At 55.7% G+C, this 41021-nt stretch carries 46 protein-coding genes, 3 tRNA genes and 2 rRNA genes (1 of these 51 running past the window's edge); 29 read left to right on the forward strand and 22 right to left on the reverse strand.

From position 1 onward, the window contains the following. The 4 genes from ACP5VX_RS00710 to ACP5VX_RS00725 form a co-directional block, all read left to right on the forward strand. Positions 1-1180, forward strand: partial view of a DNA-directed DNA polymerase I gene (locus tag ACP5VX_RS00710; RefSeq protein WP_428723973.1) — the 3' portion only. 1409 nt of this gene lie to the left of the window's left edge; 1180 of the gene's 2589 nt are visible here — the last part of the coding sequence; its start codon lies beyond the left edge, outside the window; the stop codon is at positions 1178-1180. A 69-nt stretch (positions 1181-1249) separates the two neighbouring features. Further along, entirely contained in the window at positions 1250-1537 is a 288-nt protein-coding gene (locus tag ACP5VX_RS00715; RefSeq protein ID WP_014737098.1) for a 30S ribosomal protein S26e, read from the forward strand. Between the two features lie 62 nt (positions 1538-1599). After that, complete coding sequence (locus ACP5VX_RS00720; protein WP_428723974.1) at positions 1600-1911, forward strand: hypothetical protein; 312 nt, start codon at positions 1600-1602, stop codon at positions 1909-1911. Between the two features lie 43 nt (positions 1912-1954). Next, positions 1955-2434 carry a protein-lysine N-methyltransferase gene (locus ACP5VX_RS00725; RefSeq protein WP_428723975.1) on the forward strand — a complete coding sequence of 160 codons (480 nt, stop codon included), beginning with the start codon at positions 1955-1957 and terminating at the stop codon, positions 2432-2434. On the opposite strand, the gene ACP5VX_RS00730 is transcribed toward ACP5VX_RS00725, so the two are convergent. Continuing rightward, positions 2435-3199 carry a tRNA (adenine-N1)-methyltransferase gene (locus ACP5VX_RS00730; RefSeq protein WP_428723976.1) on the reverse strand — a complete coding sequence of 255 codons (765 nt, stop codon included), beginning with the start codon at positions 3197-3199 and terminating at the stop codon, positions 2435-2437. A gap of 142 nt (positions 3200-3341) precedes the next feature. Between ACP5VX_RS00730 and ACP5VX_RS00735 the strand changes: the two genes are divergently transcribed. Beyond that, positions 3342-3782, forward strand: a complete 441-nt coding sequence (locus ACP5VX_RS00735; protein ID WP_428724024.1) for a DNA-binding protein — start codon at positions 3342-3344, stop codon at positions 3780-3782. A 14-nt stretch (positions 3783-3796) separates the two neighbouring features. On the opposite strand, the gene ACP5VX_RS00740 is transcribed toward ACP5VX_RS00735, so the two are convergent. Together ACP5VX_RS00740 and ACP5VX_RS00745 are read right to left on the reverse strand one after the other, a co-directional pair. Beyond that, positions 3797-3976 (reverse strand): ribbon-helix-helix domain-containing protein, encoded by a 180-nt coding sequence (locus tag ACP5VX_RS00740; protein ID WP_428724025.1) that lies wholly within the window; start codon positions 3974-3976, stop codon positions 3797-3799. Positions 3977-4042: 66 nt separating this feature from the next. Further along, the gene (locus tag ACP5VX_RS00745) at positions 4043-5488 is read right to left on the reverse strand and encodes a glycosyltransferase family 39 protein (protein ID WP_428723977.1); all 1446 of its coding nucleotides are present in this window, start codon (positions 5486-5488) and stop codon (positions 4043-4045) included. 69 nt (positions 5489-5557) lie between these two features. On the opposite strand from ACP5VX_RS00745, the gene ACP5VX_RS00750 reads away from it, so the two are divergent. Together ACP5VX_RS00750 and ACP5VX_RS00755 are read left to right on the forward strand one after the other, a co-directional pair. Further along, positions 5558-6835 (forward strand): hypothetical protein, encoded by a 1278-nt coding sequence (locus ACP5VX_RS00750; RefSeq protein ID WP_428723978.1) that lies wholly within the window; start codon positions 5558-5560, stop codon positions 6833-6835. Positions 6836-6857: 22 nt separating this feature from the next. Further along, positions 6858-6941 (forward strand) — tRNA-Ser (locus tag ACP5VX_RS00755). 152 nt (positions 6942-7093) lie between these two features. Here ACP5VX_RS00755 and ACP5VX_RS00760 read toward each other — a convergent pair. The 3 genes from ACP5VX_RS00760 to ACP5VX_RS00770 form a co-directional block, all read right to left on the reverse strand. Next, on the reverse strand, positions 7094-8122 hold the full coding sequence (locus tag ACP5VX_RS00760) for a molybdopterin-binding protein (protein WP_428723979.1): 1029 nt from the start codon (positions 8120-8122) through the stop codon (positions 7094-7096). Between the two features lie 86 nt (positions 8123-8208). Beyond that, a complete protein-coding gene (locus ACP5VX_RS00765; RefSeq protein ID WP_428723980.1) occupies positions 8209-8550 on the reverse strand; it encodes a carboxymuconolactone decarboxylase family protein in 342 nt (113 codons plus the stop codon). A gap of 59 nt (positions 8551-8609) precedes the next feature. Beyond that, positions 8610-8888, reverse strand: coding sequence for an ATP cone domain-containing protein (locus tag ACP5VX_RS00770; protein WP_428723981.1), 279 nt, complete (start codon positions 8886-8888; stop codon positions 8610-8612). 173 nt (positions 8889-9061) lie between these two features. Between ACP5VX_RS00770 and ACP5VX_RS00775 the strand changes: the two genes are divergently transcribed. Both ACP5VX_RS00775 and ACP5VX_RS00780 read left to right on the forward strand, forming a co-directional pair. Beyond that, on the forward strand, positions 9062-10009 hold the full coding sequence (locus ACP5VX_RS00775; protein WP_428723982.1) for an NAD-dependent epimerase/dehydratase family protein: 948 nt from the start codon (positions 9062-9064) through the stop codon (positions 10007-10009). 81 nt (positions 10010-10090) lie between these two features. Next, positions 10091-11278 (forward strand): glycine C-acetyltransferase, encoded by a 1188-nt coding sequence (locus tag ACP5VX_RS00780; protein WP_428723983.1) that lies wholly within the window; start codon positions 10091-10093, stop codon positions 11276-11278. Between the two features lie 3 nt (positions 11279-11281). Here ACP5VX_RS00780 and ACP5VX_RS00785 read toward each other — a convergent pair whose 3' ends face one another. From ACP5VX_RS00785 to ACP5VX_RS00855, 15 genes are all read right to left on the reverse strand, one after another. Beyond that, on the reverse strand, positions 11282-11812 hold the full coding sequence (locus ACP5VX_RS00785) for a DUF1616 domain-containing protein (RefSeq protein ID WP_428723984.1): 531 nt from the start codon (positions 11810-11812) through the stop codon (positions 11282-11284). Continuing rightward, positions 11809-12291 (reverse strand): DUF1616 domain-containing protein, encoded by a 483-nt coding sequence (locus ACP5VX_RS00790; protein WP_428723985.1) that lies wholly within the window; start codon positions 12289-12291, stop codon positions 11809-11811. Before ACP5VX_RS00790 ends, ACP5VX_RS00785 begins: the two co-directional genes overlap by 4 nt. Further along, positions 12288-14024, reverse strand: a complete 1737-nt coding sequence (locus ACP5VX_RS00795) for a DUF58 domain-containing protein (protein ID WP_428723986.1) — start codon at positions 14022-14024, stop codon at positions 12288-12290. The genes ACP5VX_RS00790 and ACP5VX_RS00795 overlap by 4 nt, the downstream gene beginning before the upstream one ends. Further along, positions 14005-14850, reverse strand: a complete 846-nt coding sequence (locus ACP5VX_RS00800) for a hypothetical protein (RefSeq protein ID WP_428723987.1) — start codon at positions 14848-14850, stop codon at positions 14005-14007. The genes ACP5VX_RS00795 and ACP5VX_RS00800 overlap by 20 nt, the downstream gene beginning before the upstream one ends. Beyond that, entirely contained in the window at positions 14837-16555 is a 1719-nt protein-coding gene (locus ACP5VX_RS00805) for a hypothetical protein (protein WP_428723988.1), read from the reverse strand. Before ACP5VX_RS00805 ends, ACP5VX_RS00800 begins: the two co-directional genes overlap by 14 nt. Then, on the reverse strand, positions 16552-16803 hold the full coding sequence (locus ACP5VX_RS00810) for a hypothetical protein (RefSeq protein WP_428723989.1): 252 nt from the start codon (positions 16801-16803) through the stop codon (positions 16552-16554). The genes ACP5VX_RS00805 and ACP5VX_RS00810 overlap by 4 nt, the downstream gene beginning before the upstream one ends. Position 16804: 1 nt before the next feature. Next, positions 16805-17464: a hypothetical protein gene (locus ACP5VX_RS00815; protein ID WP_428723990.1), complete on the reverse strand. Its 660-nt coding sequence runs from the start codon at positions 17462-17464 to the stop codon at positions 16805-16807. Then, complete coding sequence (locus ACP5VX_RS00820; protein ID WP_428723991.1) at positions 17461-18108, reverse strand: hypothetical protein; 648 nt, start codon at positions 18106-18108, stop codon at positions 17461-17463. The genes ACP5VX_RS00815 and ACP5VX_RS00820 overlap by 4 nt, the downstream gene beginning before the upstream one ends. 10 nt (positions 18109-18118) lie before the next feature. Continuing rightward, positions 18119-19093, reverse strand: a complete 975-nt coding sequence (locus ACP5VX_RS00825) for an AAA family ATPase (protein WP_428724026.1) — start codon at positions 19091-19093, stop codon at positions 18119-18121. Positions 19094-19125: 32 nt separating this feature from the next. Next, on the reverse strand, positions 19126-19572 hold the full coding sequence (locus tag ACP5VX_RS00830) for a hypothetical protein (RefSeq protein WP_428723992.1): 447 nt from the start codon (positions 19570-19572) through the stop codon (positions 19126-19128). 24 nt (positions 19573-19596) lie between these two features. Next, positions 19597-20262 carry an ABC transporter ATP-binding protein gene (locus ACP5VX_RS00835; protein ID WP_428723993.1) on the reverse strand — a complete coding sequence of 222 codons (666 nt, stop codon included), beginning with the start codon at positions 20260-20262 and terminating at the stop codon, positions 19597-19599. A gap of 26 nt (positions 20263-20288) precedes the next feature. Then, entirely contained in the window at positions 20289-21794 is a 1506-nt protein-coding gene (locus tag ACP5VX_RS00840) for a hypothetical protein (RefSeq protein WP_428723994.1), read from the reverse strand. Beyond that, a complete protein-coding gene (locus ACP5VX_RS00845) occupies positions 21778-22911 on the reverse strand; it encodes a hypothetical protein (RefSeq protein ID WP_428723995.1) in 1134 nt (377 codons plus the stop codon). The genes ACP5VX_RS00840 and ACP5VX_RS00845 overlap by 17 nt, the downstream gene beginning before the upstream one ends. Beyond that, positions 22908-23768, reverse strand: coding sequence for a hypothetical protein (locus ACP5VX_RS00850; protein ID WP_428723996.1), 861 nt, complete (start codon positions 23766-23768; stop codon positions 22908-22910). Before ACP5VX_RS00850 ends, ACP5VX_RS00845 begins: the two co-directional genes overlap by 4 nt. Positions 23769-23787: 19 nt before the next feature. Beyond that, positions 23788-23885: transfer RNA gene (locus tag ACP5VX_RS00855), tRNA-Leu, on the reverse strand. A 151-nt stretch (positions 23886-24036) separates the two neighbouring features. On the opposite strand from ACP5VX_RS00855, the gene ACP5VX_RS00860 reads away from it, so the two are divergent. The 11 genes from ACP5VX_RS00860 to ACP5VX_RS00910 all read left to right on the forward strand — a co-directional run bounded on the left by ACP5VX_RS00860 (position 24037) and on the right by ACP5VX_RS00910 (position 30921). Further along, the gene (locus ACP5VX_RS00860; RefSeq protein WP_428723997.1) at positions 24037-24558 is read left to right on the forward strand and encodes a 50S ribosomal protein L16; all 522 of its coding nucleotides are present in this window, start codon (positions 24037-24039) and stop codon (positions 24556-24558) included. Between the two features lie 45 nt (positions 24559-24603). Beyond that, entirely contained in the window at positions 24604-25614 is a 1011-nt protein-coding gene (dph2, locus tag ACP5VX_RS00865; RefSeq protein ID WP_428723998.1) for a diphthamide biosynthesis enzyme Dph2, read from the forward strand. Next, entirely contained in the window at positions 25589-26248 is a 660-nt protein-coding gene (locus ACP5VX_RS00870; protein WP_428723999.1) for an METTL5 family protein, read from the forward strand. Before dph2 ends, ACP5VX_RS00870 begins: the two co-directional genes overlap by 26 nt. Next, positions 26245-26811 (forward strand): exosome complex RNA-binding protein Csl4, encoded by a 567-nt coding sequence (locus ACP5VX_RS00875; protein WP_428724000.1) that lies wholly within the window; start codon positions 26245-26247, stop codon positions 26809-26811. Before ACP5VX_RS00870 ends, ACP5VX_RS00875 begins: the two co-directional genes overlap by 4 nt. After that, complete coding sequence (locus ACP5VX_RS00880) at positions 26811-27431, forward strand: DUF2067 family protein (RefSeq protein ID WP_428724001.1); 621 nt, start codon at positions 26811-26813, stop codon at positions 27429-27431. The genes ACP5VX_RS00875 and ACP5VX_RS00880 overlap by 1 nt, the downstream gene beginning before the upstream one ends. Positions 27432-27457: 26 nt before the next feature. Then, positions 27458-27733 (forward strand): RpoL/Rpb11 RNA polymerase subunit family protein, encoded by a 276-nt coding sequence (locus tag ACP5VX_RS00885; protein ID WP_428724002.1) that lies wholly within the window; start codon positions 27458-27460, stop codon positions 27731-27733. Positions 27734-27815: 82 nt separating this feature from the next. After that, entirely contained in the window at positions 27816-28118 is a 303-nt protein-coding gene (locus tag ACP5VX_RS00890) for a hypothetical protein (protein ID WP_428724003.1), read from the forward strand. After that, positions 28118-28429 (forward strand): transcription factor S, encoded by a 312-nt coding sequence (locus ACP5VX_RS00895; protein WP_428724004.1) that lies wholly within the window; start codon positions 28118-28120, stop codon positions 28427-28429. The genes ACP5VX_RS00890 and ACP5VX_RS00895 overlap by 1 nt, the downstream gene beginning before the upstream one ends. Before the next feature lie 92 nt (positions 28430-28521). Beyond that, a complete protein-coding gene (locus tag ACP5VX_RS00900; protein WP_428724005.1) occupies positions 28522-29271 on the forward strand; it encodes a DNA polymerase sliding clamp in 750 nt (249 codons plus the stop codon). Positions 29272-29341: 70 nt separating this feature from the next. After that, positions 29342-30415, forward strand: coding sequence for a DNA primase small subunit domain-containing protein (locus ACP5VX_RS00905; RefSeq protein WP_428724006.1), 1074 nt, complete (start codon positions 29342-29344; stop codon positions 30413-30415). Next, positions 30412-30921, forward strand: coding sequence for a hypothetical protein (locus ACP5VX_RS00910; RefSeq protein WP_428724007.1), 510 nt, complete (start codon positions 30412-30414; stop codon positions 30919-30921). Before ACP5VX_RS00905 ends, ACP5VX_RS00910 begins: the two co-directional genes overlap by 4 nt. Here ACP5VX_RS00910 and ACP5VX_RS00915 read toward each other — a convergent pair. Beyond that, positions 30889-31287: a hypothetical protein gene (locus tag ACP5VX_RS00915; RefSeq protein WP_428724008.1), complete on the reverse strand. Its 399-nt coding sequence runs from the start codon at positions 31285-31287 to the stop codon at positions 30889-30891. The genes ACP5VX_RS00910 and ACP5VX_RS00915 overlap by 33 nt on opposite strands. Positions 31288-31358: 71 nt before the next feature. On the opposite strand from ACP5VX_RS00915, the gene ACP5VX_RS00920 reads away from it, so the two are divergent. The 9 genes from ACP5VX_RS00920 to ACP5VX_RS00960 form a co-directional block, all read left to right on the forward strand. Next, complete coding sequence (locus ACP5VX_RS00920) at positions 31359-33344, forward strand: hypothetical protein (RefSeq protein WP_428724009.1); 1986 nt, start codon at positions 31359-31361, stop codon at positions 33342-33344. A gap of 1 nt (position 33345) precedes the next feature. Next, the gene (locus tag ACP5VX_RS00925; protein WP_428724010.1) at positions 33346-34143 is read left to right on the forward strand and encodes a translation initiation factor IF-2 subunit alpha; all 798 of its coding nucleotides are present in this window, start codon (positions 33346-33348) and stop codon (positions 34141-34143) included. Beyond that, the gene (locus ACP5VX_RS00930) at positions 34140-34340 is read left to right on the forward strand and encodes an RNA-protein complex protein Nop10 (RefSeq protein WP_428724011.1); all 201 of its coding nucleotides are present in this window, start codon (positions 34140-34142) and stop codon (positions 34338-34340) included. The genes ACP5VX_RS00925 and ACP5VX_RS00930 overlap by 4 nt, the downstream gene beginning before the upstream one ends. A 44-nt stretch (positions 34341-34384) precedes the next feature. Next, positions 34385-34459, forward strand: a tRNA-Asp gene (locus ACP5VX_RS00935). A gap of 72 nt (positions 34460-34531) precedes the next feature. Then, positions 34532-35260, forward strand: coding sequence for a phosphoglycolate phosphatase (locus tag ACP5VX_RS00940; RefSeq protein ID WP_428724012.1), 729 nt, complete (start codon positions 34532-34534; stop codon positions 35258-35260). After that, a complete protein-coding gene (locus ACP5VX_RS00945; protein ID WP_428724013.1) occupies positions 35257-35910 on the forward strand; it encodes an HAD family hydrolase in 654 nt (217 codons plus the stop codon). Before ACP5VX_RS00940 ends, ACP5VX_RS00945 begins: the two co-directional genes overlap by 4 nt. A gap of 64 nt (positions 35911-35974) precedes the next feature. Then, on the forward strand, positions 35975-36133 hold the full coding sequence (locus ACP5VX_RS00950) for a hypothetical protein (RefSeq protein WP_428724014.1): 159 nt from the start codon (positions 35975-35977) through the stop codon (positions 36131-36133). A gap of 442 nt (positions 36134-36575) precedes the next feature. Beyond that, positions 36576-38075 (forward strand): 16S ribosomal RNA (locus ACP5VX_RS00955). Between the two features lie 197 nt (positions 38076-38272). Beyond that, positions 38273-41021, forward strand: a 23S ribosomal RNA gene (locus tag ACP5VX_RS00960); the annotation flags it as partial.

A 41021-nucleotide genomic window follows, 5' to 3' on the forward strand; every position in this document is an offset into this window, starting at 1 on the left:
CAAGGCTATAATAGAGGGCAAGAAGTACGCTGGCGCTCTCGTGATAGAGCCGCCAATAGGCGTCTTCTTCAATGTAGCAGTCCTAGACATTGCCTCCCTGTACCCGAGTATTATAAAGAGGTACAACCTGAGCTTTGAGACCGTTGATGTAGAGTGGTGCTCTAACAAGTACTGGATAGAAGACGAGACTGGGAGGAAAATCCATAGTGTCTGTAGGGACAGACCGGGCCTGATGTCGATTCTCGTGGGTATACTAAGGGACTTTAGGGTTTTTGTGTACAAGAAAAGGGCAAAGGACAAGAGTCTTCCGCCAGAAGTACAGGCGTGGTACGACGTCGTGCAGAAGGCCATAAAAGTGTTTATAAACGCTAGCTACGGCGTGTTCGGTGACGAGGCATTCCCGCTCTACTCCCCGGCCGTAGCCGAGAGTGTTACAGCGATGGGAAGGCGCTCTTTCTTCAGCATCCTTAGCAAGGCGGCGGAGCTAGGGGTCAAGATATTGTACGGGGACACGGACTCGATATTCTTGTGGAACCCGACGCAGGAGCAGTTAGGGAGACTACAGGAGTGGGTTTACAACAACCTCGGGCTGGAGATAGAGCTCGACAAGGTGTTTACTTTCATCGTCTTCACGGGGTTGAAGAAGAACTATCTCGGGCGGTCTAGCGATGGCGGGATCGAGATAAAAGGCCTTATTGCCAAGAAGAAGAACACACCCGACTTCCTCAAGAACTTCTTCGAGGAGATAATCGAGAGGATGAGAGCTGTCTCAAACCCGGCAGACCTCAAGGAGTTCGAGGAGTGGTTGAGGAGCGAGGTAAAGGAGAAGTACGTTAGCTTGAAGAGGAAGGAGATAACCCTCGACCAGCTCACGATCAGGACTGGTTTGACCAAGAGGATCGAGGAGTACACGAAGAACACGCCGCCCCACGTCAAAGCAGCTATACAATTGAAGAACTACGGTATCCACGTTGGCGAGAACGACATAATAGCGTATGTGAAAGTTAAGAGCAAGGACGGCGTGAAGGCGATCCAGTTGGCGAAACTCGCTGATATAGACCCCGACAAGTACATCGAGAACATAAGGAGTAGTCTCGAACAGCTACTGGAGGCGATAGGGCTGGACTGGGACAGCATTATCGGGACGAGGGTAAGCGACCTGTTGACTAGGTCAAGATAGAGCGCACAGGATAGAAAGGTATATAGGCTTTTGATCCAATTAGAGACTCAGCCGATAGGTGATTACCTCATGCCAAAGAAGAGGGAGAGTAGGGGGCGTAGAAAAGGTGATAAAGGCAAAGTAGAGATGATACAGTGCGACAACTGCGGGAGGCTCGTCCCCGCAGACAAGGCTATATGTGTTACGAGAATGTATAGCCCTGTAGCCCCTCAACTAGCCCAAGAACTAGAGAAGAAAGGCGCAATAATAATGAAGTACCCTGTTAGGAAGTGCTACTGCATATCGTGCGCTATACACTACGGTATAATCAAGGTCAGACCAGAAGAAGAGAGGAAGGCTAGAGGGCTGGTTATTTAGAGATAGGGATACAGTTTTAACCTCTTTAAGGCATTTAAACGGCTCTGAGAACAGGTGATCGGATGGCCTCTATAAAGAAGGTAGTACTGGTCACCGCAGAACACCACCCATATCACAAGCTATGGGTTAAGCTGGCGGAGAGGATATCGAAGGACCTCAACGCGCCATTGGATGTCAAAATAGAAGACTACGTGTACATCAACGAGTACGGTGACAAGGACGAATACGGTATGGCGTGGCTACCCCAGATTTTAGCCGAGTACGACGACGGGACAGTAAGAGTCCTCTTGTCCCAACTTCCCTTGAACCAGGCTCTTCAACCAGACGAGGAGAAGGCAATAGAGATTATGAAGAGTAAAGCTTTAGGGTCTTAACGGCAAATATTTTTAGCTTGGATTCGAATGCGAGGCCTTAGACATGTACTATGTGCCGTACGTCCCCACCCCCTACCCTGTCGTCAGAAAGATGCTTAGCCTGGCTAACGTCGGACCTGAGGACGTGGTTTACGACCTAGGATGTGGCGACGGGAGGATTCTCATCGTATCAGTTAAGGAGTTCAACGCCAAAAAAGCCGTCGGCATCGAGAAGGACCCTGAGAGAGTGAAGGAGGCGAAAAACAACGTTCTGAACCACGGATTGGCCGACAGGGTGGTGATTATAAACGACGACTTCTTTAATGTAGACATCAGCGAGGCCACGGTCGTAACGCTCTTCTTGTTGACGTCCGTGAACGAGGCTCTGAGACCCAAGCTCGAAAAAGAGTTGCGGGACGGGGCGAGAGTGGTCAGCCACGAGTTCAGAATACCCGGTTGGAACCCGGTCAAAGTTGTCGACGTTAAAGACGACAACGGGTTGACTCACACGGTTTACTTGTATGTTAAAGGCAAACACGTTTGATCAAGGGAGTATTTTTCTACCAAATACTATGTAACCCGTGTGCCCCGTCATTCTAGGGCTGGGACGTGTACCCTCTTTAGATACGATGTATTCCCTCAGGAGAACCTCGTAGACGTGAATGTCGACGAATAGCCCCTGCATCGAAGCCACGGTCTTCTCGACCTGGTTGACAGTGGGTAGAAAGGCGACGAGTGGGGACCCAGACTTGAGCGAGTCGTACACGGCTTTGACGGCGTTCCAGGGGTCGGGGATGTCTAGGATAGAGGCGTCGAAATCACGCTCGTCCACCCCCTCCCTGATGTCTCTCTTGACAAAGACGACCCTCCTAGCGAGGCCAAGCCTCTCCAGGTTTTCGGCGGCCTTCCTAAGCTTCGCCTCGTCTATGTCTACGGCGTAAACCTTCCCGCTATCCCCTACCAGGTAAGCCAATACTGCTGTCACGTGCCCTGTCCCCACGCCCCCCTCGAGCACTCTAGACCCCTCTGTGACCCCGGCTAAGTATGTGATCAGGCTCACGTCCTTGGGGTATATTACCTGGGTGGCCCTCTTCATTGACGCGAGGAAGTCGACTGGGAGAGGTCTGAGCAGGTGTACTTTTACTCCCTTAGAGGTTGTCACAAACTCGCCTATTTCCCGCCCTATAACTTCCTCGTGTCTGACAAAGCCTTTGTCGGTTCCGAGGATGCCGCCCTCGCGAATCACCTGTACGAATCTTCTCTTGGGGTCTATGTAGAAGAGAACCCGATCACCAGGTCGGATCGGCATTACTCGAAACACCGCTCAGTACTGGTGTCACACATCACCGCTCAGCAATACCAGCTATCCTCATCTCAACTATATTTAAAGTTCTTCGGAGTTTAAATAGTGTAGGCGCTCACCCGCTGGTTAGAGGCAGTACGTGGTCTACATGGAAATGTACTTGATAAGCATACTACCTCTATACACTCACAGGATCTTCACTGGGAAGAAGAAGATCGAGTTGAGGAGGTTCTTTGGATTAAGGCCTTCACCAGGCAGTCTCTTTGTAGTGTACTCTAGCGGGAATGTGAGGGCGATCGTAGGGGAGTTCTACGCTGGAGAGGTGTTTGTGGGGAGCCCGGAGGAGGTGGGCGAGATCGCCTTGAGAGGCGAGACAGGCGTTTCTAAGGGCGACCTCAGGTATATCAAAGGGTCGAGGATGGCGGTCGGGATTGAGATACGTGGGGCTAGGCTTTACAGGAGACCAGTTAAACTAGAAGAGCTCAGGAAGATCTTCCCCGGGTTCCAGCCCCCGCTCAGTTTCAGATTGTTGAGAGAGGACGAGCCCCTTTACGTCTTGTTGATAAAGAAACTACGAGAGCTCTCGTAAACCAGGAAAAACCCCTATCTCATTTCCCGGTCTCTAACCCAGAGCTCCTTTTTCAGCAAGTCTCTAATCGCTACTCTTATGACTTCACTCCTGCTACTGTACCTGCCGATCCTGACCAGTTCGTCAATCCCCTCGACGTAAATCTCGGGCATTTTGACGGTGATCAACCTCATCCTAGCGATGCTATTGGCCATCTTACTCACCAACCTTCTATGGCGTACGGTAAGATTTATAAACCCCAAGCCATTTTTCCCGGGGCGCTACTGAAGGAGCAGTAGTCTTCCAACAGCCCTCTCCGCTTCGGTCAAAAAGTCTCTCCACGATCTGAGGACTTGCAGCACGTTACTACTGTTGAAAGTGGCTACGATGACGATCGCGGACGTGTAGACTACCGGTGCGAACTGGACGGCGTAGAAGCTGTACTGTGTTCTCCCACCGACAGCCCACAAAAGGACATAGCCCGCAAGTAACCCGAGCAACCAACACGACGACTTGGCGAACGCGGTTTTACCTTTCAGGTACCCTGGCAACAGGACTAGTGTACTGACTAGCGCGAACGACCATACAGGCCAGAACCCGACAGCTACCACAGCCGCACCGCCGGGGAAGTAGTAGAGCGTGAAGGGGTTTACACCGGCGAACCAGTCCCACGGAGCAGAGCTGACCGGGCAGCCGTTACCGGAGCACTTCACTTGGGTGTGCCAGGCTATAGCCCCGGTTATTGACTGCTTGAACCAGTTAGTGAACCCTAAGTAGCTGATCAGAGGCAGGCTGGCTAAGATCTGTGTGGCGAGGAACGCCAGCCCGCTGACTATGTAGAACCCTAGCAGGGTAGCAGTGAAGTCTAGCAGGTTAAAGCGCTTCTTCACCCTCTCTCGGGCGTACAGCAAGGACAGAGGTATTAGAGCGAAGAGCGCGTTGAACTTGAATAGAGCCCCAATAACCGCGGCGAGTAGGGCAAGCCCGTACCTTTTACCGAGCGCGAGGTAGAATGACAGAGCTGTGAACAAGGAGACGTACACGTCCAACAGCGCGATTGACGACAGGCTTCTTACAAGCGGGTCTACAGACAGGAGAGCGGCTGCCGCCAAGCCCGCTACAGTGTTTCCCTGTAGGAGCCTCCTTGTCGCGAGGAATGTCAAGAAGATCAACAGAACCCCCGCAACCATGTTACCCAACCTCCAGTACAAGGGGTGGTCCCCAACCAACACCATGGTCAAGCCTATAACGTACTTTCCAAGTGGCGGGTGTTCGAGATTGAGGTACGTGTTGATACCGGAGGCGTCGGGCATCATCCAGCCGGGTATCACGTCCCCCACGCCGACTACTCTCTTAACAGCGTCTAGGAACTCGTTGAGAGCTGTAAGGTTCGTAGAGTGCGCGTAGAACCCGTTCAGCTTGCTGTAGTCAAGCCTGAGGGTTACACCGTACTCCTTCGCCAACGACTCGACGCGCGCCCTGTCTAGTGTGCTGTTGTAGATGATGGTATACCCATAGCCCCCCACTTCTCTTGGGGATAAGTGGAATACCTTTAACATGATGTTCCTAGCGGAGGCGACATACCACACCTCGTCCGAGACGTAGCCTTTCCCGCCGACGGCCAGTTCGTTATCGGTGAAGCGCGCGTCCCAGTAGTAGAACTGGGCTGCGGACAGAGCCAGAATAACAGCCAGTAAGGCAAGCTCGTATAGCCTCAGCCTAGGCAACGCGACACCTTGCGTTATTATAAATCGGGCGGGTATTAATATAGGGAGTCAGCCTCCGGTGACGCTCGTTTGAGGGAGAGAGTAGTAGTGTTGCTGGTGGCTCTATTCGCGGGGTTGGCGGCCTTTATTATACACATGCCCCCTGAAGTATCGGTCGCCTTGTTCGGGAGACAGCTTATACAGGCACCTTTCTACGACGACTTTTACCAGTCAGTCTACAACGGGGTCTACGCGAGTTCGTGTTCTGGAGGCGAGAACTGGATTAACGCGCAGGTAATGCGTGCTGTTTGCGAGGGGGTACCCGTGTTCCCCGTACCTTACTCGGACTACAAGTTAAACCAGCCGCCTCTCTACGCTCTGATAGCAAGCTCCATGATCTACCTGTCAAACGCTGTAGGGTATAAGCCCGGGACCCCCCAGGCGGGCGCCTTCTTCTACATTCTTCAGTCCGCCATAGAGGCGTCTTTTCTCGTCGCCGCAGCGCTGGTATACCACGGGTTCACAGTCGAGCTTAACGCGCCTATTCAGAGGAGGGCGTTCTCGTTCTTTTTTCCGTCTATGGTAGCGTACTCCGTGTACTCCCTCGACACCGTATCCCTCTTCTTGCTGGCTTCCTCGCTCTACTTCGCCTCGCGGGGTCGCCTTACATATTCAGCGCTCGCGCTAGCCGTGGGCTCCTCGGTGAACGCGTTTCTCTTCATACCGCTCTCCTTGCTTCTCTATCTCAACGCGGTCGGTGGCGTAAAGCTGAGCTACCCACCTATTGTAGCCGGGTTCACACCCTATATAGTGCTAGGGGTGTTAACGCCCTCGGGCCTAGTGGCCTACTTTACTTACCTGGTAGACAATAGCCTGAACAACGGGCTAGCGGTGATATTCAACTACTTCGCGGGTAGGGACGGTTACGGGTACTGGGTCGGGCTCTACATGACTGCTCTGTTCGTCTTGTTAGCCCTCTCTGGGGCAGTGGAGGAGGGGGGTCTGAGCACTTACATAGCGTCGTTTACAGCCCTTGCTGTAGTGCTAAACCCCTCCCTACCGCCTCAGTCTCTTTTGTTCCTAACGCCCCTACTCTACGTGTTCACGCTAGGTACTAACGAGCTACTCCTATTGTACACAGCCGACTTTCTCAACACCATGATAATACCGATGTGGTTTAAGGACTCTACACTGAGATACTACGCAAACCTCTATCTGGGCCTTAACCTGCCAGTCTACGACCAGCCGTGGAGTCTCGACTCGCCTGTCCAGTGGGTTGTCCAGGCTAGGAACGTAGTACTACTCGCGCTCTCTCTGGGTGTATTCCCCGAGCGTATTAAGCGCGTGATTAAAGTTAATAAAAGCTAGAGTAGATAAACCTATAACGCCTGCCGGGGTCGCCTAGCCTGGTAGGGCGCCGGCCTGCTAAGCCGGTGGGGGAAACCCCGCGCGGGTTCAAATCCCGCCCCCGGCGCCTCTTTTTATTCCGGGGCTCGCCGCTCGGCATGTCGCGTTATGGACTAACCGAGTCGGTGGGGGCAACGAGAATCGCTGCGAGGTCGGTAGCAAGCGCGACTTGCACGTTAACCTGCTCGATACCGCGCGAGTCTCTGTCGTAAGGCTTTGTCAATGCCGTATACGTTTTTTCATTTTCTCGAGGTAGTAGTCCGTTAACCCTCCCTCGCCAAGTCTAACAATGTGTTCTCTAGGCACTCTCGTCTTGGACGAGACCCACGGGAGTATTACGTCTAGGAAGTTGAGGTCCGGGAAGTGTATTATACCGCTCGAGACGCCTATGATGGCCTTGTCCCCCTTGTAAGCGACCATGCTCATTGTGGTCGGCTTCATGGGGATACCGTAGGCTACTACCGTGTCAGCAACCATTCTTATCGCGACCGGCGTCCTATCAGTTGGGTCGACGCTCATGCCCCCCACTGCTATGACCGCGTCGGAGTCCTCGAGCAACTCCTCTATTTTATGCGCGATCTCCTTCTCGTCATCCCTGGCATAGAGAACTCTACCAGGACTACAGTTGTACTCGGCGAGCTTCTTTATGATGATCCCGCTGGCAGTGTCTCTCTTGAGGCCCTCCACGATTTCGGTGCCCACGACGAGGATCCCAACTCTGGGTCTCGCGCTCGGTATCAGGGCTAGAACCGGGTTGTGGGGCTTGGTCTTGTTCAACAGGTCTTCTAGGACCGCTCTAGGCACCTTCAGTGGCACAACGTCAACGACCGCCACCACGTCCCCTCTCCGCACAAAAACGCCGTTTCTCCGCGTTATCACAACCAATAACCCGCTTTCGTTAACAACTCTCAGCCCCTCGGAGTTGACAATAAACAGCCCGTCTTCGCCGGCTCTTACAAGGGCTTTACCCTCTTCTGAAGCCTCTACTACGAGATTTCCACTCGTAATACTACTCGCCAGGGAGACCGCGGCATCCGTCTCGAAGACCTCTTCAGTAGACTCTTCCTCGCCCTCTAGCACGTAGACGTAGTAGTGCCCGTTAGCCTTCATTACCTCAACGTCCCTTGCCTCTAGGACCTCGCCCCTTCTCTTCAGAGCACCTTTCTGGTCGGGTGTTACGATCGTGTAGTCCATTGCCAGTCTCTTCCCTACAGCGTCTTCTACTCGCAGGAGTTTCAAGGTCTCCACCTGTGGGAGTTTCCATGTCTAATAAGTAATTGTGTGTATTAAATGTGTAGTGAAGATGGGATGTTAATGGGTTGATGGACGAAAAACTATTTATAGAGCTGTTTAGCGTACTCGTACGCTTTTAGACTGTACATTAGTGCGGGGCCGCCGCCCATGCAAACGGCAACTTTGATCACGTCGTAGACCTCCTCAATAGTGGCACCAGCTTTATACGCCTCGTACAGGTGCCACTGGATACAGGGCTCGCACCTTATCGCGATGGCTATACCCAGAGAGACGAGCTCCTTGGTTTTCTTGTCTAGAGCCCTCGCGGACTCCGCCTCCTCAACGTAGTGAAGGAAGTCCTTAAGCTCGGGGGCCTTGCTGAGAAGTTCGAAAAGGACTCGTTTAATCTCTTCGAGGCTCTTTATTAAGGACGCCTCCTCCAAGACTATACCCTCGCATCTCTAATCTGCGGGAAAGTTAAAAAAAGTTAAACCAGCCTAAGTCAGACCTCGGGCTTCCTCCTCTTAACGGCTTTGTCGAAGATGATCCAGTTCCTATACCACTCCTCGTTCTCCCTCTTCAAAAGGTCCAGGACCATCTTCATCAGGTCTTTGCTAGAGATCTCCGTTACGTTTTGCTCGAGGAGTTTTCCCTCGACAATTTTGGCGATCTTTCGAGCAACGTCTACCGGTGCTCCTGTTTTGATAATGCTGACCACGATCTTCTCCGGTATGAACTCTTCCTTGCTCCCGTCTCTCTTTATCACAAAGATACCGCTCACACCTAACACCCCCTGTTTGATATAAGCGGTGTAAATATATATCCTTTATGCACGTATGTACAGGGTCTTTTGCCTACGGGGGTCTAGTACATAGCCGTCTCCCATAAAAGGCACTCTTGAACAGGGGGAAAGTCTTATTCTCATGTGTGCCTTAAAGCAAAATGTGGTCATCCATGATAGTCCTCGTCACGGGCTCTACCGGGCAAATAGGGTCTGAGCTGGTGCCGGCTCTAAGGGAAGTTTACGGCAAGGACAGAGTGATCGCGTCCGGTAGGAACGTGGCCAAGCTGAGAGAGATAGGCGAGCCGTACGTCGAGCTCGACGTGCTGAGACGGGACGAGATAGCCAGAGTCGTCAAAGAGTACAAGGTTAACGTGATAGTCCACCTAGCTGCGGTGTTGTCGGCTAGAGGGGAGCAGGACCCCGCTCTCGCCTGGGACGTCAACACCAACGGGACGCTTAACGTTTTCGAAGTAGCGAGGGAGAACAGGCTCGACATGGTCGTAGTGCCCAGTAGTATTGCTGTTTACGGGCCCGAGACGCCTGACAACCCTGGTGACATAACGGTGATGAGACCGAAGACGATTTACGGGATCAGCAAAGTAATCACGGAGCTCCTAGGCGAGTACTACTACTTGAAGTACGGCCTCGACGTAAGGGGGCCTAGGCTACCGGGCGTCATAAGCTGGAAGACCCCGCCTGGAGGCGGTACGACCGACTACGCTGTCGAGGCATTCTACGAGGCTGTTAAGAGGGGGGAGTACACGTTCTGGGTTAGACCCGACACTAGGCTGCCCATGATCTACATGCCGGACGCTATAAGGGCGTTCACGATGTTGATGAAGGCCGATAACGCTGACCTCACGGTCAGGTTCTACAACGTCCAGGGCATGAGCTTCACAGCCAAGGAGCTGGCTGACACTATAGCCAAGTATATACCCGGCTTCAAGGCGGACTTCAAGCCAGACCCGCTGAGGCAGAGAATAGCAGACTCGTGGCCCAAGAGCATCGACGACAGCAGGGCTAGAAGGGACTGGGGCTGGAGACCGATGTGGGACCTCGAGTCCATGGCTAGAGACATGATAGAGAACCTGAAGAAGTCCCTAGGGGGAAAGGGCTAGAGGACCCTTAAACCGTTTATTTATGTCTAATACATTTATATCCGAACCAGCGATCTATACATATATGGCGTGGTGTTGAACGTGGGGAAACTAGACTGGATTAAGGAGGAGCTGGAGAACCTGAAGAAGCAGGGCCTCTACGTCACAATACGCAAGCTACAGACAGCGCAGGGCCCATGGGTCGTCGTGAACGGTAAGAGAGTCTTGAACATGTGTAGCAACAATTACCTGGGCCTCGCGGCTCACCCGAGGATTAAAGAGGCTGCGATCAAGGCTATACTAGAATACGGTGTCGGCGCTGGGGCTGTGAGGACTATAGCAGGGACTATGGAGCTACACGAGATACTCGAAGAGAAACTAGCCAGGTTTAAGAGGAGGGAGGCGGCAGTGGTCTTTCAGAGCGGTTACAACGCTAACTTGGGCGCTCTCAGCGCTTTGGGGTGGGGTAGAAAGGACCTCGTCTTCATCAGCGAGGAGCTGAATCACGCGAGCATAATCGACGCCATACGCCTCGCAGGGGCGCCGAAGGTGATATACAAGCACGTGGACGTGGAGGACCTCAAGAAGAAGCTCGAGGAGGTCAAGGACTACAAGATCAAAGTGATCGTAACCGATGGGGTCTTCTCGATGGACGGGGACCTCGCCCCTCTCCCGGAGATCGTCGAGCTAGCCGAGCAGTACAACGCTATTGTCTACGTCGACGACGCACACGGCGAGGGCGTCCTGGGCGACCATGGTAGGGGGATAGTCGACTACTACAAACTGCACGGTAGAGTCGACTTCGAAATGGGTACCCTGAGTAAAGCCTTCGGCGTTATAGGGGGGTATGTAGCCGGGGACAGAGAGGCGATCGAGTTCATAAAGCAAAGGGGCAGACCCTTCCTGTTCTCTAGCGCAATGAACCCGCCCGACGTAGCAGCAGCGATAGCGGCTGTCGAGATACTAGAAGAGAGCGACGAGTTGATCAGGAAGTTGTGGGAGAATACATACATACTGCAGAAAGGTCTTAGGGACGCCGGCTTCGACCTAGGCAACACCAGACACCCGATAACACCCGTGATGCTCTACGACGAGAAACTAACGCAGGAGTTCTCGAGGAGGCTGTTCGACGAGTACAACATATTCGCTCAGGCTATCGTATACCCTACGGTGCCGAAGGGCAAAGCTAGGATCAGGCTCGAGCCTTCAGCGGCGCACAAGCCGGAGGACATGAAGTACGTCGTAGACTCTTTCACAGAGCTGGCTAGGAAGATCGGTTTCTTCAAGTAGTTTTTAACTCTCGTAGACGACCTCCACTATCTCGGAGTACTTCCTGTATAGTCCTAGTAGGCTTAGTGCGGTAGTGAGTATTGCGAGCGATGTTAGTACAGGTGCGAGTCTTATCCCAAACGGGGTGTAGTTTAAGACGAGCCCTACTAAGGGGACTATCGCTAGGCTTAACCCTATGGATAGAGCGAGCTCTTCGATCGGGCTCAACTCCCCGCTTTGATACAGCGCTCTTATCAGCGAGTACCCTGGTAAGAATAGGACAAAAAGCGAGCCGAACAAGTATCTAGCGGGTGTTAAAATGGGGCTTGTACTCGATACGGCAACCAGCAGGAGTGTCACTGCCTCGACCGATATCACCGTCCAGAACCAGAGTGAGTAGTCGAGTCTCACGACAACTTCTAGGAATGAGCGAGGAGGATGCGGGTCTCTTAGCTCAATGTCGCCTCTCGCCCACTCCTTGTAAGCCTCCAAGATACTGCTTATCTTAGCCCCCTTCTTGGCAACATAGTCCTCGAGAGTTTCCTTGCCGCTCAAAACACGACACCCGTCACGTTCAGTCTTAGGAAGACGTACTCGCCCATGTAAACCCACGAGCTGTTATCGGGAGAGTAAACGTACAGTTCTAAAACCAGCGTCTGGTTCACCATAGGGTACGTGAAGGTCACGTTAAAAGGTATTGTCGCGTTCTCGTAGTTGCCGAGGAGCGTGTAGAGACTAAGCAGAGGAGGCTTGGGTAAAGGAGTGGTGTTCGAGGGTACCTCTCCGTCTCCCACCTTCACGTCTACTCTGAATAAGGCCGTGTAGCCGAGATGGTTGTAGACGAAGACGTTGAGAGAAACAACCTGCCCTACTCTCACGTTATTGGGGTAGTCCCCTATCTTACCCTCCTCATTCAGCAGCCCTATCGCCGCAAAGTTTTCCGAGGGTCTGGGTAGAGAGACGGCTATGCCGGCAACTGACAGGACTATGGATATAGCCAGTATGACCGCGAACACTTCGTCGTCCAAGATCACAGCGCACCAACCTTTAAACCGGTTCTCGGCAATCCCAGCTCTACGACTTCTGGCAATCTGTAGGCTGTTAAACCGTGCGACTCAAGTATAAACCTCAGGAAGTCGTATTTCAACATCGTGGGCGTGCCGTTTATTATTATGTAGGGTGTTTTAGTATCCCCCACAAGCCTCTTGAACTCCTCGTATATCCTACTCGACTCTACTCTGTGTAGCTCCCGCAAGAATACTACCAAAAACGGTTCCTCTAGCGTCATCATCTTGTCTGCCACCATTTTGTAACTGCTGTTTACCGGGCTGAAATCCCAGTTCAAGCTCAGTTCCTCACTTCTAAGCACACTAATCAGGCCAGCAAGAGACTCGAGAGGAGAGCCTGATATAAAGTACTCCCTCAGCGAGGGTGTACGCAGGTAGATGTAGAGACTCTCTTTCACGTCTTTCACATACCAGACCAAGCTGAGGGTGGTCAGAACGAGGCTGTCGAGCTCCTCGTAGTTCGAGGCCACCCAGTCAGCCACTATGAGCAGACCCCCGGACCCCCCAGCCACCCCTCCCCCATCTCCTCTAGAGAACTCTTTGACTACGAGTTTGCCCTTACTAGCGCTCTTCTTCCAGTGTATCCTCCTAGGCGGGTCGCCTGGGATGTAGTCTCTACAACCGATGTATTCCCCGTAGAACCCGGAAAACAGTCTCCGCATCAAAATGTACACTCTGCGGGCCAATCTCCACCTAGCGTAGTAATCCCTGGCGTCCCCAGCCGTGATAGCCTCCCCACTCCACTCTCCTAATTCTCCGCGGAGGGGAAAACCTGAACCCGCATACCCTGCGCCCGCTTCTCCTGGTGCTAGTTGAGAGCCCGTCCCAACCTGTCCAGCTGTCAGACTCCTACCTACGCCAGCACCAGTAGCGCCCCCTAGCGGAACCCCGGGCTCGGTGTGTAAGGCCCTCTCGCGCACGAGTATGAGAGGTGAAGGGGTCTCTCTCAACGCCCTCCTGAGATAAGCTAGCGCCCTCTCGGAAACTACTCTAAACTTTGGGACGACTTTGAACTTCACCTTAACGGCCGGCTTCTCAATACAGGCGAAACCGCTGCTGTCACAGAACCTGGCCTTCACGAGCATGTTAACCAAGCCTATCCTAGTAGCCCTGGCCACGTACTCGTATTCAATAGGCCCGCTCGCTAACCCCCTTCTAACGAAGTTGTCCCCGACGCGTATCTCGTACCAGGCGCTCTCCCCTATCTCAGCCCTCACCCTAATGCGTGCTTCTCCGCCGAGTTCCACTACTTTCCGGTCGGCTTCAGCAATAACGTCAATCTTACTTAGCTTGAACTGGACCAGGCCTAGTCTAAAGGCAGCCGTACTTAGTGCGGAGAACGCCGAGACTATGTTTATGGGCGTCAGTATGTAGATAGGTGTAAAAATCCCCGTGAAGACGGATATCTCGGTAAAACCGCTCCGCGCGCTGCCGGGAGAGGACTTGTAGGCGAGTACGCTTACGGCCGACGACACAGCTTTGGCTAGCAGGCACAGGGGGTCCAAGCTCAGGCAGAGAAGACTCGACGTAAAGGTTGTGAAGCTCGTGTAAGCAGGGTCAACCATTGTAGCGGACGCCAGTACTAGAGCTACCAACGATCTGACGAAGTCCCTCTCAACCAATAGCACCAATAGAAACACGGTGAGCTGAGCTGAAACGGCGACGTAAACGGTTAGAGCCTTAAAACTTCTGCCTGACAACAAGTACTCCTCCGGCTAGTAATGTCCCTAATAGAAAAACTAGGATAAAACTGTTGTAACCCCTAGTGGAGGCGGCGAGCCTTAGGTGCTCCAGCAGGTCTCTACTCTGGGCGGTCTGGTCGATCACAACCTCTCTACCGCCTCTAATTTCGTCTAGAAAGTCCTTGTTAAGGCTGAACAGGTTGTTGACGAAAATATTGCTGGACGGTATTATAAACACAGTACCGTTGAGGTACCTGAACGCGACGCCTACGCAGAAGCTGTCCATCGGTTCGCCAGGGTCGTAAAAACCGTTACCGTTCAGGTCTATGTACGAGAAGGGTGAGGAGTACAAAATACACTCTCCACCCGGTCCCCAGCTTTCGATGGGGCGAGGTTTTTCAAGAACGACACTCACGTTTAGCGGCCTGGAGAAGACCACGGGTTCGAACCTAGTGCCGTGCTTGGAAACCTCGTCTAGCAGTGTCCCATTGTATACCGTGATGGTCAGGTTGAGGGGGCTCAGAAACCCCTCTGCGGTGTTGTCGACCCACATGACGACAGAGCCCCCTTTAGCGAGGTAGTCGGCGACGTACTTCAAGCCGTTACTGTCCAACGAGCTAGCAGATGTAAGCACTAGTATAGTATTCTTCGGGTCGAGCCTCTCGAGCTCGCTATACCTCAGGATTATCGCGGCGTTGTACTCCGAGTAGAGCATCGAGAGCCCATCCTCGCCGGTGTTTACCACCGACTCGGGCATGTTCGAGGGTGCTACAACGAGCACGCTAAGGGAGGTGAGAAGCAAGAACGCGGTCATGACAAACAATAGCGGGCTAGGCCTCGGCACTTCTAATCTCCCTCACAACCGACTCGGCTTCCTCCCTCTTGGGCTTGTCCCGCGAGTAGAGCTCCCTCTCCACCAACAGGAGTAGCCTCCATAGCAGGCTCTTAATAGCGGTGTTAATCCTTAGGCTGGCAAAGTGCTCCCTAAGCGTCTCCTGCGCCTCGGGCTTTCTGAATCCCAACTCCATTAAAAGCCTGTAGTACAGGCCGGCTACTGGCAGGTGTGTACTTAGGTAGTCTCTAAACCGAGAGACACCCCTCAGTAGACTTCTCCCCCCACCTCTTGAACCAACACGTTTCAACGCCAAGTACACCCCCTTCTCGTGGACTGCGAGAAGTGGGAGCACAAAAGTGACAGCCAAGCCGATGGACAGGAGCGTCAGCGGGTTTATGTACAGTACCGATACACGGTGTACCGTTGGTTGGTAGACGGAGCCCTCTGCTGGGTATACCTCTATCACGGCCTCTACACGGTCAAACAGCCCCAACCCACCGTTTAAGTAAGTTATTCCCTCATTGGAGACCTCTCTTTCACCGCTACTAGTGACAACGACTATTCTGGAAGCGTTCCCCAACGCTCTCACAAGCACGGGTATCGCGTTTGAGAGGCCCACGTATACTGTGGGCGCCTCCACGACAACGGGGATCTCGGGTCTCTCGACTAGTAGCGGTATCGAGACTGTGCCGCCCAGGTACCTGAAACCGGGCTCCAGCCTCAATTCCAGGTAGTGTGTTCCGGGGGTGGCGTTCTCGGGGATTCTAAAAGTGACAACAACACCCTCCTCCCTCAAATAGCCCTCGAAGACCACGTCTCGATCCAGTAGGATGGAGGCAAAACACCCCTCGGCGGGGACTATGCTGGCCGAAACGAGCTCCCCAGGCCGCACAACCCTGGGTACGTTGACTGTTAGGTTGTTGGTGTAGAGGTCCAGTGTTAGGAGTGAAAGGGCCGACGAATTAGTAGGGTCCCGTATAACGACATGAGCGACCACAACGTACCTCCCGGCGGTCAACACCCCGCTCAGTTTGCTTGCCGGGGGGATACTTACATCGATCTTATTGACGCCCGTCGAAACGAGGATCTCTTCGGAGACCAGAGTTGCGAGCCCTGGGAGTACAGCCAAGACTATGGACCCGTTAAAGACGCCCTCTTCTAGGACAACGATCTTAAACGACACGGTGTCCCCTGGAGCAAGGGTCTGCGAGCTCGGGTACACCTTGATAGAGCTACTTGAGCTGGACGTGGCCAAGTATACCATCGTCTGGTTCAGTAGGCTGTCGACCCTGTCCAGCAGCGTATAGACCTTCTCCGAGTAGAGCGAAGCCGAGCTCTTGTCTAAGCTACACGCTGTGAGGGTTTTAAGGTACGATTCGACGTCTGTTCTCAGCCTCTTCGATAAATCCGCGATATGTTCTAGGGTGGCGGCGACGCTGCTCTCGTTGAATACCGAGTTGAGGACATCGTGTAGGTCGGCGAGGTCCTCCACGACCCTTCCGTGTAGCTGGCTTACTGGCGGTGGTAAAACAGCCTTAGAATACAGGTCTAGTAGGCCCGCCGAATTATTACCGCTCAAGGAGGCTTCCATAACTTTGTACAGCGAGGCGATGAGGGCTTGGCAGTCAAGGCCGGTTTCTTCGGCGCGGTCTAAGCTTAGGAGGGGGAGCGAGAGGACAAGAGCGAGTAAAACGGCCAAGGCGAGCTTTGTCAAGGCGCTAAGACCTCGTAGACCCTGTACGATACCAGGACTATGAATAGCGTTATTAAGATCCCGTGTAGAACCCCTACAACCCTCCTGTTCTCAAAACTAGGCCTGTTCATGGCGTACGATATGTAGAACGAGAGGATGTTGAGTACAACGTACACGTCCCACCGTGTCTCGCCTAAAAACAGAACCCAGCCATTCAAGACCAGGGTTAAGACTATATACAGGCGCACGAACCTGTCCAGCTCGCTCACACTACCCCACCCTTAAGAACACCTCGGCATTACCGCCCGCGAGACTAACCCTCTCAAGGCAGACAACCCGGTCTTTAAGCCTACCCACGGCTGCGAGCACGTACCCTACGAGAGGGTTGTAGGGGTATTTTAGTAGATCAGCGAACTCGGGCGGTAGATTGAAGAGAACTACTCTCACGGAGCCCTCTTCCTCGGATAAGGCTATGTTATTACAGAGCCCTCTGTTAGAGCACAGGGCACTGCGCAGGTCCGCGGTGCTCAGCTTATCGTAGTCGGCTAAAACACTAGATATAGGGAAGGCTATGTATGGTGTATCGGCGTAGCCTACACCAGGTTTGTGAATAGCGAGTGGAGCGCTCTTCGAGAAAACGACGTACTCCTCCCCGCCCGATCCCCTCATGTAGCAAGGTCTCACACCTAACATGTCGGCGTCTTGTAGTATACTCGTGATAGCCACGGTCGACGCCAGAGAGTACTCTTTGAGAGATAGAAGCAGGCTCTCGCTCGTAGAAGCCGAGGTGAAGATCAGGACTACACCTATAACAGCTGTCGAGGCACCCATACCTATGATAGGCTGGCTACCCGTTACGACACCGTACGCGATCAGTATAGAAGCGATAACGACTATGTTCAAGCCGGCTACCATGTAGCGCAGTATCAAACCAGCCCACCCAGGTAGTAAACGACGGGTTTAATTATGGTGTCAAATACCACGATGACATCTGCCCTCTCCGAGCTATCGAGAGCAAGATTTTTCGCCATGTAGACGATATACGAATACGCCAAGTATAAGAGGTTCACGCTCAGGACCGGGCTAAGGTAAAGGGGGATAAAGTAGATCGAGACCAAGACGGCGCTGTCTAAACTAGCCGGTTTTAGTAGCCTGGCCGAAAACAAGACATCGTATACAGCAACCACGGACACGCCCAACGGGTTCTTGATGCCCAGGATTACGCCTACCGTAGTTGACAAAAGTAGGGGCGGTAGGATATACGGCCTGTAGAGAGACTGGTACTTATCCACACCTGTGGAAGAGTAGAGCCCCAGAATTAGAACGGCAAGACACGCTAGATCAAGTAGCCACAGAGGCGTGTTGAGCGATGTGATGAGCGCTTTTACGGTCAAAGGTACGTAAATGAGTAACGGCTGTAAGTCTAGACTCCCCCCTCTGCTTAGTGAAAAGTAATAGGCCTCTAATACAGCCGCGAACGAGCCTAGTGCTACAACTAGCGATAGTAGGCCGGGGGCGAAATACTCAAGGATCGAGGTTGTAGCTAGTAGTGTGACTACTAGTATATCGAGCATTTCGAGCGACCTACTTTGGGACGGGGACTCTATTTAGAGCCTCTTCGACAAGGCTCTTCGGGGTTACACCCTCGACCTCGAACTCCTCCCTGATCTTGACCCGGTGCGCTAAGACGGGGACCGCGAGGGCCTTCACGTCATCGGGTATAACGTAGTCCCGCCCCTCCATGAAGGCGAGGGTCCTGGACACCCTGTACAACCAGACGCTGGCTCTATGGCTAGGCCCGTAAAGCACGGCTCGGGAGCTCCTCAAGTAGCTCACTAGATCAACTATGTACTTCTTGACGTTCTCCTCCACGTGCACCCAGTGAGCGATCAACTCGGAGATCTTAGTCACGTCGGACGGGGTGAGCACCTGCTCGACTGGAGGCTGTAACACGTAGTCCGACCTCGAGACTATTTCGAGCTCTTCCTCGGGCGGGTTGTAGAGCGAGGGCAGGCTAGTAGCAAACCTGTCGATCAGCGTCTCGATCACGCCGTAAGCCCCGCTCGCGTACTCCTGGGGGATCATTGTCGCGATCACCATGAAAGGCCTGGGCAGAGAGTAGGTGACCCCATCGACCGTGACCTGGTATTCCTGCATCGCCTCTATGAGTGCGGCTTGAGACCTGGACGGCACTCTGTTAAGCTCGTCGAGCAGTAGAATATTAGAGAAGACAGGCCCTCTCACAAAGCTCGATGAACCGTCCGGCCTATACACGTGGAAGCCCGTTATATCAGAGGGCAGCGTATCGGGGTGTCCCTGGACCCTCCTGTAAGTCCCACCTATGACTCTGGCCAGCGTCTTTGCTAGAAGGGTTTTACCGGTGCCGGGTAAGCCCTCGATCAGCAGGTGGCCGCTACTCAGAAGCGTTGCCATGCTCAGCTTTACTAAATCCTCCTTCCCGACGTAGACCTTCTTGATCTCGCCTAGGGCCTGTTTGACCATCTCGCGGGCGTGGTCTATATCGAACGACAAGCCTGAATCCCTAGCGAGCCGCTTCATCAATAATTTCACGTTGTTAATATAAGCCTTAACTACCTCTTGTACCTCCTGCGGACTAACCACTTCTTCCTAGTCTTGAACCACAGGTAGGCCCAGGCACGCGGTAGCAGGAAGTACACAGCTATAGGTATGGACGCGAAGCCGACTACTGTGCCGGCTAGCGTAATGTAGCGCCAGGTTACGAAACTGGAATACGAGCTCTCAAGGGACGACAGCTCCTCTCTGGCCAGGGTGAGGTTGCCTTCAACCCACGCCGCCTCTTCGGGGGTCAGGTTGCCTTTGTTTATGAGCGACAAGGCGTTGTTCACGTACTCCTCCACCATACTGGTGTTCATGCCCGCTTGGCTTAGGCTCTTCAACTTAGTAGCTATCTCCTCTACCTGGGCGAGGTAGTCAGGCGACGCAGCCCAAACGACCTCAGCCGCTAAAACGAGGATTGCGAGAACGGCGACTACCGGCCTGACCATAGAGCTCCTCATCTCGCCGTCGGGGTCTAAACATCCCTAGACCTTTGTTAGAGTCCCGTTGGTTAAAAGGTATTCCTCGTCCCCCGTGAAGCTCTTGATGTTTATCTCCGTAGTGGTGATTACGAAGGAGACGCCGAGCCTGTCCCTAAGCTCTCTTATAGTGTTGAACAGGTTTTCTACACCCTTATCGTCAACGTAGGCGAAGGGCTCGTCCGCGACGACGAGCCTGGGCTTGGTCACCAGGCTCCTAGCCAAGGCGACAACCTGCTTCTCGCCGCCGCTCAACGTCTCCACTCTTCTCTCAAGCATGTGCGGTATTCCGAGCAGCTCGCTTACTTCCCTGACGGCCAGCTCTCTGTCTCCCTTTTTCAAGCCCCTAATAACGGCCGGCAACTCTATGTTCTCCCTCACCGTCAGGTTGGGTAGCAGGTCTATTGTCTGAGGGATGTAGGATATGGTTCCCGATACGAGCCTAGACCTCGCGGCAGTGTCGAGTCTCCACGCGTCTACGCCGTTTATCAGTACCCTACCCTCGTCAGGCCTTAGTAGTAGGACCATGAGCTTTAGTAGGGTCGTCTTACCGGCCCCGCTCCTACCCCTTATCACGACGATCCTCGAGGGCCCTACTTGTAGGTCGACGTTCTCGAGTACAGCCCTTCCGTTAATGGTCTTTCTGACCCTTTCCAGCCTAACGAGCTCCACTAGGCTGACCCTACCCCGCTACACTGCTACACCAATAAGAGGAAACCGTTGCCGTTGTTTAAAACGGTACCGTTGGCCCTACTCGGGTCCACACTCACTTTTACAACCCGGCCGGCGGACACGAGTGCCCCGTTCGTCGCCATGTACCTGTACAGGAGTCTCAGGGCCTCTGATCCGCACGGGATCTGTGCCGTCTCAACCCCGTAGAAACCACTCAGCATCATGCCCTGCTTCACGTCGCTACACACCTTCAACCCTGTAAGTTTTTCCTTGAGTAGGAGCCCCGTGTAGACCTCGCTCTCCCTGTACACCCAGTACCACCCGAGGGGGGCCGCTACCCCGGTGAAGGTCAGGACGTAGACGAGGACTGACGTTGCGAGGAAGAGGGCGGACGCAAGAACAGCACGCCTCCTACGGTGCCCGTTGATGGTTAACGGGGCTAGAACTACGATGAACCCGGCCACTCTGTAGATTATGGACTCGTAGCCGGGGATCTCCTCCCCGACAAAGAACGCGATCAGGCCCGCTATAGCGGTGAACCACGCGAGAGAAGAGAGCGTTGTCCTGTCCCTCGACACAGCGTTAATGACCACGATGAGTAGAGCCGTTAGAACGAGGAGCACTGTCAGAGCGAGACTCACCGTGTCTAGAGAGTAAACGACCTCTGCGACCAGGCCCGATAAAGCGACCCCTGTAACAAGGGATAGCAGAGCCGCGGCCTCTAACAAACGCTCCTTCACCTTGACTACGAAGACCCCTATTGCTAGCCCGACCAGGCTGAAAACGACGACGTAGGAGACCAAGCTGAGAGCAAGCCAACCCGTTACAACCGAGAGCGTCGAGAACCTCCCTAGCGTAAGGTACTGCAGGGATTGCGACGCGAGTAGCGGGACAGAGGAGACGACAACCCTACGAAACTCCACCGCCCAGTAGGGTAGCGGCTTATATAGCCTGACTACGTGGGCTAAGAACGACGAGAACAGGATGACGGCGGCGATTAGAGAAGTAAGGTGGTGGGTGAACGGAAGCGCCAGCGCGGAGACCACGGGTATGACCGGGCCTAGATTCGCTCTGCCGACGAGGGAGTAGACCATCATTAAGAGGAGGACGTAGGCGTACCCCTCTTTTGTATAGGCGGCCGTCATCATCAGGACGTTGAAGGCCGCCCCTATCACTATCGCGGCCATAGCGCCCTCCAAGCCCCTCCTAAACGAGTAGACAATTGTTATGATCGACGCCGAGATAAAGCTCGTTATCGTGACTACGGAGAGCAACAGGCCGGCCCCCGTCACCTCGCTGAAGATAGCGAGCTCAAACGATGTTACTGGCCAGTAGTTGTTGTAGCCGTCGAAAACGCTGGAGTAAAGGCTAATAGGCGAATACTGGCTCAACACCTGCGAGTTCCTTAGAATACCCCACACGTCGGTCGAGAAAAAAGTACTGCTGGTAATGTAGAGTGCGAGCCTTGCTAGGAGCGGGATTGAGACGGCCAATAGTAGAAGCAGAACACCGCCGTTAGGCCTCTTCTCCAATATCGCCGACACCCCTCAACACAATAAACGACTGAACCACCACGAGGCCCAGGGTGTACAGCAACGCGTCGTCGGGTTGCAGGTCGAGGCTGATACTGTGGAACAGCACCTGGAAGCGCAATAGCCCGTGGAGAAGCCAGGTAAGCAAGACCCCGAGAGCATACCCCGACACGAACAAAGCTATTAGGGAGGCTGCGGCCATCGACCTCACCCTCCTCGTATCAAGCACCACCTCGAGAAGCGTGTGCAGGACTTTCCTTTTCGTCTTCAAGTAGTATGACGAGGTCTCGACCAGTACGGCCGTCGAGAGTATCAAGGAGCCAGCTATCCCGAGAAGACTCGCCTCCCTACTCAAGTTGACTACGTCGCCGAAACCCTTGATCGACACGACTCCTTTGAACCCCCCTCTCTGCGACTCGAACAGGGAGACGAGCCAGCTCGGTATGCTTACCTTGAGCCCGTAACCCACGCTGGTGTTGCCCGCGACGGCCTCCAATAGCCTGGTCGCCTGCTCGTCTAGGCTACTACACGTCAAGACGCTGTACTCGCCTACACCTACACCTCTTAGAAGCCTGGCTATGTCAAGGCTCGTCAAGACCTCGTCGTCAAGTAGCGTCCCTGTCTCGAAAACGCCGGATACCTCGACTGCTACAGCTTTGTTGTTCAAAACCCCCCTCAGTAGGAGTAGTTCTCCTGGAGAGACGCCCATCTTGCTCGAGACCCGGGCGCCAACCATAACGTTGAACCCGTCTACTCTCAGCTCTCCGACAACCTTGCCTGCGCCAATTACCTGTTGGGCCTTGCCTGGTGGTACACCCCGGACTACCACGGGCTTCGCGTCGTTGATCAGCGCAGGGGCTAAGACGACAGGGACACACTTCCCGCCAGTACTGTTGACTACGTAGTCTGCTAAGCGACTCGGTAGTAGACCGGTCACCACGAAGCTGTTCCTGTTATAGACCAGTAGGTCACTGCCCCCTCTAGCGACCTCTAGTGGCGCTAGTACAATGTCCCCCGCTATGCTTATGGCGACCATGCTGAAAGAGACGACGACTGCTAGTACCGCTGCCGAAGCGAAGTAGTCTTTGTCGAAGAAGAGTTTCAATAAGACGTTCACTCGTACACCCTCCTCGTCACCCTCCTGGCTATGAACGTGTGGGGTAGTAGAGCGATGGCTGCTATCAAGGCGTAAGAGCGCGCGAAGCCGACTAAGTTTATGTACGGACTTACAACGATCGGGGCCTTCAGGAGGTATTTTGCTACAACGGTGAGAGTACGCGACAGAACTATAGAGAGACTAAAACCGAGGAGTGCACCGGTCACGGCCGTGACCGCGATCGAGAGGAGAAGACCGGCGGCTACGGACCCTCTCCCGCCTCCCAGCTCCCTAATCACTAGTGCAGTGCTCGCTAAGTCGTCCTCTCTTTTCAAGCCGAGTAAGAGGGAGCCAAGGAGCAGTACGGCTAGAGCAAAGTAGACGAGGGCTTCTCCCACGTTCTCGAACTCGCGCACTACACTAGAGGAAGCTATCGACAGTGGGTGCAGGCTCTCGTCGCACCCCGAGGCAGGTTTCAACGCCGGCGCCTCTTCAGGGAATGAGCCCGTGATGACGACGCTGGTTTTCACCGGGCCGATCTTGACCTCGGCTTGGAGGCGGGTGGGCGGCTCGCTTCCGTACTGGAGTAGTTTTAACAGCCCCGTAGAAGCCAGCATCTCGACGCCTCCACGGGGCCCCTCGGCTACGGAGGGGCAGTAGACTACTAGGGGGATCTCGCTCTCGTTCGCGAGTAGCACGCCAACGCTAGCCGGTTGCGCCGGCGGGGCGTTCACTATAGAGCTCAGACCGCTGACGATGACTACGACGGGTGTGAAGAACAGCTGTATCATAAAAATTATGCTAGACACGAGCGCTGTAAACAGAAGGAGTTCGCCGAGGCAACACCTCGTGAAAGCCACTATTGGGGGCGTCTTCATCGGTTCTCCTCCAGCTTAGTGCGGGGGGTGGGATTTGAACCCACGCAGGCCTACACCAGCGGATCTCCCCTGGGCTACTTGAGTCCGCCCCCTTTGGCCTGGCTCGGGCACCCCCGCACCGTAGATATAAATAGGTGTACAAGGGGTTTTAACCTAGACTTTGCCGACTCCAACCGCGCGTGGCCTGTGTAGGCCGTCTAGTCGGGGTTTGCGGACTAAGCTTTATTAATCTAGTTAAGTCTCCCGTATACTCTAGGGTGCTACTTAAATGCCTCTGAGACCGGCGAGGTGCTACACGCACTTCAGCGGGCCGCCGTACACTAGGAAGGAGTACATACCAGGCGTCCCCCAGCCCAAGATAACGAAGTTCGAGATGGGGAACCCGAAAGGCGATTACCAGTACGTGCTGAAGCTGGTGGCGGTGGAGGCCGGGCAGATCAGGCACAACGCTCTCGAGGCCGCGCGTGTTATGATCAACAAGAGAATGAGCGTCGTGGCGGGTGACGTCAACTACTACCTGAAAGTGAAGAAGTACCCCCACCACGTTATCAGGGAGAACAAGATGATGGCGTTTGCCGGTGCTGACAGGTTGCAGGACGGTATGAGGCTGTCCTTTGGCAAACCCATCGGATTGGCCGCTAGGGTAAGCCCCGGCGACGTGATCGTGGAGCTCTACGTGAAGAAGGAGCACTTGGACGAAGCCAAGAAGTCTATGAAGATAGCGGCGTCTAAGCTACCTCTGCCGACAAGGGTGGTCGTAGAGCCTCTCCAGGCGGCTGTTGGGCAGTAACAGCTACGCTGTCAAGAGCCGTTTTCAGTCCGCAAGGTTAGTACCTTGAAATGCGACACCTACATTGTTGAGGAGAGCCTATTAGTAGAGGAGCTATCTTCGATACCTGTCCCGAGGCCCCGGGTTCTCTTACAGGCCCCCGACGGACTAAAGAAGCTGTACGACTGTCTAGGGGGCCTCCTAAGGAAGGTAAGGGACGTCGAGGTCTACTACTCGGCGTCGCCCTCGTTCGGTGCTTGCGACATCCCGCTAGAAGAGGTAGCCCTCCTGAGGCCCGACTTAGTAGTCCACATCGGGCACGCCGAGTACCCCCTCGCCGAGGTCGAGCCCCCCTTGAGGGTCGTGTACGTCCCCGTCTACTACGACGTGACACCCCGCGCCGAGTCCTTGCTGGAGATAGAGGGTTCCCTGAGTTCTAGGTCTTGGAGGAGGGTGGCCGTGGTCAGCCCTTTAACGGAGCGCCTTGTGGCTAAGAGGGTCGCAGATTACCTGTCCAGCAGGGGCTTCGACGTTAGAGAGGCCGAGGATAGACCTATACTCGGGTGCGACTACCGCTCTGTAATATCACTGGCAGGCTCGGTGGACGGGTTCCTACTAGTCTCAGGGGGGCTCTTCCACGCGTTGGGTGCGGCCCTATATACCGACAACTTGCTGGCCTACGACCCCTACAGGGAGAAGGTCTGGGATCCATCAGTAGAAGCACGCAAGTTGATCAGGGAGAGGATTTACACGGTAGTCAAACTCCGCAACCAGGCCTTGAGGAGAGCAGTAGTGGTCGCCGGCGCGAGGCCGGGACAGTTCAGGCCTAGTGTACTAAATATGGTCGCCAAGTTGTTGGAGAAGATTGGGGTCGAGTACGTCGTTACGACCGTCTCCTACCTAACCTTGGACAGGCTCCTCACAATAGACGAGACGTTCAGGCCCGACTTCATAGTCGTCACGAGCTGTCCTAGGCTCCCCCTCGACGACTTCCACGACTTCCACAAGCCGGTCCTCACACCAGGAGAGCTCGCCATGCTCGTTTGGGGGGTTGAAAAGTACGTCTTTCCGTGGTAGTTTAGACAAGAAGGGCCTCGAGATAGCCCTCTCCCAACTACCTCGTTACCCACATCCAAGGAGAGAGCTTGAGCAGTACGAGACGTCGCCGGACGTCGCTGCGGCTGTTCTCTGGGACGCGTACATGATGGGGGATATTGAGGACTCCGTCGTCCTGGAGCTGGGGTGTGGTACTGGCAGGTTCGTGTTTGGGGCGCTGATGCTGGGGGCCAGGCTCGGTATATGTCTTGACATAGACGAGGGGGTGCTGGAATACGCGAGGGAGATTCACTGCCGCCACAGCCGGCAGCTCTGTAGGAGGGTCGTCTACATGGTCGCCGACGCCCTCTACAACCCTGTCGTAAGCGTTGACACGGTCTTGATGAACCCGCCTTTCGGCGTGTACGAGAGCAACCGGGGGCTTGACATGGGCTTCCTGAGCTCGGCACTAGACGTCGCGAGCAGCGTCTACTCGATCCACAAGTACACGGAGAAGGCCGTTGAGCTGGTTAGGGCGCATGCTGCTGAAAAGGGTTTCGGAGTCGTTAAAATAGGCTTTCTTGAATTAAAAATACCAATGATGTTCGAGACCCACCGTAGGAGGGTGCACAGGTTCAAGGCGTTCTACGTCGTGCTAAGGAGGGGTCTGGGTTGAGTAGCGACAAGGTCACACCGGGCGATGTCTTGGGGGTCCTAGAGGAGTTCATAGCGGGTAGCGGCGTGTACGAGGATGCTAGTGGGAGGCTCAGGAGCAGCATCGTGGGCGTGGTTTTCGCGGATAAGTTGAGGAAGTCCGTGAGCGTAAAACCCGCTGTCTCCAAGACTCTCGTACCACGCGTAGGCGACATAGTAGAGGGTGTAGTAGTACACATGAACGACGACCTAGCATTTGTGCGAATTTACTGGATCGAAGACAAAAGGTCTGTAAAGCCTGTAAGTATGACTGGAGTCATACACGTCTCCCAGGCCAGCCAAACATACGTGGAGACCATGTTCGACATTGTCAGGGTCAGCGACGTGGTCAAAGCCAAGGTGATAGGTGGGAAAGGGATTTTCCAGCTATCCATCAAGGAGCCGCAGCTGGGCGTGGTGTACGCGAGGTGTAACTACTGCGGAGGCGAGCTAGTGTACGAGGGCGGCAGGCTGGTCTGCAGCGTGTGCGGGCAGGTTAACAAGAGGAAGGTGAGCACGAACTACATACTCGTGAAGGTGCAGTGATGCCTCTCGTCAAAAGAGTTTTTAGAGTGAGGTGTATCAGCGAGCCCTGCGAGAAGATAGCTGAGAGGATAAGCGAGCACGTAGCTCTTGTAGGCGAATACACTATAACAATCCACGACAACTGGATATCGATAGAGTTCCGCGGATACGAGTCGGAGATCAAGAGGGCGTGGGCCAGGATCAAGAGCCTGTTAGCCGGGTTACCCAAGGCTGGTAGAGGGGGGTTCTCCTTCGAGCTTAATACCTTGTTTAGGGACCTAGGCTCGACCTTCCCGCCCCGTGTTTTAGTAGAGGTGTTGAAGAGGAAGGGGTTCACGGCCGCTCTAGACAAGGACAGCAATCGGGTAATAACTAACGCGGGCAAAGAGGTGGTCTACGAGCTGTCCAAGAGGATAATAGAACTAGCCAAGAGAATGCCCGGCAACGTGAGAGGGCTGTCGACAAAGTACTACCTGTTAACTATAGGCGCTCTAACAGGGGCCCCTCTGGAGGAGATCATGGAGAGAGCTCTCGCGTTCTCGCACCTGAGGAGGGATGAAGAGGGGTCTATCGTCTTGAATATCGAGTGGGTCCAGGGTGTAGATGAATTTTTAAAAAAGGTAAAGCATAGTACTGGCTAGCCAGCGAGCGACCGGTGGTTTCATCGATGGAAGTGAGAATTCTCAAGAGGGAGGGAAACGAGCTGGTGATAGAGATCCAGGGAGAGGACCACACAATTGGAAACCTGCTAGCAAAAGAGGCTCTCCTAGATCCGAGAGTGGAGTACAGCGCGTACAGGATTCCGCACCCGCTCCAAGAGAGAATGGAGTTAACGATAATCACGAAGCAGGGCGAAGACCCCCTCAAGGTCCTCGTAGAGATAATAGACAAGCTAGTCGGCGACATAAGAGCTTTCAGGAGCCTGGTAGAGGAGAAGCTATGAAGAGGGAGTCGAGGGTACTAGCTGTAGCGTTACTCGACGACATCATATTACTGGCAGTCTACAGGGGAAATTTTTAGAAGAGATGAAAATAGTCCAGGCCCTCGATAGGCTGTTCAGCCTGCGAGAAGCCGTTGGAAGCTTATCCACTTTCAACGAGCTGTCGATAGTGGTGAACTGCGAAGGCTCGAAGTACGACCACGCCTGGCTGGGGTTGAGGGTTGTAGAGGGCTCCCAGTACCTACTGTTAAGGGAGAAGTACTGTAGTTTTATAAGACTCGCCTCCGGTCTTGTCAAGTATATAAGTATGGGTGGTGTAGAGGCTCTAGAGTCGGTTGTCTGCGGCGAGACGCCATGCCACGGTTTTGCCCTCGTTGCGGGGGTCTAATGAAGCCTGTGAATGAGGGCGGGACATACTACCTAGTGTGCTCTAGGTGTGGTTACAAGGTCAAGGCTACAGAGCGAGACCTGGCCCTCTACGGGTTGAAGGTGAAAATCGAGCACTCGGAGAAGGAGAAGACGCTCGTGCTGAAAGACAGCAGCGAGGCTAACCTGCCTATAACCAGGGAGGTGACTTGCCCGAAGTGCGGTTACCACGAGGCGTACTACTGGTTCGTCCAGACGAGAGCTGCCGACGAGCCTCCGACTAGGTTTTACAAGTGCAGGAGATGCGGGCACGTCTGGAGGGAGTACGAGTAGACGGCTGGGCGGGTTGCTGGATGCTCCTACTGGGCCCCCAAGGTTTAATTCCTCTGGAGCCTAACTAGTTGCATAGAGCAGGTGGTCACTGCTTGAGGCTCAAGTTCTCGAACGCGGCGGTATGGAAGTACGTAGTTTCTTCTATTGCCAAGATCATCGAGGAGGGCGTCTTCAAGGCCGACGCCAGCGGTCTAAGAATGAGGGCTCTAGACTCGTCTAATACCGCCCTAATAGACCTAGTAATCCCAAAGGAGTCGTTCGCCGAGTACGAGGTCGGCGGGGAGGAGAGGTTCGGCGTCAACTTCGAGGACTTCTCTAAAATACTCAAACTAGCCTCGAAGGGGGACGAGCTCGTACTGGAGACTTTCGAAGGCGGTAGGCTGGGCGTGACGTTCCACGGTCACGGGACGAGGACGTTCATCTTACCCAATATCGAGGTGTCGACCGTCGAGGAAATATCTGAGATAGAGCTCGAGTTCCCGGTAACCGCTAGAATCCAGCCGGCCATCTTTGCGGACGTGTTGAAAGAGCTGGAGGTCATCGGCGACGTGGTCACGCTGGAGTCCGAGGCGGGCTCTAGCAAGCTGGTACTCTCCTCGTCTAGCGACGTAGCCGAGGCAAAGATCGAGCTATCGCTCGAAGACGGGTCCCTTCTCGAGTACACCGCCAGCGCTGACGCAAAAGCGAGCTACAGCATAGAGTACTTGGTAGAGATCTCGAGGATCTCGCCGGTAGCAGAGGGCCTTACTCTCAGTTACGGGTCTAACATACCCATGAGACTCGTGTTCGACATCTCGCAGGGCGGAAGGCTAACGTTCTATGTATCGCCGCGAGTCGAATAAGCAGTTTCTCCGGAGGGTGCTCAGGCTATACTACAGTAGAAGGCCTCTTGTAGAGCCGCCTAACCTCCATATGAGAGAGATAGCTCTCGTAGACCTCGAGAGCGAGGCATACGTGAGACACCTGAGCTTCCCCTCGATGGCTCAGCTGTACCACTTCATTCTGGACCAGAAGACGCCGCTACACTTGTACTACTCGTCAGCAGTCTACGAAGACCCCTCCGCCGAGAACATGGGTATGAAAGGCTGGAAGGGCTCGGAGCTCATATTCGACATAGACGTGGACCACCTCCCCGGGTGCGAACTCAAGTTGAAAGTGTGTGTCGAAGACAACAGCGTTCTCGGCGAACACGCCGAGAAGTGCCCCTCCGGCTCTGAGCCCGTCGAGGTGAGCGTTATAGAGCCCGAGTGCTTTAGGAAAGGGCTTAGTGAAGCCTTCAAGCTACGCGAGATCCTTGAAGACGACTTCGGGTTCAGAGACGTCAAGGTCTACTTCTCGGGGCATAGGGGGTTCCACGTGAGAGTCTCCGACGACTTCGCGCTAGATCTAACGAGGGAGGCGAGAGCCTCTATAGCTGACTACGTCTCCTGCGAGAACATGGACATCTCGCGACTCTTTCCACCGGATACCTCTAGTAGAGCTGGGTTTGTGTACTTTGGTGAAAACGAGGCGGGGTTCAGGAAAAGGGTTTTAAAACTCGCGCTCGAGATGGGCCTGGCCGAGAAGGTGGTAGCCGCAGAGGGCTTCAGGAGCCCTCCTAGACACGGCGAGAAGGGCGTGTTGTACAGGCTGCCCGGCGAGTACCTTAGTAACCTACTGAGCGACTTGTGCGTTAAGGTCGACAAGGTCGTCACAATGGACATCACGCGCCTGTCTAGGTTTGAGGGCGGCATAAATGGTAAAGCGGGCCTCAAAGTGGCGGAGTTCAAAGAGGCCGAGCCCTTTAGTTTCACCGACCTCTTCGCATGGTCGGGGAGAGTAGTGGTGAGCCCTCTCATAGATTTCGCTGGCTTCAGGGTATTCGACCAGAAGCTAAACCTGAAGAGGGGGGTCAGGCTGGAGCTGGAGGCTCCCTACGCCATATATTTAATTCTCAAGAAGCTAGCAAATTACGTGGGCGACAAAGGAGTGGAGCCTCTGGTATGAGCAGTCCGCTAACTAGGCTAATACGCGAGGAGATATGGTCTGCCAAGCTCCTTTCAATCCAAGACGTCAAGTTGCAAGACGTCCAGTCGGGTCTGGAGAGCGGCCTTCAAGCAGGCATAGGTTCTAGTAGAGAGGAGAGAGAGCTCTTCCTAAAGATACTAAGCCGAGTTGTCGAAGACGCGCAAACCCTGGCCGAGTTCAGGCTGCTGAAGGCGTCTCTCGGCGTTGAGCCCCCTACTGATAGCGTAGACGGGTACGCGCTCAGGCTTGTGTGGCGCTTGAAGAAGTTCCTCGCCCTACTCTACTCTGGTTCCTTGGTACCGCACGGGAGGAGGTTACTCGCGTACTTCAAGTCCAGTTGTGGCAGGTACAGGAGAGGTGATGTCGTTTTACTAGAGGTCGAAAAGGCGCTGCCCTTCTACTTGGAGGACTGTGTTGAGCTAGTCGAGAGACCGATCTACTCGTATTTACAGCTAAGAGGGCAGGTACTGCAAACTAACAGCTAAGGCGATCAAGGACACGACAGCCAGCAAGCTGACCATTACGTAGAAGTTGATCTCTAGCCTCCTCTCCTCTGTTATCCTCTTGAACCCCTTTGGTCTAATAGACTCCGTGAAATGTGGGGCTATCGCCCCTACCACGATTAGGAACGCTATGAGGGTTGTGTAGAGCAGTGTGTACCCTATAGCGCTCAACCCGTACGAGGCGAGCTGTGAACCATAAGTCAGGACGAGGTAGGGCCAGTTCGGCACAACCACTACGATCGTCACGATCGACAAGACCACAACTAACGACAGGGCCTTGTCGGCCACGTAGTCGTAGTCGAACTCGTAGGCCAGGTCCTCTTTAAACCTCTTCGTCTTTCTCGACACGTCTCCTCCCTACGTGTTTAGGTTTTAAATTTAGGTCTCAACTAATAAACACAGCCCTGAAGGTGCTTACTATGAAGGTCAAGAATGTAGTCCCCGGCGTTGCTCTCCTCGCACTAAGCCTGGTCTCCTACTTTGTTCTCGGGTTTTACGCCTTGAAGTACGGTCTCCCAAGCGACATTTCATGGTTTCACATATACGTCGTAAAGTATGCCGGGTACCCACTCGACAGGGGTCTCTCCGTTGTGGCACCCGTCGACCTGAGGTACTACGACACGCTAGGGGACCTTTTAATCAGGGTGCTGGCCCTGAGCTCTGTAGACGTAGTGCCCCTGGTAGCGGGGGCTTTAACGCTGGTCCTCGTAGTCGCTCTCTCGTATTTCTGGTCCAGGGATCTGCTGGCGGCGGGTCTCGCGGCTCTCCTCGTCGCGACGACTCCAGGCTTCGTGTACTGGTTTAAACTGGGTATGTTCGGTCCTTGGAACATGGTCCCGCTCACTCTGCTGGGCGTCATACTTCTAGTCGCCGCCTCGGGCACGGGAAGCCGCTTGGTTGGCGCGTTAGCGGGGGCAGTCTTGGCGTTTTCGTGGCTGTTGAATGGTAGCGCATGGGTAGTGGTGGCATCGTACGGCATCGCCGCCAGCATCCTCGTGACGGCCGGTAAAATGGGGTGGAGAGAGCTCGTGCCAGCCCGCGTTATACTGCTCGCGTTCCTCGTAGCGGTCTTGCTCGGCTACAGGTTCGTAACCCTCTGGCACGCGGCTGCGCTAGGCTTGCTGGCGGGCCCCCTAGTGGGGTGGTACTTGGTTAAGAGGTTCGGTCTCAACAAGGCGTCTTCGAGGCTCGTTGCTGTCGTCGCCTCGCTGGTACTCGCCGTCGCCTCGTCTGTGCTCGTGTCGGCGAGCCTAGGCGCCCCAGGCGTCACCGGGGTGTACTACAAGCAGTACAACCCGATGTTCGACCTGGGGGCTCCGGGACTCCTCCTCGCCCTCGGCTTCCTAGCCTTGTCGAGGACGGCCAGGTATTCGGGGGTTGTGGACCTCTTCGCAAAGGTACTCCTGCTCTCGACGTCCGTTACCTCACTCCTCCTGGGCTACGTTGACGTGGTCAACGAGCTGTACGCTATAGTAGCATCCTCCGTGGTGGTCGCCTATGTTTTGACAAGGGTACTCCACGGGATAAGCGTATTCGAGAAAGGCTTCGGCAGAGCCACCTCTATACTCCTGGTCTCGCTAGTGCTGCTATCGATCGTAGGGAGTAATGCCGTCTCTTCGACGGCGGTGAGCTGGAGCCCCCCGAGCATTGTGTCTTTGGACATCCCGCTGACCTACATAAACAGGACAGCGGTCGACCTTAGCGGTCTACCCAGCCTTCTAAGCGCTCTCTCCAACGTCTCCAGCAACAGAACCCTCGTCGTAGCGTACTGGGGCTACACGCACTACATCCTGGGCTATCTAGGCGAGGGGTATACAGCCCTCGCAGGCCCTTCCGGCCCCGTGGAGGGGTGGAGGCTCGCGTCTTGGATCATGATCAGTGACGAGGCCACCTCGGCCGGTATCTTGAGGAGGCTGGCTATGGCGTACAACATAAGCAGGGTCTACGTGATCGTGGGCGAGGCTATAAGCATCGAGAACACGGTGTATGGTACTAAGCAGGTGCACTTCGGGAGGGCTATACCAGCGGGTCGTATCGGGGCGGTGACCTACCAACCCTTAGGGGACGTTGCCAGGATACCCGTCTACGCCGCGCTCGCAAACCAGAGCGTAACGGACTTCATAGACTACAGTAAGGCGACGTACTTCGTGAACGTGCCCCTGGCGTGGACTAGCAGGGCGGCGTCGTCCCTCGTAGTAGAGCTCGTAGCCTACGCGGCCCACTCAATGGGTCACCCCGTCCTGAACGACATCTACCAGCCTCAAGAGCTCAGCGTAAAGACCCCGATGTTCTTCAGACTCGTCAACACTACACTCATACCGCTGGACACAGCTACTTCGACGTCGGCGACCTTCTACAATTATTACCTGTTGGCACTATACGAATTCCGTGAGGTGACGGTTTAAGGTGGTAGTCCCAAGGAAGCCCCTGCCAGACCTTGGCGAGCTAGTAGTCGCCACGGTGAGAGAGATATTCGACTACGGAGCTTACGTGACCCTAGACGAGTACAACGACTTGAGGGCGTACTTGCCTTGGAGCGAGGCCTCTACGAAGTGGGTCAAAGACCTTCACGAGGTCATATACGAGGGCGAGAAGATAGTCGTTAAGGTCATAAGAGTGGACAGGAGGAAGAACGAGGTAGACGTCTCTCTAAAGAGGGTCTCTGACGGAGACAAGCGCAGAAAGATGATGTGGTGGAAGAGGTTCCTGCGGGGCGCCAAGATAATCGAGACGGTAGCCAAGTCTATGGGCTGGAGCCTAGAGGAAGCCTATAGAGACGTGATCTGGAAGCTAGAAGACCAGTTCGGGGAGCCGCTAACTGCGCTGGAGGAGGCCGTGGCCAAGGGAGAGGAGGTTCTCATTAAAGCCGGTGTACCCGAGAAGTGGGTAAAGCCTATTCTCGAAGAGGCGTCTAAGCACGTGAAGCCCAGGAAGATCTCGGTCAAGAGGCTCGTCCTGCTCAGGAGCCTGGAAAGGGACGGCGTTGCGAGGGTTAGGAGCGTCCTCGAAACCCTGGACAGAGAGATCACGGGGCAAGGACTAGCGGCGAGAATATACACGGCTGGATCCCCGAGGTACGTCGTGGAGGTGGAGGCCGGAGACTACAAGACGGCGGAGGCGGTCCTAGAGAGGTCGCTTGAGCGCGCGCTCGAGAAAGCCAAGGAGCTCGGTGTCGAAGTCTCTGTAGAGAGTGTGAAGTCTTGAAGTGGCTCATGAGGAAGTGCTCTAGGTGTGGCAGGTATACTCTTGCGACAGACAAGTGCCCGTACTGTGGCGGAGAGCTGAGAGTCCCACACCCGCCAAGGGCCAGCCCGGACGATAAGCTCGTCGCGTACAGGTTGCAGGCCAAGCTGGAGTCGGGCGTCTTGAAACTAGACGAGAAGCCCCCTTACATACCGTGAAACAACTTTTTAAAACCCTACAATGCAGTATCCAAATTTACAGAGCCGCCGTAGTATAGCCCGGTCTAGTATGCGGGCCTGTCGAGCCCGTGACCCGGGTTCAAATCCCGGCGGCGGCGTATAAGCTGATCACACCGGCTCTCCCGGTCTTTAAAAACCCTTTAGATCTTCCGAATAAATCTCATAGTGTCGTGGTGATAAGCATGGCTAGGGTAAAGATAGTGTTCACCGACCTAGACGGGACCCTGACTGAGTCTAGGAGGACGTACAGGATCTACCTGGGAGCTGTCGAGGCGCTGAGGAGGCTCCAGAGCATAGGTGTACGAGTGAGCATTGTCTCCAGCAATGCTCTCCCGGTAGTCATAGGCCTGCACAGGTACCTAGACCTGAACGGCCCCGCTATAGCGGAGACCGGTGCACTGGTATACAGCGAGGACCTCGGAATAGTGGAGCTGTCGTCGAGGTCGGCGAGAGAAGCCTACTCGGACGCCCTCTCTAAGTTCAGGGGGCTGGTGGCGGACTCTTGGCAGAACAGGTTCAGGCTTTACGACTTCGCTCTCAGAGTAGTCGATAGGTCCAACGGCGACCAGGTCTACAAACTGGTGAAGGACTACGTCGAGGGCAGGTACGACTGGGTGAGGGTAGGCTACAGTAAGTACGCTATTCACCTGACGCCGCGTGACGTGGATAAAGGCAGGGCTGTCAAATTCGTCCTCGACAAGCTGGGTCTGGACCCCAGCGAGGCCGTAGCTGTGGGCGACAGCTTCATGGACGCAGACCTCCTGAGAGCCGTGGAGCTGGGCGTAGCGACCGGGGACGCGGACGAGGAGCTCAAAGCGGTGGCCAAGCTAGTTATAAACGAGCCCGCGGGAAGGGCCATCGTGAGGCTCGCCGAGTTGATCGAGGGCGGCCAGCTGTGATTAGGGCTGTCTTGTTCGACATGGACGGCACGATACTGGACTCGGAGGACTTCATAACCTGGACCTTCCTCGAGGCCTCGCGTATAGTGGGCGTCGAGGTAGACGTGGACGCGATCAGGAGAAACATCGGTAGGCCCCTGGACGAGTTCTACTCCCTGGTATTTGGGGGGCTAGATAGGGAGAAGCACCTCGAGCTGATGAGAGTCAGGGCCAAGCTGGTAGAGGAGAACTGGAAGCGGATGATCAGGGTTTTCGACGACGTCCCCGAGGTTTTGGGCCTGCTGAGGAGTAAGGGGTTCAGACTCGCGGTAGCCTCCTCCAGTAAGCTGGAGAGGATAGTCGAGTACCTCGGCTACTTCAACATACTCGGTCTCTTCGACACGGTCTCGGGAGTCGTTGACGGGGTACGAGGTAAGCCCTACCCGGACGTGATCCTGAGAGCCCTGAGCGCGATGGGCGTCGGGGCCGACGAAGCGGTTTACGTCGGCGACAGAGAGGTCGACTGCCTCGCCGCTAGGTCGGCGGGGGTCGTTTTCGTTCTGGTCAACAGGAACAACTACAGGTACGACCCGGGTGTGTGCCGCCCAGACTACGCCTTGGAGAGCCTCAGGCCCCTCCCCGACCTCCTTCTGTATATCAACAAAAAATGATATGTTTGTAAACGTAGTTTTATCACAGAATATAAAAGGGGCTTTAGTAATCAGTTAACTCTGGGTGAAGTACGTGGACATAAACATAGTGGACTTGATCATATATATTTCTCTGACAAAATCTGTCGAGCTAAGTAGAGCACGCAACGCGAGAAGAGACGCGGTCATCGCGCGGAGCCTTAGAGCGGCGACCCTAAGCCAGGAGGGGCGTGCCCCGGTCTAACGTTGGCACACACCACACAGCTCCAGCAACGCCTGGCTCCAAGGAGCTAAAAGCCGGGCTGGGTCTAGGCCTCCTACACGCTGGAAGACGCCTGCCGCGGGAGCGGGGGTCCGGCCTCGGCGGCTATCCGCTGCAGGTTAATTAGGTCTCACAGTCAATACTATATACAGCCCCGCGGCACCCGGCGGCGGCGCGGTTCCTACGCTGGGTCATACCAGCGAGTGAGGAATCGGCCTCCTGCCGCGGGGACAGTTGAGCTGTTTAATGAACAGATCAAAGGGGGTAAGGTTTATAACACCCTCAGAGTAAGATAGTTATGCTGGAACCACGCTTACCACGTGGGGACTCAAGAAAACCGGGGTTCTTAACCCCGGGAACCTTGAGTCCGACGGGGGCAGGGCGGCGTGGCGCACGAGGTAGCATGCCTCCCGCCTTGCGGCTAACTCCGGTTGATCCTGCCGGACCCGACCGCTATCGGGGTAGGGCTAAGCCATGGGAGTCGTACGCCCCGCCGCTGCGGGGCGTGGCGGACGGCTGAGTAACACGTGGCTAACCTACCCTCGGGAGGGGGATAACACCGGGAAACTGGTGCTAATCCCCCATAGGGGAGGAGGCCTGGAAGGGTCCCTCCCCGAAAGGGTGCGGCAGGGGTTATCGCTGCCGCACCGCCCGAGGATGGGGCTGCGGCCCATCAGGTAGTTGGCGGGGTAACGGCCCGCCAAGCCTATAACGGGTAGGGGCCGTGAGAGCGGGAGCCCCCAGATGGGCACTGAGACAAGGGCCCAGGCCCTACGGGGCGCACCAGGCGCGAAAACTCCGCAATGCGGGAAACCGTGACGGGGCTACCCCGAGTGCCCCCGATAAGGGGGCTTTTCCCCGCTGTAAGGAGGCGGGGGAATAAGCGGGGGGCAAGTCTGGTGTCAGCCGCCGCGGTAATACCAGCCCCGCGAGTGGTCGGGACGATTATTGGGCCTAAAGCGCCCGTAGCCGGCCCGGGAAGTCTCCCCTTAAATCCTCGGGCTCAACCCGAGGGCTGGGGGAGATACTCCCGGGCTAGGGGGCGGGAGAGGCCGGGGGTACTCCCGGGGTAGGGGCGAAATCCTATAATCCCGGGAGGACCACCAGTGGCGAAGGCGCCCGGCTGGAACGCGCCCGACGGTGAGGGGCGAAAGCCGGGGGAGCGAACCGGATTAGATACCCGGGTAGTCCCGGCTGTAAACGATGCGGGCTAGGTGTTGGGTGGGCTTAGAGCCCACCCAGTGCCGCAGGGAAGCCGTTAAGCCCGCCGCCTGGGGAGTACGGCCGCAAGGCTGAAACTTAAAGGAATTGGCGGGGGAGCACCACAAGGGGTGGAGCCTGCGGTTTAATTGGAGTCAACGCCGGGAACCTTACCGGGGGCGACAGCAGGATGACGGCCAGGCTAACGACCTTGCCCGACGCGCTGAGAGGAGGTGCATGGCCGTCGCCAGCTCGTGCTGTGAAGTGTCCGGTTAAGTCCGGCAACGAGCGAGACCCCCGCCCCTAGTTGCTACCCGGGGCTCCGGCCCCGGGGCACACTAGGGGGACTGCCGCCGTTCAAGGCGGAGGAAGGAGGGGGCCACGGCAGGTCAGCATGCCCCGAAACCCCCGGGCTACACGCGGGCTACAATGGCGGGGACAGCGGGATCCGAACCCGAAAGGGGGAGGTAATCCCTCAAACCCCGCCGTAGTTGGGATCGAGGGCTGCAACTCGCCCTCGTGAACGCGGAATCCCTAGTAACCGCGCGTCATCATCGCGCGGTGAATACGTCCCTGCTCCTTGCACACACCGCCCGTCGCTCCACCCAAGGGAGGAGGGAGTGAGGCCCGGTCTCTTCGGAGGCCGGGTCGAACTCCCTCCTCCTGAGGGGGGAGAAGTCGTAACAAGGTAGCCGTAGGGGAACCTGCGGCTGGATCACCTCCTGCTACCCCGCCGCCGGGGGGCATGCTACGTGAAAGGCCACTGCCGCCCTGCCCCTCCCTTCGATGCAGCACAGGGCCTCAGAGCCCTGTGCAAAGGGCGTTATTCCTCCTCCGATAACGGGAGGGGGAGATGAACGCCGCAGGTAGGCCTATCAGGGGTGCCAGTCGAGCTCCGCGTGGGCGTTGCTCTCGCATCCCAGGCTACGGCGAGGAAGCCGCCTGGTGGATGGCTCGGCTCGGGCGCCGAGGAAGGCCGTGGCAAGCTGCGATAAGCCCGGGGTAGGCGCAGGCAGCCGTCGAACCCGGGATCGCCGAATGGGACCTCCTGCCACGGGCTCAAAGCCCGTGGCGCCCGGGAAACCGTCAAGGGAGTACCGGGCGGGAACCCCCCGAACGGAAACATCTTAGTAGGGGGAGGAAGAGAAATCAAACTGAGATCCCCTGAGTAGGGGCGACCGAAAGGGGGAGAGCCCAAACTAAACCCTCACGGGACGACCGTGGGGGGATGTGGGGTTACCGGCTCCACGGCTAGGGGTTCGACCCCGAGCGAGCCGACCCACGGTAGCCGAAGTGGCCTGGAATGGCCCGCCGTAGAGGGTGACAGCCCCGTAGGCGAAACCGTGGGGGCTCGCGCCGTGGAGCAGAGTACCACGGCTTGGTTGTGCCGTGGGAAGTTGGGGGTCACCGACCTCCAAGGCTAAACACGTCCCGAGACCGATAGCGAACTTAGTACCGTGAGGGAAAGCTGAAAAGCACCCCGCAAGGGGGGTGAAAAGAGCCTGAAACCAGGCGGCTACATACGGCGCTGCCCTAAAGAGGTGATGCCCCCCGAAGGAAACCGGGGCGACCCGGGAGTACGAGGGGGGCGGATCAGGGTGGCGCCGTCCGTCTTGAAACACGGGCCGGGGAGTCCACGGCAGTGGCGAGCCTAAGGGGTTGAACCCCGAAGGCGTAGGGAAACCGACATGCCCGCAGCCACGGTTAAGCCGTGGCGAGGGGCGGGGTCCCAAAGGGCCCGGAGTCACTGCCGTGGGACCAGAAACCGGGCGATCTAGGCGGGGGCAGGGTGAAGCCGGGGGAAACCCCGGTGGAGGCCCGAAAGGGTTCTGACGTGCAATTCGTTCCCATGACCCCCGTCTAGGGGCAAAAGACCAATCAAGCCCGGTGATAGCTGGTTCCCGCCGAAGTGGGTCTCAGCCCAGCCCCGCCTGAGGTGGGCCACGGGGTAGAGCTACGGATTGGGGGCGCAGGAGCCGAAAGGCTCCGGCCTCCAGTCCAACTCCGAACCCGTGGCCACCGTAGAAGGCGGGAGTGGGGCTCCCCGCCGTAAGGGTGGGGGCCGAGAGGGGAACAACCCAGACCGGGGTTAAGGCCCCTAAGTGCCGGCTAAGTGCCAATCTCAAAGGGCGTCCCACGGCTCAGACAGCGGGGAGGTGGGCCTAACAGCAGCCATCCTCTAAGGAGTGCGTAACAGCTCACCCGCCGAGCCGTGGGGCCCCGAAGATTGGTCGGGGCTTAAGCCGGCCGCCGAGACCCCGGGGCACGGCCCCTATGGGGCCGTGATCCGGTAGGCGGGCGTCGGGTCGGGGCAGAAGCCGGGCCGTGAGGTCCGGTGGACCCGATCCGAGTGCAGATCCCGGCGGCAGTAACAGCGAAGAGGGGTGGGAATCCCCTCCGCCGGAAAGGACCAGGGTTCCTCGGCAACGGTCGTCGGCCGAGGGTTAGCCGGTCCTAACCCGGGCCGTAACTCGGACCCGGGGAAAGGGAAACGGGTTAATATTCCCGTGCCGCGGGGGTAGGTGCGGCAACGCAAGCCCAGCCTCCGACGCCTCCGGATAGGCGGACTGGGGGCGGTCGAATGACCGCGACCCAGCTAACCGGTGAAGGCCCCGGAGTACCGTAATGGTGAGAAGGGGCTGAAGCCGGGAATGGGGCCCCGTTAGGGGCCTTCCGCCGACTCCGGGGGCCCTTGAAAAGGGGGCTGGGAACGATCCCCCGCGCCCGTACCGAGAACCGACACAGGTGCTCCTGGGTGAGTAGCCCCAGGCGTGTGGGGGCTAACCCGGGCCAGGGAACTCGGCAAATTGGCCCCGTAACTTCGGGAGAAGGGGTGCCTGCGGTTCTGGGGCGCACCCCTGGAACCGCAGGTCGCAGTGCCTAGGGGGGCCTGACTGTTTAATAAAAACATAGGTCCCCGCTAGCCCGAAAGGGTTTGTACGGGGGCTGAATCCTGGCCACTGGCGGTCCGTGAAACCGGGGTACAACCCGGCGAAGCGCCGCTGAAGGCCGGGAGTAACTCTGACTCTCTTAACGGGAGAGCCTCACCGCTTGGCAGGTCGTAGGCTTATCAGTCCCTGGTTACAAATTGGCAGTCAGGGGCGTGTAATTGAGTGGTAACGAGCTGATAAACGGCTATGTGATCGGGCTAATAGATGCCGAGGCCTCGTTTTCGGTTAGTGTAAAACTACAGAAGGACCTAGTGTATGGTATAAGACTAGACCCAGTATTCAGTATCACGCAGCTCGAGGAACAGACGCTGAAAATTGTGAAAAACGTAATCGGCGCAGGGAGGATAATTAAGAAACCCGGGCAAGAGCACCTGTACGTGCTAATAATAGACAATATGAAGGAGCTAAACGAACAATTGATACCCTTCATAAACAAGTACATTGGACTACTACACTCAAAAAGAAGGCAATACGAAATATTTAGAGAAATTGTGAGTGCCCTGTACAGAGGTGAGCACAAAGACCCACTAAAGCTCAGGGAGCTCATTCTAAAAGCGTATGAGTTGTCAAACCTGAGCAGAAAATCGCGCAGGAAAAGAGCCCTCAGAGAGGTGCTTGAAATAATCGAATCTCGTATTGCCAAGCGGTGGGGCCTCCCGGGAGAAAGGTAGCCAAATGCCTTGCCGGGTAAGTTCCGGCGCGCATGAATGGATCAACGA

The organism is Thermogladius sp. (assembly GCF_049970955.1).
In the GTDB taxonomy this organism is placed as follows: domain Archaea; phylum Thermoproteota; class Thermoprotei_A; order Sulfolobales; family Desulfurococcaceae; genus Thermogladius.

Bases quoted from the DNA above. Each gene is read 5' to 3' on its own strand.
- ACP5VX_RS00735 (WP_428724024.1), top strand. From the start codon at position 3,342: ATGGAAATGTACTTGATAAGCATACTACCTCTATACACTCACAGGATC.
- ACP5VX_RS00715 (WP_014737098.1), top strand. From the start codon at position 1,250: ATGCCAAAGAAGAGGGAGAGTAGGGGGCGTAGAAAAGGTGATAAAGGC.
- ACP5VX_RS00910 (WP_428724007.1), top strand. From the start codon at position 30,412: ATGAGCAGTCCGCTAACTAGGCTAATACGCGAGGAGATATGGTCTGCC.
- ACP5VX_RS00730 (WP_428723976.1), bottom strand. From the start codon at position 3,199: ATGCCGATCCGACCTGGTGATCGGGTTCTCTTCTACATAGACCCCAAG.
- ACP5VX_RS00920 (WP_428724009.1), top strand. From the start codon at position 31,359: ATGAAGGTCAAGAATGTAGTCCCCGGCGTTGCTCTCCTCGCACTAAGC.
- ACP5VX_RS00830 (WP_428723992.1), bottom strand. From the start codon at position 19,572: ATGAGGAGCTCTATGGTCAGGCCGGTAGTCGCCGTTCTCGCAATCCTC.
- ACP5VX_RS00890 (WP_428724003.1), top strand. From the start codon at position 27,816: ATGAAAATAGTCCAGGCCCTCGATAGGCTGTTCAGCCTGCGAGAAGCC.
- ACP5VX_RS00740 (WP_428724025.1), bottom strand. From the start codon at position 3,976: ATGGCCAATAGCATCGCTAGGATGAGGTTGATCACCGTCAAAATGCCC.
- ACP5VX_RS00820 (WP_428723991.1), bottom strand. From the start codon at position 18,108: ATGCTCGATATACTAGTAGTCACACTACTAGCTACAACCTCGATCCTT.
- ACP5VX_RS00885 (WP_428724002.1), top strand. From the start codon at position 27,458: ATGGAAGTGAGAATTCTCAAGAGGGAGGGAAACGAGCTGGTGATAGAG.
- ACP5VX_RS00725 (WP_428723975.1), top strand. From the start codon at position 1,955: ATGTACTATGTGCCGTACGTCCCCACCCCCTACCCTGTCGTCAGAAAG.
- ACP5VX_RS00775 (WP_428723982.1), top strand. From the start codon at position 9,062: ATGATAGTCCTCGTCACGGGCTCTACCGGGCAAATAGGGTCTGAGCTG.
- ACP5VX_RS00860 (WP_428723997.1), top strand. From the start codon at position 24,037: ATGCCTCTGAGACCGGCGAGGTGCTACACGCACTTCAGCGGGCCGCCG.
- ACP5VX_RS00825 (WP_428724026.1), bottom strand. From the start codon at position 19,093: ATGAAGCGGCTCGCTAGGGATTCAGGCTTGTCGTTCGATATAGACCAC.
- ACP5VX_RS00850 (WP_428723996.1), bottom strand. From the start codon at position 23,768: ATGAAGACGCCCCCAATAGTGGCTTTCACGAGGTGTTGCCTCGGCGAA.
- ACP5VX_RS00880 (WP_428724001.1), top strand. From the start codon at position 26,811: ATGCCTCTCGTCAAAAGAGTTTTTAGAGTGAGGTGTATCAGCGAGCCC.
- ACP5VX_RS00905 (WP_428724006.1), top strand. From the start codon at position 29,342: ATGAGAGAGATAGCTCTCGTAGACCTCGAGAGCGAGGCATACGTGAGA.
- ACP5VX_RS00895 (WP_428724004.1), top strand. From the start codon at position 28,118: ATGAAGCCTGTGAATGAGGGCGGGACATACTACCTAGTGTGCTCTAGG.
- ACP5VX_RS00720 (WP_428723974.1), top strand. From the start codon at position 1,600: ATGGCCTCTATAAAGAAGGTAGTACTGGTCACCGCAGAACACCACCCA.